Here is a 57,671-nt window from a genome sequence, read left to right on the forward strand (position 1 = left end):
GGCTTTGGTGAGCGAGAAGAGTTTATGGATCCTTCTCTTTTGGGGGAAGGAACGAATTGGCAAAAGGAAATCTTCCGTACTTCTCCAATGCACAACCATCAACTAAGTACCAGCGGTGGCACAGAAAATAATCGCTTTGCTATTACCGGAGGGTACTTCAATCAAGAAGGTATTGCGTTAGGATCAAATTTTACACGCTATTCACTTAGGATGAACTTCGATTCCAAAATAAACAAATGGTTAAGCACCGGCGTGAGTGCCTATACTGCTCGCCTTGAAAATGTAAACACAATTGACAACTGGGGAATTATATCATTAGCTATCAGACAATTACCTGAGGTTCCTTCCAGAAATCCCGACGGAAGTTGGGGTTCGCAACAAGAAAACATGTATGGAACTTATTTTGCTAATCCGGTAGAAGAAGCCCTTACGCGAGAAAACTATACGAAAGGTACACAGACCAATATAAGCGCTTTTGCTGATATTACGCCACTGAAAGATTTAGTTCTTAGAATAGAAGGAAATACCAGCTTCAATTACAATAATGCCTATCAATTTACGCCTTCGTATGACTATGGTACTTTTAAGCAGCAGTCTTCAGGTTCTCGGTCTGCTAGTAACTCGTCTTTTACCAACCTCAAAACCTATTTAACCTACTCGAAAAATTTCAATGACCGGCATAACCTTTCGATCATGGCGGGGCATGAAACACAAGAGAACAGATGGGAGTCGCTATCCGGCAGCCGCGTCAATTACTTTCTAAACTCCGTGCACGAGTTAGACGCAGGAGATGCAAATACAGCTAGAAATAGCAGTTCACGGTCGTCCGGAGCTATTGAATCCTATTTTGGAAGGTTAAACTACGGATTCCATGATCGTTACTTATTAACAGCTACCATCCGTAAAGACGGATCCGATAAATTTGGCCGGAACAACCGATGGGGAACGTTCCCTTCTCTAGCCGCTGCTTGGAAAATAAAAAATGAATCATTTTTAAAGAACATCGATGCGGTTGATAATCTAAAATTAAGGCTCGGTTGGGGCTTAGTAGGAAACCAAGCAGCAAGCGCTTATGCCTATGGTGTAACGATGGCGCCTGCGGCTTCGATATGGGGAACGGGTTTCTATCCCGGAAATTTTGCTAATCCTGATTTAAAATGGGAAAAAACGAACGCTTACAATATAGGTATAGATTTGAATCTGTTCAACAACCGAGTTGAATTCATTGCCGATGGCTATTTGAAGAAGATTGATAACTTACTTATGCAAGCAGTTCTTCCCGATTACATCAGTGGGCTGATTGCTGCCCCTTGGGTGAATGCGGGATCAATGACCAACAAGGGGTTGGAATTTACGTTGAATACCATCAATATCAATAAAAAAGGCTTCTTCTGGAAGTCGGGACTTAACTTCTCACTGAATAGAAACAAGGTAACCGATTTATATACGGAAACCGCGACTATATTGGGAAAAATCGGTGCTGAAACTTTTACCTATACCAAGGTGGGTGGCCCTGTTGGTCAGTTTTATGGCTACAAAGTAATCGGTATGTTTCATGACGAAAGCGATTTTTATAAAAAAGATCAATACAACAATTTTGTGCTAGATGAAAGTGGCAACAGAATACCTATTGCACTCCCTAAAGATAAAAACATCGATGTAAATGGCATTTGGGTAGGCGACTTCATTTTCGAAGACCTGAACGGAGATGGAAAGATTGATGAGCAAGACCGCGATTTTATTGGAAACCCTCAGCCTAAATTTTTATTCGGCATCAATAATTACTTTTCCTATAAAGGATTTGATTTGAATATCTTCATTAACGGTGTATTTGGAAATAAAATATACAATCAACTCCGAAAAGATTTTACCAATCCAATGAACAATTCGGGCATGTTGAAAGAAACAACGGGGATAGCGATCATCGAAAGAATAAATCCGGATGGCTCTGATCAGGATATTTCAAATGTCAGAATCGTAAATCCCGATGCTACTATACAACGCATAACGGTGAGCGATGCTAATGACAACAGCCGTATGAGCGACCGCTTTATTGAGGATGGTTCCTATTTACGAATTAGAAACGTTTCTTTGGGTTATACAATACCCAATAAACTATTATCTAAGTTGCAGGTTGAAAATCTGCGGGTATACATGAATATCCAAAACCTACATACCTTCACTAAATATAAAGGTTATGATCCGGAAATCGGATCCTATAACCAAAGTGTATTACTCAGCGGAATTGATTATGCACGTTACCCCGCTCAAAGAATTTACACATTTGGATTGAACCTCACCTTTTAATGGATAAACTTAAAATCGCCAAATCGAGCTCTAAGTAATAGAATATACTCATTAATGATTATTTACACCGAACTCGTCAGTCATAAAAAATAAAGAGATGAAAAGATTATATATACTTACAACGTTAGTATCAGCGCTGTTTATTGCTGCATGCAGTAAAAGCTTTCTTGATCGGGAGCCGGAAGGTTCTTACGTTGACGCGACCTTTTATACATCGCCCGAGGCCCTCAAAGCTGCAACTGCCCCTTTATATAATCGGGCCTGGTTTGATTATAATAAACGACCTGCTGTTGCTATTGGAAGCCTACGGGCAAATGATGCTTATAATCCCTGGATGAATCCTTCCTATACCTTATTCACTGTAACCTCATTAGATGATGGACTTTCCGACTCATGGAAATCTTTCTATGGAGTTATTACGATGGCCAATGCAACCATTGAAGCCATTAACAATAAGGCCAAGAATGTCACAGATGCGCAAAAAAATCTAGCAATAGCGGAAGCTCGTCTGATGAGAGGCATCTCATATTTCTTCTTACTTCGTACTTGGGGACCTGTAATTCTGATTGAAAGCAACGAGGAAGTGATCAAGAACCCTTTGTTACCTCGCCATCGTGAAGAAGATGTCTTCCAATTTATTATCAATGACCTGTTATATGCTGTGGAGAACCTGCCGTCAACATGGGATAAAGGACGCGCAACCAGCTGGGGAGCTAAAGGAATGTTAGCAAAAGTATACTTAGCCCGTTCCGGTTGGAAAAAAGGCGGAACGCGTGACGAAGCGGATCTGGCAAAAGCACGCGAATATGCAGGAGACGTGTGCATGAATAGTGGTTTAGCTTTATATCCTAAATATGAAGATTTGTTTAAATATAAACACAATAACAATCCGGAATCATTAATTGCCATGCAATGGGTACCTTTAGGAGATTGGGGCGTATGTAACACCCTTTTGGCCGATTTAGCCTTTTCATCAGATGTAACCGGTGGCGTAAATGTTTGGGGAGGTGGTTTAAATGGAACCATTGATATATTGAAATTATACGAGCGCGCTGATTCTTTGCGGAGAAATGCCACCTATTTCACACAGTACGCTCATTATCCATACATAAGTATCGACAAGGGGGGCTACACCTACACGGGAACAGGATCGTCTATTAAGAAAGGAGTTGTGGGCGGTCCTAATGACGATAATGATGGATATGTTCAATCGATGAACTCTCCGCTTAACACGTATATACTGCGCTTAGCAGATGTATACTTAACGTTTGCCGAGGCAAGTCTCGGCAATAATAATAGCCTGGACGGCGGGGAGGGTTTAACATACTTCAACAAAGTACGCGAGCGCGCTAAAATCGGACGAAAGACTGCTATTACATTAGAGGATATCATAGCTGAAAGACGCGTTGAATTTGCGATGGAATATAACAATTGGTACGACATGGTGAGTTGGTATTGTTATAAACCGGAAAAAATGCTGAAATATTTTAACGATCAGCAACGTGGGTGGACTACGGCTTCCATAACAAAAGATGAAGACGGGAACCTTGTTTTTGAAGAACCAACACCCCCTACTGCCCCGGTAGTCGTTACTAAAGATAATATTTTCTTTCCGTACCCGGAGAATGACCTGATACAGAACCCACGGTTAAAAGAGGAACCTCAACCTTACACCTTTAACGAATAAAACGCTAAAACATGAAAACATTCTTTTTTTTCCATCAGCCTATATTGCTATGGATAGCCTTAATAGGAATAGCGACATTTATCGCCTGCAGTAAAAAAGACGACCCAAGTGGATCGCCTGAAATTTATAGCGTAAGGCTTACCGATCCAACAAAAGCTGACAGCACATTCACGGGCGCTTTCCCGGGAAAAATGATCGCCGTTATCGGAAACAACTTGGGAGGTATACAAAAGATATATATTAATGACCAAGAAGTTAGTTTCAATACTAACTATTGTACCGCTACCAGTGCAATCTTTACCATTCCTGGCGATTTAATATTGACAGGCACCAATCCGGAACTTTCCAATGAAATCCGTATCGAAACCAATCGGGGTGTAGCTAAGTATGCGTTTCATATATATTCACCGGCACCCGAAATTCACCGCATAACGTTGAAATATCCGGCAACACCTGGCGAAAATTTAAAAATTTTCGGAGCTAATTTTTATGAAATACAGAAAGTAGTTTTCGAAAGTACAAGGGGAAACAGTGTTGGGGTATTGGATTACACCGTTAGCAACGATTATAATATCATTGATTTGATCATACCGCCAGGGGTGCAGGACGGCCGCTTAGTGGTATATTGCTATACCGACTCGGTGAGTATTCCGTTTTCAACCAATGTTGCTCCCCCGACGATTAAAACATTTAGTAGCGATATGCCCATCATAGGCGATCTCGCTTATATTACAGGGGATTACTTCATTGATGTAACAAGTCTCGATATCAATGGTGAATTTACAATACCGGCATCTGATCTCCTCGTTTCAAATAGTAATGATACACTATATTTCCGATTACCTAAAGCACCTAGCAAAGGAGGTGTCGTTACGATAACAGCTGCTGGAGGAAATTCGAATTCACCCAAAGCATTTTATCCCATTGAAAATGTGGTGCTCAACTGGGACAATATAGGTACGTATAGCTGGGGTGATAATAACGAAGCGGTAGTTGCAGACGGCTCTAAAGCTCCCTATGTTTCCACCGGCACCTGCTACCGTATATTCGGTAAGCCCGGCGCTTGGCAATATTGGTGGGGCAATCTATCCAATGATGGCGTATATCCAACAACCAATATAATACCCGCCAACACACCAATAGCGAATCTTGCCCTTCGTTTTGAATGTTATATGAGTGAATCTTTAGCTCCCGCCTCATTCGAAATCCAATTGAAAGGCAACGGGGATCAGATGGTAGCGGATTACCTACCCAGAGATAAAAATTCAAGCAAAACAGTAACGGGTAAATGGATAACCTGTGATATCGCTTTATCAAAATTCACAGCAGCAACAGACTATGCGGGTTTTGCGGCAATTGCAAATACCGGCCTAGGCATTTTCACCAAAAATAAGTCGGACGATGCCGATGTAAATGTTGATGTGTACTTTGATAATTTTAGAATTGTTGATATCACCAAATAAAAAATTAGTTGATCACCTTAGATAAAACACTTTAGACTTAAGAAGAAATTATGAAACAACCGCTAATAGTCGTATTTATCCTGTGCACTTTATGTGCCTGTAGTGAGAAAGTTCCCTCAAAAATGTCGTTATCCGAAATGGATAACGACAGAAACCACGGAATACGTCTCCGGATAGAAAAAATTATGATTATCGGCTTTTCTCTCTAAAACAGGGATTACCTTCGATGAACTTCCGTTGGTCGGTTTCACCTTTAACATACAGATAAAGATGTTTATATTAAAAGAACGTTTATTTTATACATCCCACTTGCTGCGCCCATTGGGGCAAGGTGCTTGGCTTGTCTATTCCGTTGCAACCCGTGGTCAGATGTCCATCCGTGAATCGGAGCCACCCTCTCGCGCAATGCTAAGCCCTTCGTTCGTCGATTCACTGATTACCGGATGCTTCGCTTAATAATAGAGATGGGCCATCTTTGACTGCCGGTTGCCGCCTCCATAGACTAGGCCATTGACGTCCTTCGGAACGGTTATGCAAGGAACTACCGTGGGCCGGAAAGAACGGCCTCACAGCGTGAGCGTTAAGAAGATTTAGGATAGCCAGGGCAAAAAAATCATGTGAAAAGCGAAGCATAGATTGAAGGGAGGGGCGGCTCCACATGATTTGAGCGACGGACCTAAATCTTTAACGAAGGATGTGCTGCCTTGACTTTTTTGGTTCTCGTATGTTTGAAAAGTATTAAGTTTCTTTGGAGAACCGGCTAAGGAATGGAAGAAATATTTTGGTTCAGGTAGTCTTAATGATATACCGAAAAAAGAAAGATTCTCCATTTCTATGCTTCTCCGAATCTGAACAGTACTTAGGGAACTGATGTATCCCGTATAAATGCGAGAAAAGATTGTAGGAAGCTTGTAACGAACTATTTTTTTCGTATAATGTTCCGTTTACTCACTGATAACTTTCACATCCCATGCATCGAGTGCAATTTCCTTACCGGTTTGATGGCCAGAAAGGAGCTCGCTTCCACCGGGATAAGGATTATTTACCATTTGACTTTTATTGCTGTAATTGAATAGATAATGAATCGTTTTGCCTGATTGATTTTTCCCGGAACGGACAATAATGGGAAAGCGGTAATTATTTGCGACCGTGGTGACGCCTGCATCCTTTGCCGTTTGTAAGACAATTTTTTCCAGCAATTCCTGTGAAGGATAGGTGCCGATATATACCAATTTTCCTTTTCCGTAATTGTTTTCGGTTATAACAGGCCATTTGCCATAGAAAGGATGATCGGCATAGGCCAAGGGTTTTGCCGTTTCGGGTATTAAAAACTCATACCATTCGCTTATCTCCTTTCCACCTAATCCAAAAGCGCTCTTTTTTAGAGGCAAAGCGGGAATATTGGCATATTCCTGATAATAAAAGCCTGCGGCCTTTCGCAATGGTCCCGGAGCAAGTGTTGCGCGAACGGCGGAATGCTCATTGGTGTATCCGCTTTTATAGAGCATAACCACATAGCCGCCATTTTTTACAAATTCATCGATTTGCTCCAATAAACGATCGCTTGCTACATACAATGGAGGAATAACCAGCATGTTGTATTTGCTAAAATCCGTCTGCTCATCACAAGGAACAATATCCGTTTCAATATTCTGATTGTATAATGCACGATGAACGAATCCTGCCGGATAATGGTCCTTATTGGTGTAGGGCATAAAACTCAACGCGTGATAAGAATCATGACTGAACAGAATGGCTACCTTGTTTTCCTTTTTCAGATTGACCAGGTTTTTACCAATATGCTTGAGTTCTTTGGCCGTAGCAGCGAACTCCTTATAAATTCGATTAGGCTGTAGGTCTTGCCCTAATATTCCGCGCCAATAAGTTTCCTGTCCATAATGCAGGGTATGCCAATGCCAATACTCAACCATGTTGGCACCTGAGGCCAGATGGGCAAATACGTTTTGCCTTAGTTGTCCGTCATATGGAGGTTTTTGGTTTTTGGCATCCCATCCCGTAGCCTGTGCATTGGTTTCAGTTATTAGATAATTCCCTTTCGCAACCGTACGCATGTAATCGCCTGAATAGGCAATGAATTGCCCATTTTGCCCATCCTGCACATCATGGTAAACATTGATAGCGGGATATTGCATTTGTCTGAAACTCTCCGGTTGATCTATGTTTTGGAAAGACGGCATAAAACAATGGGTAACAAATTGATCTTTTCTTTTATACTCGTTTACGATATCAACCTGCCAGTTCAGAAACTCCGCAACGCGATACCGATTGTATCGTTCCCATTCGTTTTTATACGACGGGTTGGTCGCCCCATCACGTGGGTAAAATTCGTCCCAGGTATTGATGTTCATTCCCCAATAATTCAGTCCCCATTCCTTGTTCAGCAATTTAAGGTCTCCGTTGAATTTCTTTTTTATATAATCAACAAAACCCTGAAAATACCCGGGGTTGTTAATTCCTCTTGCTTCCACTTCATTGTCTACCTGAAAGCCGATAACAGCTGGATGTTTGGCAAAATGTTCCATCATTTTACGGATCACTCTTTCAGATAATTTGCGATATATGGGATTGGTAATATCCATGTTTTGGCGGATACCGTAATAGGCCTTTCTTCCCCCGGTATGCGCTGCTAACACCTCCGGGTATTTATGGGCCATCCACGCTGGAATGGAATAAGTGGGTGTGCCTAGGATAACTTTGATATCGGCGGCATGCATTTTATTGAGGATGGTATCCATCCAGGCGAATTCAAAAACACCTTCCTGTGGCTCAAACAACGACCAAGTCGACTCACCTACTCGCACGACTGTTAAGTCGGCTTCCTTCATCATGCGTATGTCTTCATCCAAACGGGCAGACGGCATATATTCGTGATAATAAGCGGCACCATAAAGTACATTCTCAAAACGGTATTGAGCTTTTGCCTGAAATATGAGCAGACAAGTCAGTATTGCCGGTAGACCGCATTTGCTGAGATTAAATACTACAGTACGGTAGTTTATTAATTTTTGTTTCATCTGTAAATAATTATTCGTTTGTGTTTTATATTTAAGGTACTCATGAACCGTAAAGCGGTTTTTTTATCCATCGGTCAGATGGAGCTTCCCCATGTTAAAACCCCGAAAAGCTCGCTAACGCACCTGAATGCTAAACCCGTGAATAAATTTACATTTCCCTATGTGATAAAAATGAAATTTTAAACCTGGACGGCTCATAACCGTGTTTATGGAATGGTTAATTTAATCATAAATTGCGAACAAAGGATCATGTAATAACTGATTTTTGATCAATTTCACAGTTTTGAAACACGGTAGTCAAAATAATCAAAATAAGCCTTTGATGAAGTTTTCTGTCCGTTAGCGGACACGTAAAGTCCGATCATAACACCCGTAAAGCCACCTGCCACTTCCGTACTTAAATACCTGGTATCCAAATTTTTTAATTCCACAAACTTACCGGCCTTTGTATTGAAGTAGCTAAAGGTATAATTCAAAGGTTTTCCTACTACTTGAAGACGAACCGTCGGTTCATCGATCAACTCTTCTGCGGCGAGATAGGAAAGCGAGCCAACTACAACGCGAAGCTGTACAGCAAATCTTTTTCCTTTACGTTTAAGCAGAAGATCGTAATGATGCGTATTGTTTTGTATAAGGGTTAAACCGGCCTCCTCTTCTTCTTTGGTGGACACTATTTCCAAACTAGTTTCTGCCGTAAAATCGTGTTCAGTTTGTCGTCGGCCAATAAAACTAACCGACTCCAGCTCATTAAGCTTAAAAGGCGAAGCATTTATCCGTAAAAATCCTTTTCGTTCGGTGAGTGAATAATTTGCTGAAACAGGGTTTCTAAGGTATTGCCATTCGTAGCCTAATTTAGGTTCGTCAAATTCGGTTCGACTTACCGGTTCTTCAAACGGTTGGAGCGGCAAAGTTGGCACTTGCATATCAATATTTATGGTGCCGTTTCCATTAACCTGTGGCCATCCGTTTTTAGGCCAGTCTACCGGAGCAAGAAATGTTTCTCTACCCAATATATGATAATATGAATAAGGTTTAGTAACCCTAAAGCCCAAAAAAACTGCCCACCATGAACTGTCAGCTGCTTGAATAAGATCAGCATGCCCTACTCCTTGTATTTGGTTAGCTTGTCCCAGTCGATTGCTATGCGATAAGATAGGATTTAACGGACAGTTTTCGTAAGGACCAAAAAGATATTTACTACGTCCTATGGTCGCGCTGTGAGCGTACTCCGTACCACCTTCACCAAGCAACAGGTAATAATAACCGTCTTTTTTGTAAACATGGGGTGCCTCGGGAAAACGCCCGCCTGTACCACCCCAAACTAATCGTTCCGGTGAAAGCGCTTTTCCGGTAAGCAGATCGATTTCCGTAATCCGTATTCCCTCATTACCCTGTGTCACAAAGTATGTTTTACCATCATCATCCCAAAAAATATCCGGGTCAATACTTTTTATATCCACCCATATTGGGTCGCTCCAAGGACCGGCGGGATTATCAGCTGTGCAATAAAAATTGCCACCACCTGATACATTGGTGCAGATTACATAAAATTTGCCATTATGGTACCTTAAAGATGGGGCGAAAAGCCCACCGGAAGAAAATGCCTTATGTAATGGAAGCTGGGATTCGCGTGTTAAGCAGTGTCCTATCTGCTGCCAGTTTATTAAATCCTTGCTGTGATAGATCGGTAATCCGGGAAAATATTCGAACGAAGACGTAACCAAATAGAAATCATCATTAACCCTGCAAATGCTAGGATCGGGATTAAAGCCACGTAATATCGGGTTTTTATACCCGAACTGGGCAATAAGGGCTTTGGGCAAAACGAAAAGGAGTGTGCAGACAAAATAGAAACTGAATTTTCGTGTCATAGTGATTTGGTCTATTATTTATGTTGAAAATAAATTACATGTTGCAACGGACGATTTATAAACCAGCGAGTTGACACAAAGCTAGCGGAAAGCCTCGATAAGCAGGGACCGCTTTTGTTAATATTTTGGGCTTGTTTTGTTAACTATTATACATCTATGCGGGAACGGGAGGCTATGGAATAAAAATCTATCATCCGGAAACAAACACCTTGATTGATCCAAACCTGGCGTTCACGACATTTAGTCTTTCTACTACAAAAACAACCGCTATCCTGGAAAACCAGGCCGGCAACCTATGGAAAGGGGGCCTCAGAAAGCTATGTTTTTTACATGAACATAACAGCTAGAAGAGCTCTTTACTCCTTCCAAACCAATACCTCTGCAGGTTTCAATGTTTTCTCACCAACAAAAACGGTAGAAGTTTCGGTAATAGGCATGGTATATTCGGTAGAAGAATAATTTACAGCCAAATAAAAACCATCTCTCCAATAGACATACACACCGGGAGGATAATCTTCCGTAGTCGCTCCTGCCTGCGTATAAATGTTACGCAACAAATCCTTTTCGAGCTTAAAATCGTCCGTAGCTACACCTATGTAAGTAACGGATCCTTTACCAATTTTCTGTTTTACAACAGCCGCCGCTCCCTTATAAAACTGGTTTTCATAGCTTGCAAGCACTTTCGTATTTTGATAAGGCTTTAGCAGATCCGCCCAGTTATTCCAAACATAGTGTGTGGATTCCATTTGAACGTCTCCTTTTCCATAAGCCGAAAGCATGTCTGTTGCCGTAACCTGCGCCCCTATAAGATCAGAAATAGGTGCTGCGAGCTTAGCCTCCCAGAAGTGCCCCATTCGATTTTTAGTTGCTGTACGGCAGGTAATAATCAACTGTCCGCCATTGGTTACATAATTATTCCATTTTTTTACTAAAGCCGAATCCACCATTTCGTAAGCAGGAATAATGACAACCTTATATTTCGACAAATCGCTGGTCTCAGGTATCACATCAACCAGGGCTCCTAAAGACTTGGCCGTCTCCATGAACTTAACCGGATAATTCCATGTTTCCCATTGGGCGGTCTGCTTTTGCCTGTCTATCGTCCAGTAATTTTCGAGGTTCCAGAGAATGGCCGTTGAACGCGCCGCCAATTTTTCCGGCATCTTAATGCCCTGCCTATACTGCTTCCGCAGCTCTTTTATTTCTTTCATGAACTGCGTATAGTCTTCACCTCCGGGTGAAAGTGTTATCCCATCTGTTTGTATAATGCCCGCATGGTATTGTTCTGAGCTATATATAATCTGCCTGAACCGATAAGAACAGGCCAATTTTCCACCCGCAGCAAATGTATGGTACAACCACATGCGCACTGTGCCTGGTAATAGAAGTGGGTTGTAGTTTCCCCAATTTACCGGACCTGGCTGAATTTCCATTACGCCGGATGTCCCTCCCAAATGTTTAAAGTATGCGGACGCAAAAAGGATTACTCTGCTATCGCCTAACCTGAATCCAAGTTCGCCAATATTATCGCTGCCGCCATTAGGATAGGCCGTATAAGCCGCAAAATCGAGTTTTTTGGTTCGCTGCGGATCAGCCCCGGGAGAAACAGCTGTATAATTAGTGGTAATATATTGATCCTTTGAAATATGACTCCGCAAAATACCGGCCTGAAAGTCAAGAAATTCTGCCTGCGTATCCGCACAATAACGTTTAAAATCAAGCAAAGCATGCGGATTATTCCCCCACCAACCTACCAGATTGGTATTATGGATCGTAATCTGGTTGAAATCATTATACCACTGACTCCAAAATGCTGTACCCCAGGCATCATTTAACGCTTCAACCGTTTTGTATTTGTTTTTTAGCCATTGCCTGAAAGCATCTTGAGCGGATGGACTATAATCAGGCTTGGCATCGGGCTCATTATCCAGCTGCCATCCAATCACATTTTTATTTTGCCCATAGCGCCGGGCCATTTCGGTTACAATCTTTTCAACGAACAGCCGATATTTGGAATTAACGATTGAACCGAGCCCCCGTGTTCCGTGTTCGGCACGAATATAATGTCCATCCATTATAAAGGTTTCGGGATAATTTACCCGCATCCAGGCTGGTGTAGTTGCCGAAGGTGTGCACATAAGCACTTTAAGTTTGTGTTTAACACAAAGAGCCACCACCTTGTCAAGCCAGGCAAAATCAAATCTCCCTTCTGCTGGCTCCATCTTAAACCAGGCAAATTCAGCCAGATGAACAAACTCATACCCCATATCAGCAATCTTCTTGATATCTCGTTCCCACTGGCTTTCCTTCCAGTGTTCGGGATAGTAGTATATTCCAGTGGTGATCAAATCCTTTTCAGGAAAAAAACGATTGACTTCTTGCGATTTTACAGTTAATATCGAAACAAGTATTGTTAATATGACTAATGGTATAATCTTCTTTACCATAGTAAGTTTATTTTTTGTCTTGAAATTCTTATTATTAAACCATGCGGCCGCACCATTCAATTTTATAACCCGTGATGGGCAATATTACTGAATTGATTCCCTCTTTTTCTTTTAAAGAATGTCCCCCAAAAGAAGACGCACCATAACTTAGGTTAGATACTTTCATACCTGTTTTGTCGATTTCTCCGTATTTCCATGGTTTATTGAATGGTTTAACCTGTGTGAGAGCAAATGTACTCATTGGATAGTAGGCAATGTGTATTCATTTTCGATAAAAAATAGCACTTTATCGACATTTCCTTAGCAGTTTACTTCAAAAGGAATGACTATCTGAATGGAAGAAGGATTAAATGGAATTTTATTTTACTTAACATGGGTTATGCTGCACAAATATTCCAAAGGCTAGTACGTATATGCAATACCCCAAATATAGATCACAGTTCTATTCGACATTCTTACTATCCTTTTAAACAAATTTACTCGCCCTTTAAATCTCTCTTTGTTAGCTTTGTTAGTATAGAGTCAAGCGCATTAACTGATAAGGCAATAACCAATTATAACTTAGGGCTCAAACCATTTAAGCGGTGAAGCTGGGTGCAGCCGTGATATATTCGTATATACTACTGAAGGGCCATTAAGAAATCACCGGGTGCATCTGATAAGCATCAATTTACGGTAGCGGCTTTCAGAGAAGTGCCAATAAACCAATACGATGATGAAAATCATAAACTTAATTCCACTGATGTGTATGTTAATACTTACTACTTTAAAGGAGGTAAGGGCACAATCAGGTAAATTATTCACAGTTGAATCCGGTTTATCCAGTAGCATGGTAACGGACGTCCACCAATCCCGTAATGGGTTTGTGTGGGTGGCTACGGAGGATGGATTAAATCGTTTCGATGGTGCTAAGAATACCTTGTATCGGTTCGACAAAAATGTGCCCGGTTCTGTGTTAAGTGATATGGTCACGACATTAGGAGCAGACGCAACGGGTGTTATGTATGTGGGATACTTGAATGGACTGCAGTACTATCACGAAGCAAGTGACTCGTTCTTTACTGTACCACTTTGGACCGATAAAGGGGAACTCGCAGAACCTCATGTAACGTCGGTCTTGCAACGGAAAAACGGACAATTACTGGTTGGTACCTCGGGTTACGGAATCTTTGAAATACATCGTAGTGAAAACGGTCAACCTTATGGTCAACGACTGATAAATTTTGAACCCAGCAATTTCATTGTCCGTCTTTTTGAAAACAACCGACAAGAGCTTTGGATTGCAACGGAAAATCGTGGACTATTCAAATTTTCCGATCAAGAAAAACAATGTTATTTCACCAACAAAAAAGGCCAAAAAAATGTAATTATGAGTATTTGTGAGGATAAATATGGTGCACTATTGGTGGGTAAATTAAATGGTGGTCTACACCGCTACAACGCCTCAACGGATACTTTTGATCAGATTCCCTCGCCTGACCTATCAAACTCCACTGTTTTAGATCTTTATGTGGGGGCAGATAATCACATCTATGTAGGAACGGAAGGCTATGGGATGAAAATCTATTATCCGGAAACAAACGCCTTGATTGATCTAAATCCGGCGTTCACGACGTTTAGTCTTTCTACTACAAAAACGACCGCTATTTTGGAAGACCGGGCCGGCAATCTATGGATCGGGGTCTCTCAAAAAGGTGTGTTTTTTTTACATAAACATAAAAACCGATTCAGCTATATAGGAAACCGTTCCGGCAAACAAGATTTCATTGGCGATAATGCGGTTACATCCATGCTCGAGGAACGATCAGGACGATTATTGGTAGGAACCGATCGAGATGGTCTGTATCAATTGGACCGCAATCGTACAAAAAGTACACGGTATAGAGCAATCAGCAAATGCCAACCTCCTTCGTCTATTATGGCAATATTTGAAGACACTGACGGCGACTTATGGTTAGGTGGGAGTAAGGAAGGGCTTATCAATTTAAATCGCCGAACCGGTATTTGCCGAGCGATACCCGGATTGACAGATAAAAATGGTGATCATGTGGAACTGATCCACAGCATTTGTGAGGATAAACAACGTCGATTGTGGATTGGAAGTATGGGAGCAGGATTGTTTTGTCTAGAAAAAAATTCCGGTGCGATAAAGAACTTTTGCTTCGTCAAGTCTAAAATTCCCCATTTAGGGAAAGGGTATCTGCCCAACAATTGGATCAATTGCTTACTTGTTGCGCCATCAGACAAGTTATACATTGGTACGTATGACGGATTGGCCTGCTTAGATCTCAGCAATGAAAGCTTTATTTCCACTTTTGGCACCGACAAGCTCTTTGCCGGTAGTGTCGTATATGCATTGTTGGATGACCAACGTGGTAATTTATGGGTCGGAACGTCAAAGGGTCTAACGCGTTTAGATATGAGAACCGGGAAAACTCAACACTATCAGACTGACCATGGACTTCCCAGCAATACCGTTTATGCGATCGAAATGGATGCACAAAGTAATCTCTGGTTGAGCACAAATCGCGGTTTAGCCAAAATGGACATGCATGATAACCGTTTCATCAGTTTCTATTCAGATGATGGACTGCAAGGCAATGAATTTACAAGAGGAACCTCCTTGCTTTCCGCATCGGGGGAATTATATTTTGGTGGAATAAACGGCATATCGCATTTCAATCCGTTGGAAATTGAGGTGCGCCCAAAATCACTGTCTGTCAATATTGTAGATTTTTACATCCATGACAAAGCCGTAAAAAAAGGGATGAAATCGGGTAGATACCAAATAATTGATACGGTGATTACAAAGGCTGACGTATTTAATTTAGCACATAATGACAATTCTTTCACCGTTGAGTTTTCAACCATGGATTTCAGTCAGTCCGAACGTGTACAATTTGAATATCAAATAAATGATAATGATTGGATCATACTCAGACCCGGTTTGAATCGTGTCACTTTTGACCACTTAGAAACGGGTAAACATCTCTTGCGCTATCGTGCAAAAGTTAATGAAACTTATTCGCCTATACAGCAAGCTCAAATTGTGATAAATTCGGTGTGGTTTCTATCTCTTCCTGCTAAGATACTATACGCATTGTTCACCATTCTTAGTGCCTTGTGGATTTTTAAAACGTTGCAAAATCGGCAACGGTTTAAAAAACAAATGTTGGCCCATCGTCATGCCGAAGAAATCAATGAGGCAAAACTTCAGTTTTTCATCCATATTGCACACGAAATCAGAACTCCTTTAACATTAGTTATAAATCCACTAAAAAAACTCTTAACCCGAACAGAGGTGAGCAATCAGGATGGTCTGTATCGGATTATCGACCATAATATGCAAAGGATGTTGGACCTGGTTAACCAATTAATGGATATTCGAAAAATTGAAAACGGTCAAATGAATTTAAACATTAGCCGTGTGGAAATGGTCGGTTTTGTTAAATCTATCTCGTCCTTATTCAATGAGGAATTTACAATCAAGGGGATAAAATTTCAGATATTCAATCAGTCTAATAAAATATATGCCCAAATTGACACACGCAATTTTGATAAAGTGCTGATTAACCTTCTATCAAATGCGTGTAAATTCACACCAAATGAGGGCAAAATCAGAATGGCTATGACAAAAACAGATAGCGCTGTGCCAAACGCCCCGTCAATGCTCCGCATTGAGATCGCTGATTCAGGGCAGCTATTAAACAATGATGAATTTGAACGTATCTTCAATTGCTTCTATCAAGCAGAAAATTCAAAAACTTATCAGGGTTATAGTACGGGTATCGGATTGTACTTAACACGACAACTGGTGGAAATGCATAAAGGGAGTATCCGTGTAGAAAACGTACCTGATTGGGGTTATGCTTTTGTCGTTGAAATCCCGCTCGACGCGGATCAAGAAAGTACGGACCAGATTAGAGACCATACTTTTGGCAACTACCCACAATCGCTTATGTTAACTTCACCCTTCGGAAAAAGGCGGAAGATAGCTAAAACAACCAAACGGATTCTTGTGGTCGATGACGATACCGATATCCGCGAGTTTTTGAGGCGAGAGCTTTCTCCCGCTTATTTGGTTAATACGTATACGAATGGCGAAGACGCTTATAAAAGTATCCTAAGGGCAATTCCTGATTTGGTAATAAGCGATGTTATGATGCCTATCATGGATGGAATGATGCTTTGCAAAAAAATACGTGAAAGTCCGCTAACGCATCATGTACCTATTGTACTGCTAACGGCGAAAAGTGAAGACGATCACCAATTACAAGGTTTAGGACTTGGTGCAGACCTCTATATCGTTAAACCTTTTAATATGGATGTTCTGGCCGAAAACATCAGGACTTTACTCAGAAACCGCGAAATTGTTCGCATTGATGAAAGGGAAGCATGTTTGCAAGGCACCTATATTTCGAAGGTCAATCTGAAAAGCGCAGATGAAAAATTATTAGAGAAAGTACATCAGTTGATTGAAGAGCACATCGCGAATCCTTCCTTAACGGTAGAAATGATCGCTTCCAAAATAGGTATTAGCCGTGTACATCTGCATCGAAAATTGAAAGAGCTCACACATTTAACAACCAAAGACCTGATAAAAAGCATCCGTCTGAAACAGGCAGCAGGTTTACTAATTTCTAAAAAACTAACCGTATCTGAAGTAGCCTACGCCGTTGGGTATAATGATGTTAATAGTTTCTCGCTTGCTTTTAAGACACTTTATGGTCTGGTACCAAAGGAATTCGTCCTGCAGAAAAATACCTAATATATAATTTATCAGGCCTCGCATAAATGCTGCGAGGCCTGATAAGTAACTGGATTATTCGATATCCCAGAATACACGGGCCGATAAATTATCCCCTCCCATTGCCGTTACCGCCGCTTGATAATTAGTCGGGTTCTCTGACATTTCATCATCCGGATAAGCCATGCGTCTTACAAAACCTCCGTTAAGATTATTATTGTATCGATTAGGTGTCAATGCGGGAAAGCCGCTTCTTCGAAAGTTCGCAAAGGATTCGGTTCCATTTCCAATATTGGAAACCCAATATTGCGTATTGATTAGCTCCAATGCATTGCTTGTGTTGAATACAACTTGGGGATGATTGATATAACTTTCTTTTTCCTGCTCGCTAATCGCGTTACCAGGTGTGTTCGGATAAAGTGACCACTGGTCCATGCTGGCACGTATTCCCTCCTCATAATAGGCTTGGGCCGAACCGCCTATCCAGTTACGATAGGCTGCTTCGGCCATCAACAGTTTTGTTTGCGAATGCGTGATATAAAAAAGAGGCGCGAAGGGGTTTCCGATAATGGCGTAGTTAAGCTGTGAATAATTAAAACCTGTACCTGCCCGACCACGAAAGTTAGGATGCTGAGCCACGTTATTTTGATCATAACCGACAGGAAATCCGAACTGGTTGGCAAGCGTAACGTCGGGCACCGAACTAAGTACAGCATTCGGGTCTGCATACTTGCCGGCAATATACTTAGCGCGGGGATCTTCGGTTGATTTCAATTGATTGACGAAGGGTTCCGCCAAGTAATAATAGTAGGCATTCACAACCGGTCCATCGTTGAGTGTACTGTTATATGCATTGGTGAAAACCATATAGGCATCGTCATCATTTGATTGCATCACACCACCATCTACCGCCTCTTGCACAATTGCACGGGCTTTTTCCGGATCGACTTTCGTATAGCGCATTCCAAGTCGCAACAATAAGGAGTTCCCCAAGCGTTGCCATTTCGCAACTTGTGCTGCAGCTGAACCCGTGGCTCCATAGAAAAAATCTTCGGTAACATAATCAGCTGCTGGGTTCATACTTGCAATAGCAGATTTCAATTCATTATAAAGGTCTTCATAGATCACCCTGTCGTCATCATAAATCGGATAGAAAATAATCTGCTGATAGGCCTTTCCGGCTTCGCTATAGGGCACGTCTCCATAGGTATCCACCAAGGTCATAAATACATAAGCCTTCCATATTCGCATCATGCTCATCAAATTGACCCGCTCTGGCGTCTCTTCCGCCATTTGAATGGCTTCAACTAGCAATTTAACGGCATTCTCATAGCAGCTATTCCACTTTGGGATATTGAAATTGTTATTGTCTTCATTGAAATTGAAACCTGCTGTAGCACCCAGGTTATACGCATTCACAAACTGTTGAACAATGGTTTGCTCACCTTCCCAAGCTCCTACATGCGTTAACCTTTCGGCATTAGAAAACAACAGGGCCGGATCAATATTGGTTACTCCATATTCGTTGGTGTTTACTGTTTCAAAATTCTTATCGCACCCGTTTAACGCGCAACATATCGTTCCTAAAAGCGTTAAATATTTTATCTTTTTCATGATGGTTAGAATATAATGTTTAAGTTGAAAGCATAATTTCGTGTCGTGGGCACGGTTGCTTGCTCATACCCCACTCTATTGTCGCCCGAAGAGGCGAACGCCTCGGGATCGTAGTCTGGTAAGTCCTTATATAAAAGTGCGACATTTCGACAGGAGGCCGTCAAGGTAAGACCTTTGATGAAACCGAATTTATTTTTCACATAGTCACTTAGGTTATAGGTTAGCGCAATGTTTCTGAACTTAATAAAGTCAGATTTGAAAATGAAAGGATCTGCGATCTGTAGGTTGCGATAATCTGTATAAAAGTCTTGCGGGTTAACCGCAGTTGTATTTTTTTCGCCGTTTTGATATACACCATCAAACACAACACCATTTTCACCTTCACGACGACCAATCAGTGATGCCTTGGTGTGCCCTTGTCGCAAGCCGTTCAAGGCGCTTGAGGACAAGACCTTTCCTCCCGCTTTGAAATCAAAGTGCATGGAAAGACTCAGGTTCTTATAGGTAAAGGTATTGGTCCAACCACCAACCCATTTTGGAAGGGCACTTCCAAAATTTACAACCGGTCCCTGAAGCAGACGTCCGTTATCATTTAAAAGTATTTCACCATTTTCGTTTCTTAGATAGGTATTGGCTGACAGCTGATTCAAGGGTAATCCTACCTCATACACCAAGGCTCCGATAAATTCGTTTCCTTCGAAACGCTGAGCTACAAATCGGTCGGTACCGGGAGCGATAGACAGCACCTTCGTGGTATTTAATGAGGCATTGAAGGCGCTTGTCCATCGAAAATTATCCCGTTTCATAGGGATTACTTCCAACATAAACTCCATGCCCCGATTTTGCAGCGAACCGACATTTTGCTGCGTATCAGTATAACCTGAGGCATTCGAAATTTGTACGGGTAATATCTGATCGGTTGTGACTTTTTCATAGGCAGCAATATCAAGGTTTACCCTACTATCAAAAAACCGTAACTCTAAACCAAGCTCGCGTTCTTCTACACTAAAAGGTCTCAGCAAGGCATTTGGAGAACGGGTTCCTAATATCGTACCCAGTGTCCTTCCATGTAACTGATTGGGTAATATATCATAAAAAAGATGGTTGGAAAAGGGAGGGATTCCATTAGCACTACCCACTTGTGCCCAAGATCCTCTTAGCTTACCATAAGAAAGCCACGACTGCTCCTTCATTAGTTCAGAAAAAATGAAACTACCGGATACCGATGGATAAAACTCGCTGTTCGCCTCTGGGTTCAACACGGAAAACCAATCCTGCCGACCTGTCAAATTAACATATAGCATGCCTTTATACCCGAATTCTGCAAATGCGTAGAGCGAATTGGTTTGATCACGAAAGATGGTATAGTTATTAATCGTTTTATTAATACCATTCTGAATAGAATAGAGGTCTCTAACGGTAAAATCCTCTACTTCATCAATAAAAGTTCCGACATCGCGCTTAAAAATATTTCCCCCTATACTTAAATCAACCGAAAAATCGCCAAATTCCTTGCTTGCACCCACGAGGAAGTCCGTATTTATTTCGGTACCTTTTGCCTGTTCTATATGATACATGCCATTAAAACCCGGTCCTTGCCCGTTATTGTTAAACGGTGTCGAAGTCCCTCTTCCGGTAGGCGTATTAAATTCAAGCTTAGAAACAGAATAATCGTAATTATATCTTCCTTGCACGTACAACCAATCCGTCACATCGTATCGCAAGGTTGCCGTTCCTAGGAAACGATCCCGATCGTTTAGGATAAACTCCCTGCCTTTAGCAAAATAGGGATTCAATAACGTACCTTGAAATCCAGACGTCTGTCGCTCGGTTCCATTTTCGGCAACTGCGCTTTCCCGGAAGGCTGCAAGCGGTATGGATGTTGACATCCTGGTAAGAAAGTTGGGTGCTCCCGGCCCCTGAGCACCTACTTGTGGTGGGTTCTCATTATTCTCTTTTGTATAATTCGCATTGAAGGAAAAATGCAGCGTTTTGGTTAAATCCTGATTGAGACCCAAATTGAAGATGCGTTTCGTATACCGATTATCGGGTGCGGGGGTAATGCCTTTTGCGCCTGAATTGGAAAAAGAGGCTCTGAAATTACCTTTATCACTCCCCCCCGATAAAGCAACGGTATTAGTGAACACTGTACCATCCCTGTAGAACTCCTTGATGCGATTTGGGTTTGGAGCGTATGGGCGCATAACCCCATCAAAATTGACAATGGGCTCTCCGTCCATCCTACTCCCCCAGCCTAACATACCTGTTGAAATAGCGCTACCCACATCCGTAGGTCGCTGTCCACCCTGTCCCTGGCCGAATTCCTGTTGAAAATCAGTAAAGTCCAACACACTATTAACTGTGAAATTTGACGTATATTCGATACCTATCCCTTGATCGCGTTGGCCATTTTTCGTGGTAATAATAATTGCACCGTTAGCAGCTCGAGAGCCGTATATCGCTGCGGCCGTAGCACCTTTCAAGACAGTCATACTTTCAATATCGTCCGGGTTAATCTGCTGCATGTTATCGCCGAGATCGTAAGCCGGTTGCCATCCGTTCGAACTACGGGCGCCCTGATCCATCGGTAACCCATTGATCACGATGAGTGGAGAGTTTGCAGCTCCTGCAAATGCTGATTGGCCCCGTAAGCGTATTTTAGTACTGGATCCGGCACCGGCGGCTGGCGGAGATATATCCAATCCAGCAACCTTGCCTTCCAAAGACTCCATTACATTGACTGTTCTGTTCTGTAGCAAATCCTGGCGTTTAACCGTCTCCGCCGAATAACCCAGTTTCTTTGATTCTTTCTTAATGCCAAGTGCCGTAACAACAACCTCCTCCATGCTCCTTGATTCAGAGCTCAGTTGGATGTTAAGTACTGCTTGGTTCTGGAGCGTTAATTCCCGGGATTGATATCCCATCAATGAAAACACCAAAATAGCGCCATTGGGTGCGTTGATACTGAAATTACCATTTGCATTGGTTGCCGTTGCAGTTTGGGTACCCTTAACCTGTACGGTAACTCCTTCCAAGGGTGTATTTTCGGTATCCCTTACTTGACCGCGTACCGATTTTTCCTGTCCGTGCAAAAAGGCAGGAATGATTCCCATCATGCCCACGATGGTGAGCACCTTGAGAAAAACCGACATCCTATCCCCTATAAGAAGTTGGTTTCTTTGTTTAATGTTACCTTTAATCATCATTTTTAATTGGTTTATAAGTCTTAAGTGGTTAGTTTTTAAGGGCAAACGAAAGATGGCGGTGCCCTTGTCTATAATGGATTCAATAGGTTAGTACATTCATTACCTTAGCATATTGTTCTTTTAAGTATCATTTTGACACTTATACTTCAGGAGTCCACGAAATGCTCTCGGTAAAGCAATAAATACGAAGTGATGTTAAGCAGGTGTATTATATGCAACCCTATTCCCTAAGGTGCCAATCGGCTCAATAGTAATGAGAACCTCGTCTTCGGGAAGCAGCGTAAAATCACTTGGGGGCACTAAACAGGTACCTGTCATAAGAAAACTGCCGTCCTTGAATGTAGATTCTCTATAAAGATAGGACACCAGCTCTGTCAAGGGACGTTTTATTCGGCTTATTGCCACTGAATCGCGGAACATCAGTTTTCCTTCCCTTAAAATATCCATCTCGATCAATGTACCAGGGTCTAACGGTGAAGCAGGAATATACAGACAAGGACCTAAAGCAGCACTTTTGTCATAAACTTTTGCCTGTGGCAAGTATAAGGCATTTTCTCCTTCGATGCTACGCGAACTCATGTCATTACCAATGGTGTAACCTTCTATAGTTCCGTGTGAATTAATAAACAAGGTCAGTTCGGGTTCGGGAACGTTCCATACGGAGTCCTTCCTGATCCCCACTATTCCCGTATGTCCAGATACCTTATGCGGTAGCGCCTTGAAAAACAACTCGGGCCGTTCTGCATGATATACCCGATCATACAGGTCGGCCCCTCCGGAATCCTTCGCTTCTTCCATCCGCGCTTCCATACTTCTTAAATAAGTGACACCTGCTGCCCAGACTTCCTGCGAACCTATTGGCGGCAAAATACCGTCCTCCAATAAGCTTTTAGCCTTTCCTTCTACTATTGCAGGTGCGGTGTTTAGCTGTGATTTCAAGTAGCCATAGAGATTCTGTCTATTAATCAACTGATCCCAGTTGCCAGGTATGACATGATAACTATTGTCTACCTTCAATAGGTTTTCTGTTTTCGTTTTATAGAGGTTCATATGTAAATATTTGTTTTTTAAAGTCCATATGGAATATCCACTTTATTTTACCGGTATCGACTAAACTGTGCCATATGGATATTTCATAAGCAATACGTATTATTAACATTAAATATCGTCTTTCGTTAGCTGTCCGTTTACACGGCGCCAAATAGACTCCGGGTTTTTGTTTTGCAACGCTGTCGGCAACAAATGTTGAGGATAATTCTGATAGGAAACGGGCCGTGTAAATCGGTAAATTGCCTGTGTGCCAACCGAAGTACTCCGTCCATCCGTAGTGGCCGGAAATGGCCCTCCGTGTACCATGGCATGACACACTTCCACGCCCGTCGGTGCACCATTGATAATCAGTCGTCCCGCCTTTTGTTCCAACACCTGAAAAAGCCTATTGAAGGTTTTGGTATCCTCCTCCGTGCACCATACGCTAACCGTTAGTTGTCCGCTTAATGAAGCGGCAATTTGTAGAAATTCTTCTTCGTTTGCTGCAATTACCAATATGGATGCCGGGCCAAAGTACTCCTTGCTGAATAAAGCCTGTGAAAGGAAATTGCTACCACTGATTTGGATCGCCGTTGGCACGGGTTGTTCGGTAGCCGTTACTTCCACGTTTCCACCAGCAAGTACAAAAGCCCCTTCTGCAGCTTTCAACTGAGCTACACCTTCACCATAAGCTTGATAAATACCGGCACTCAACATTCGATGTAACGATTGTCCTTGAAGCTGACCAGCATAAGATTCCAAAAATTTCGCTGTATCTTCCGAATCAATCAGTACAAGCAGTCCGGGATTCGTACAAAATTGCCCAGCTCCAAGCAGATTGGACGCCGCCAGCATCGCCGCTGTTTTTTCACCCTGTTCAGCTAATCGACCCGGTAATAGAAACACAGGATTAATACTGCTCATCTCTGCGTAAACGGGTATCGGAGTCGCGCGGCGCGTAGCAGCTTCGTATAAAGCCATACCACCTGTATAAGACCCGGTGAAGCCGACTGCTTTGACTGAAGGATGGCTTACGATCTTTATTCCAATAGCTTGCGTCGCAAGCCATAAAGACGTAAAAATGCCATCAGGCATCCCTGTTTTATGTGCTGCTTTTGCGATGCATGCAGCCGTCAGGTGCGCGGTTTCCGGTTGATTTGGGTGAACTTTATAGAGCACCGGGCAACCGGCAGCCAATGACGAGATCGTGTCGCCGCCTGCTACCGAGAAAGCGAACGGAAAGTTACTTGCTCCATATACGCAAACCGGTCCCAGTGGAACCTGCATCTGTCGGATATCTGGTTTTGCGACAGGTGTCCTATCGGAAATAGCCGTATCGATAATAGCATTGACCCAAGATCCTTCTTTTAACAGATCGGCAAACAGTTGAATCTGGTAAATCGTCCGATCCAATTCCCCATGGAGCCGAGCATCGGGAAGATGAGATTCTCGACGACAGGTTTCTATTAACTTTTCTCGGTTATTGGCAAGCTCTACGGCAATTTGTCGAAGAAAACCCTCTCTAGAACGACTTGGCAAACATCGATAAGCCTCAAACGCAGAAGCCGCTTTCTCAATATCCTGCGCTACCTCCGTCCACTCCTTTGGCCTGTGATGATTAATAGAATCTAATGTATCCATAATACAATCGGTTTTTTAATACTAAGTAAAAAAGGGATAATCGGGCGTGGCATATTTCTTCATCCCTTCCTCGTTGATATCTACGCCAATGCCGGGAACTTCGCGGAGTTTGATAAAGCCATCTTCTACCATCGATCCTTCAAAGGTGACAATATCCTTAAACATTGGGTCGGTATGAAAGTAGCTTTGCCATTCTAATATCATAAAATTCGGTACCGATGCACAAACGTGGCATGAGGCCATCGCTCCCAAGAAAGACGCCACCATATGCGGAGCAAATGGAACGTAATAAAGATTGGCCAAGTTGGCAATTCGTTGGCCTTCTCCAAGCCCTCCTGCTTTTTGAAGGTCCGGCATAATAATATCCGCTGCACCCAGCTCAAGTAGACGCCTAAAGCCATAAGCCAAATAGAGGTTTTCACCTGCACAGATAGGAGTTGATGTACTATCAGCAATAAGTTTATAAGCTTCTGCATTTTCAGCCGGTATAGGCTCTTCCAACCACATGAGATTTAAATGTTCCAAACGTTTCGCTACTTGCTGCCCGGTAACCAAATCGTAACGTCCGTGCATATCACAGCAGATATCAATATCCGGACCAACAGCTTCACGAGCCGCGGTCACTTGATCAACCATGCGCTGCAGCTCTTTAGGACTGGCTGTCCAGTTATATTGATCGTACTTATTAGGATCGTTTCCTTGATCAAGATCAAATTTAATCGCGGTGAAACCCATTTCCTTAGCTTTGGAGGCTGCGTTTGCGAAATCTTGCGGTGTTGGCAAATTTTGCTGGTAAAGCGCCGTATCACAATACACGCGTATTTTATCTCGGAATTTGCCACCAAGCAATTGATATACCGGCACACCGAGCGCCTTTCCGGTAATATCCCAAAGGGCTGTTTCAATGGCAGATAAAACAGCGATGTACATCCCCGCCTGAGCTCCCTGAAAGATACCTGATTTCCGCAGATCCTCAAAAATCCTGTGTACATTAAGTGGGTTTTTCCCAACAAGCCTGCGCTCGAGCAATTTTACGAAATGATAGGTCCCTGGCACCGCATCAACCCCTTCTCCGCAACCATAAATACCTTGATCCGTCTTTATTTTGACAAAAAGCCCGGAGCCATACCTTATAAAGGCGCATGCTACGCCGGTAATTTTAAGGGAGGAGGGTGCCGATTCTCTTGAGGATCGCTCCGCCGATTGCAGGAGTGTACTGCCGAAAGTATCCGACAAAGGGCTTAAGGCAGCGCCCATTACCATGGCTTTTTTAAAAAAAGCTCTTCTTGTTTTATTTGACATCGTTATTTAAATTAAAGTGAATAAGACCCTTACCAGGTGCGTTGTTTGAGTAGTTCATTTATTTGTTCTTTAGGTACGGGGAGTTTATCTGCATTCGCATCAAGCCATCCCCAAAAGTCTTTCTCTATTTCCTCCGACCAGCGCGTATCGATCTCACCGGGGGTATATTTCTGTTCGCGTAAGCGTTGATGACCAAACATGTCACGTAGGCGAACTACTTCAGAAGTACGGACAACTTTCTCAGCCAAGTGCGGTGGAATAAATATGACTCCCCCATCCCTACCAAGCACCACATCTCCCGGCATAACGGTTGCTTTACCAATCCGAGTAGGGGTATTTATTCCCACTAAAGTGGTATTTAACCGGCCCTTTGGATCATTGAGGTGATGAGAAGGATGATATGATCGGTAGAAAGAGGTAAAGGAACCGATCTCTTTTAAACCGCCAATATCACGTAGCGCACCATCGTACACCACGCCATTGCCCGTTTTTGCATAAATGGAATTACCTAGGTTATCTCCTACGGTTGGCCCATCAATATGGGCACCAAATTGATCAACCACATACACATCTCGCTTAATAAGCAGGTCTATTGTCCAGGAGTTTTGCGATTTTATCCGACCATCGCGACTATGTCCACGTTCGTCAATCGCACGGTGGATATCCGGCCGTCCCGGAACAAAAATGGCCGTCACCGCTCTACCAACCAGCACACTATCCGGATTAATACTCAACCAACCGTCCTCATACTGGTAGTTATAGTTTTCATTTCGCAATACAGCCCAAGCTTCTTCCAAGGTAACCGATTTCATGCGATCTAAAAGTTCGTCGGGAACTTTTGGACGTCCGTCCTCGAAACGCTCACCCTGCCATTCAGGTGTTAAAAAAATGAGCTCCTCTTTGCTGATTTGCTGTCCAAAGATGGAATTCCCCTGAAAGATGCTAACACAAACTGTCAGTATTAATATGCTAAAATGTTTCATAAACTCTTCTGTTTATTGGTCTGCTATTATTCATTGTCAATTTCGGTATGTCGATTCTGCAAGGGACGTGAACGCCACCATAGGGCAAGTGACGAACCGGTAATATTCATAATCGGTGAGAATACGGCAGATGCTAAACCGACCGTAGATAACTTGCCCATTGCCAAAGCCAAACTAGACCCTAAACCTGCATTTTGAAGCCCCACTTCAATGGCGATCGTCCGACAGTCCTTTTCTTCCATCCGTAACAAACGCGCAAGCCAATAACCAAGCACATAGCCGCTCGTATTATGTAAAAGCATCGCTAAAACCAAAGCAGGCCCAACAATCAACAAGTCTTTTTGACCCGCGGCAGTTATCACGATGATGATCAAGGCAATACCTGCCATGGATAATACTGGCATTACATCATCTAGCCACTTCGCTTTCCCGTGCAGAAATCGATTAAATAACAATCCTGCCAATACAGGTATGATGACAATTTTGGTAATGTCCCAAGCCATGTCCCAGAAATCAATCGATACATATTGCCCTGCTAACCACTGCATAAATAAGGATGTCATCAGGGGCGCCAGCAGCGTTGAGACCGCGGTAAGCGTCACCGAAAGCGCGAGGTTTGCGCGCGCTAAATAAGTCATTACATTAGAGGCTAATCCATTTGGACAGCTGCCAATCAAGATAATTCCTGCTGCTATTTCTGCCGGAAAATTGAAGATACGGGTAATAGCAAAAGCTACCGGGGGCATTACCATATAATGACATAGTACCCCTACAACTACACCTTTCGGCATTTTAGCGACACCAACGAAATCTTTCACACTCAACCCCGTTCCCATTCCGAACATGATAATTTGCATAAGCGGAACAATAAGTGCTGAAAGACGAAAATCCCCAATGCGGATAAAAAATTGTGGGTAATACATAGATACGCTTACAGCAGCAAATATCATTACAGTAAAGGAATAGCCTTTTAATAAGGAATAATAACGCAATCCAAAAGCTATAGCGAGAAAGAAACCCATCAGCAGCCAACCGCCGAAATTGTGAGCCTCCTTTAAGGTTGCGATAAGAAATGCGAATAGGAAGAGTCCTCCTATAGTAAAAAACACGATGGGTACGCCTTTTTTTGTCATTGAATTTTAATTGGTTGTCATGATACATAACTAGTTAAAAGCACGCGAGCATTATTCGTATCGGTGCACCTTCTTAAATGAAAGCGTTACTTATGGCCCCATAGTACCTCCTTGATTTCGGTTTATAATTTGGGTAAAGAATACCCGCTGCTGTGATTTATGACATTCAGCTATAATTGTTAGGCAATGGTACTTAAGAAAAAAAGAAAAGGTTGAAAATTTATGTTACAAAAAGGTCTTTAAATGTTACATAAAAAGCAAACAACTGTAAATCAAATAATTAAAATGAAATTTTCAATAAATAAAGGAATGACTACGTTGGACTTCCCGTATTTTACCACAAAGAATAACTCTCTTGGGAAAATATTTGTAAGTGACAAAGGCGAGCGCAGTAACTGTCTCATTACGTGAATCGCCGAGCTAAAGCTTATGCATTTATGTGGAATAGAAATGTGCATATCCAATAAAAGCTTGTGAAAAAAGTGACTTTATGTAAATTTGTTTATATTTAAATTGAGTGAAATGCAATCATGTTTAACCGATAACAGTTGTGTTTTCATGTAACAATTGTTCCGATAGAGAAAACACCCATAAATGATAAAACAATGCTTTTTTTTGTGCATACTGCTTTATTGCTTCTTCTTTAATCTGCGCGCGCAAGAAAACACACTTGCGCAATTTTTAGACAAGGCTTACACCGCTCGCTTAAAAGCCGACTACGACACGAATTTGCGACTGCTAAAAGAAGCAGAACAAATTAAAGAGCGTACACAGAACCCGATTCTTCTAGCCAAGCTTCACGTAGAGCTAAGCAAGCAATATCTCGTCAATGCCGGCTATAAAAAAGCCCTGGAGTATGCGAAGAAATGCCTGCAACTTGGTCATCGAACCAAAAATAAAACGGCCGAAGCTTATGGGTACCTAGCGATGGCCACCTATTATAATTACCTTAATATTGGAGACCTTGCGGTAAGCAATGCACAAAAAACCTTAAAGCTCGCAAAAGACCAAGATCATGCGCTGCGATCACGAGCTTATTATATCTTATATGGTGTTTATTCGGGATGGAATGATGTCGCGCTGTGCAAAAAATATGCAAGACTTACCATCATTGCCGCTATAGAAGGGGCCGATAATGAGATGCTTTCCAATGCCTACGCAGGCTATTCCACAGCTATGGAATTTCATTATGGAGAAACTAAGAATCGTCAGTATCTCGATAGCATGAAACACTATCTTCATTTGTCGACAGATGTTTATAAAAAATCTCCTGAAAAGGTAGGTGTTCGCACTTATTCAATTGCCAATATCAACTTGGCCAACTACTTTTTTCTCTATCAACCACTTAATAAGCAAGCCACGCAAGACAGCATTCTCTTTTACGCAAACATCGCCAAAAAATTTACTCGGACTTCCGATAAAAACTATACACTCATGGGTAATGTAAATGGTCTTCTTGCAGAACTGGCTAAGTTACAAGGCAAGGACCAATTAGCGGAAAGCTATTTAATGGATTCTTATATTCATTTAATGGAAGCATCAGCTCCTTCTTATTATACACTTTCCAATGTAGCACAAGGTCTGAGTGATCTTCACAATAAAAGAGGAGATTTCAAAAAGGCATTGTTTTACCAAAAGAAAAAAGAAACATTCAATAATAAAATCTTTGATGAGCGCAAAATGCTTCAAACAAGAAAGCTGGAGGCACAATATGAAAATGATAAGCTTCTAGAAGACATCAAAACGGCTGCTCAAAGAGCAGAGAGCCAAAAGATGCAAAAGTTTTTATTTGCCGGTATTTGTCTTCTTTTATTAATCAGTATTTTTTTATTGATAAGCTCATTCAAAAGTAAAACCAAGTTACAAGAAGAGAAATCCCGCCGCTTACAACAAGAAAAGCAAGATGCCGAACGTAATTCCAAGCTTCAATTGAAAATGCAGGCAGAAGAGCAGGCACGCTTACAGGCCGAACAACAACTTTTGCTGTTACAGAAAGAGCAAATGCAAAAGGAGGCGATGGCCGACGCCTTACAAATTGAACGTAAAAATCGACTCCTCCTCCAAATGAAAGACAAGCTACAGAAACTGGAAACTGAACAAAACAGAGGTTATGTAGAAAAGATAATCAAGGAAGAGATGCGCTTGGAAGAATCTGTTGAGCGATCCGCAAAAGAATTCGAAAGTATCAATCCCACCTTTTTCAGTAAGTTGAAAGAAATGTCTAATGATAAGCTTACTCCGTTAGAGCTTAAACATTGTGCATACCTCCGACTTCAACTGAATACGAAAGAAATAGCTGCTGCATTTTACATTGAACCCAAAAGCGTTCGTGTAAGTAAATACCGTATCAAACAGAAAATAGGGTTAGATAAAGACACTGATTTGGATCGTTTTTTACAGGAATTAAGCTAGAATAAAGTCAACCCCAAAAGCAACAATTAAGCATACTTCATTCATTTACAATAACTTAACAAATAAATTATTTATCTTGTAGTCACTTTGTAGTCGTTATTTCTGTAACATGTAGCTACTTTGCAGCGTTCATCTTCTTTAAAGAATGGGCGTTAAAAGTAATTTTGAAAAACTCCCCTTATCCGACGGTTAAGTGGCAGAAACCAATCGGTTCCTAAAGAAATGCTATATGAGTACACCAACATCAAAATTTCCGTTTTTAGAAGTCATTGAATGGGTAGAGCATGATCCTAATATCATGATGTGGAAAGTTGCGGATGGCGATAAAGAAATAAAAAACGGTGCAAAGCTGATTGTACGCGAAAGCCAATCGGTTTTGTTCTTAAATGAAGGAACTATTGCCGATATCTTTGCATCCGGCACCTATACACTGCACACCCAAAACATCCCCTTGTTGTCACGTCTTAAAGGATGGAAATATGGGTTCGAAAGTCCTTTCAAAGCAGATGTTTATTATTTTTCTGTTAAACAATTTGTAAACTTAAAATGGGGTACGCCGGCCCCCATTATATTAAGGGATACACAATTTGGACAGGTTCGTGTCCGTGCATTTGGCACTTACAATGTGCGCATAACCGATCTAGGTAAATTCTTTAAAGAATACGCCGGAACCTATCACCAACTCACAATCCATGAATTCGAACAGCAATTACGTGATTTCATTGCGCCTCAATTCGGTGAGGCCTTAGCAGGTTCCCGGATTTCGGTATTGGACATTGCCGGTAATATTTCCATACTCAATAAAAAAATAACACCACTTATTCAACCCTATTTCAACGAGTTTGGAATTGAAATTACGCAGTTTACTGTCACTTCCGCAACGCTACCTGACGAGGTAACACAATATTACGACAAGATCACCGGCATGAATATGGTTGGTAGCGACTCCGATAAATTCCAAAAATTCAATACAGCCATTGCAATAAGTCAGGAAGGTAATCCAATACAACAAGGGACACAACAAGGAGTAGCCCTTGGTGTATTAATGGGACAAGCAAATTCAGGTATTACCAACGACGCGAAAGATGAGTCTGCCATCAAGCTTCAAAAAATAAAAAGCCTTTTTGAAAATGGCTTAATAGATGAAAGTGAGTATAAAGCAAAAAAAGCAGAAATACTGTCGAAGTTGTAAACAACAATTTTATATGGAAAAACCATTATCAATTGTCGAACGCATGGAACAATTGGCCCTTCAGCAGAAGCGCGAGAAATTCACCGAAAAACAGGCTGGTATAACAACAGTCACTTGCCCAAATTGTGGGAGCGGACGGGCTAAAGACGATGGTCTTACCCGATGCGCCTATTGTGGTTTCGAGTTCATAAAGCAAACATTAAGCAATGGAGTCCATATAAAGGACCGCGATAATTCAAAATAAACAGCTTATTCATTAAAATAACTTGCAACAATGAATTACATCCTTGTTTTTAAATGCGACAGTTCATGCAGGTTTAATCTGAAAAAACACCGTGATGAATTTTTTCAATCTTTATAAGAAGATAAAAAGCAGTGCCACTGACTCAAACACGACAAATACGACCAGTAGTGCGAACACTCCTTTGGTTCAAAGGCTGGAAACTTTTTTGGATAAACTACACAAAAGAGCAGAAGAAATGCATGCGGAAATACAAGTATCCGGACAGCGGATAGCCGATGCCGATAGAGATCCTTTTAAAAGGAGCTTTTTGCAATTTAAAGCGGGTATGATCGCACAATTCACCGCCATCATACAGAAAGGATCTAACACCTATCAAGAGGAGGTTATACCTAAAGCATCAACTATGGAATTGGTCAAAATCTCCCAGATTTTTAACGACTGGCACGTTGGTGTTCTGAACATGATGACTTCTGCCTTTGACCAGATAAGCGAACGTGACCTGGAAAAAGAGTATGCTGATATCATGAAAACATATACGCATTATAAGGATCACTTTCATTGCATACAATGTGGAGGTAAATTGGAAATTTCAACATTCTATTTTACAGCAACCTATATTGCTTGCCCCTATTGCCGAACACAAAACACCTTTGATCCGGGCACCCAAGTTCGCTTGGTGGAACATTTAGCACGCCCGTTAGCTGAGTTGCGCTGCAACGAGCTCTACGAGCGTTATCAAGAGCATCGTCGTGCATTTGGCAGGGATAGTGCCAAAGAAAAGTATCAATTATATCTTCAAGCGCTTATCGATGAAATGAATCGTATACTACCTGGCTTAACGGCTCAACATCAGAATTTTTATGATCGTTTGTTAAGCGATTATGAACGCTTCGAGCCATTTAGTTAAGAGGAGACAAAATCAAACAATTTTTCACAATCAAATTTTAATCATCATGTTTAAGAAGTTTTTAAAGGGGCTCACTGATAACCTAGAGGACATAGCAAAAAATGCAGCAACGACACAACAAAAGGCTGATAACAGTACGAATAAAGAATTGTTCGATGCCTATCTTCAAGGTGACTATCAGAAAGCCTTTGATACCGGTGCAGCTTCTGCTGGTTATTCAACCATGAATACTGCAACAGAAGATCCCAATGACCCGCAATTACAACCTGTACATGGAATTACGATATTCGACTATGCCGCAGGGGCCGCCAAAATTGGAGAAGGTTGTTCGGAAGAGCAGATTTGTCTGGCCTTAGGCGTGGAAAGACCTATGTGGGACGAGGCACAGGTTACCTGGAACAACCGGATGCGCGATGATAAATCTTTTAACGTTGTCAGCGTCTATTCCAAATATTTTGGAATGATAAAAGAGCACGAAAAACTGGGCGGGTTACAACCCGAAAAAGCACCTGTTACGCAGGTAGAATCAGAAGCTGCAAAAGCCACCCTTCATCGTTTGGAAACCGACAAATACTACTTTTTTGAAATTCAAGGTGCTATGCAAGCTGCCTATGATAATGGAATAGACGGTGCACAATGGCTCATCGATGAACTTGGTTTGACGGTATCACAAGTAAACAGCGCGGGCACGAAATGGATGGGTGATTTTAATATCATGGCGCAAATGATAGATTATCAGGATCAAAAGAAGAAAGAATACAGTGAACGATTCTCCAGCGAGTCCGGAACGGGCGGTATTGCAGATGACATTAAGTTTTAAATGATGTAATTGACATCAAGAAGGCATTTATGGTACTAAGTATCCAAAAATGCCTTTTTACCTTTCCTATCATTCATACAGGCTTCAACCGATAAACCTTACTTTCTTATTTCATCCTTTTTTACGATAACGTTATCGTAAAAAAATAGGCAGTTTCCTCCTTCCTTCCAAACATATTCGGCGTATTTTGCCGTTGATTATCATAAATAGCGCTAGTCAGCCTGAACGGCAATGGCTTGAAGCAGAAAACTAACTATTACCGATTTTTCGATGTAAACTTAAAGAGATCATTATGAGCCCTAAAATCACTGAGTCTATAAGCACCCCCGAATTCCGTTTCAAACTACACGTGCGTAAATTCAAAGAACCCCTTTAACAGCTGGTAGTAAACCAAAGAGAGACTTTCGAAGTAAAGCCTAGATTTCCGTTGATATCTTCCTTTCGTAAAGGATAAGTCGATATTCCGGAGTCGCCATAGGTTACTTGTATTGTATTGTATTGTCTTGCAGAAATGAAAGCAAAGCCAAGTGCTGTAGACAAAAAACGCCTCAATCTGCCATTCAGCGAGCAAAACAAGCCTTTAAAGTCTCTAAACAAACATCAATGAATAATGCATTAAAAAACAACGTATGTCAATGAAAAAAAATTTAGCTAAAACACAGCTGAAGCGAGGCGTATTACTCTTGTCCTTGCTTTATTCACCTGGGTTATTGTCAACTGCAGTGGCAGTGGTCAATAACCCGGGAATGCCAAGCCTTTTGAAAGAATTTCAGGAACGAGAAATCAAAGGGCGCGTAGTAGATGAAAACAAGCAACCTCTCCCCGGCGCCACTGTTGCCATCAAAGGAACCACCAAAAAAGTTTCTACGAATGAAAATGGTGCGTTTGTGATTCAATCCAGTGCAGCATCTGATGTGCTAGTCGTTTCTTTTATCGGTTATGAGCCTGCCGAACAAATGCTTCGTTCCGGACAGACAGAACAAATTATAATTACCCTAAAACCAGATGACGATACTGCATTGGACGAAGTTGTGGTCGTTGGGTATGGTAGTCAGCGTAAGCAAGATGTAACCGGGGCGGTTTCCTCTGTCAGTGCACAATCTATTGCCGAAGTACCTGTAGCACAAGCATCACAGGCTTTGCAAGGGCGCGCCGCGGGGGTCTTAGTAACGAACACAAGTAATAAACCGGGAGGTGCTGCTACCGTCCGTATTCGTGGAAACCGATCTTTTTCAGCTGGAAATGATCCACTCTATGTCATTGATGGAATCCCGATTACCGGCGGACTGGAAGATTTTCCTCCACAGGATATCGCTTCCATGGAGGTATTAAAAGATGCCTCTGCTACTGCAATTTATGGTTCACGAGGAGCAAACGGTGTCATCATTGTAACCACAAAAAGAGGCACACCCAATAAAACGAATGTAACGTACGATAACTGGTTCGGTTTCTCCAATGTCTATAAGGAAATCGAAATGATGAATGGTCAACAGTTTGCGGAATTTAAACGTGAATCACGGAGAGCAACGGGAAATTACGATGATAGTGACCCAAACGCTGATCAAAATACACCTGGCTTATTCGATGCCGTTGAGCTTGCTTCCATTGCCCAAGGTCGAAGTACAAATTACCAAGATCTCATGTTGCAAACCGGACATAGCATGAATCACTCCTTGAGTGTGCTGGGCGGATCCGATAAAACACGTTTCAATGTAAGTTTTAATTACATGAAAGATAAAGGCATTATCCCTATACAGGATTTCAATCGCTATGCCATGCGTATAAATGTGGATCATAATATCAGTGATCGGATTCGCATCGGAGCTTCTATGTTAGGTAACTATAGTATTACCAACGGTAAAGATCTAAATCCCTACGATGATACCCTATTAGAAAACCCTTTAGGTGTCCCTTACGATGAACAAGGGAATCTTATTTTTCTTCCAACAACCGATGGTTTACGAAGCAACCCTTTAAGTGAACTAGTAAAAGGAGCCCTCCTCAATAAAAATAAACGTATGCGTTTGTTTAGCAGCATCTACGGGGAAGCCACCTTGGCCGAAGGGTTGACTTATCGCCTCAATTTTGGCCCCGATTTAATCCAGAATCGAATCGGTAACTTTCAAGGTAAATATACAAATGCTCGCTTAGGGGGTACTGCTGCTGCACAAGGAGAGGAGGATTTTGTATTCAATTATACCTTGGAAAACATTTTAAAATACAACAAAACATTTGCAGAAAAGCATGCATTGGAAGTCACTGGATTATTTGGTTTGCAGCAACGGCAACAAGAGGCTAGCAATATTAGCGTAAGAGGTATTCCTGTTGAAGAAATGCAGTATTTTAATTTTGGTGCTGCAGAAGAAATTCTAGGTACAGGAAGTGATTTTCAACGATGGAATATCATCTCGTACATGGGACGTGTCAATTACGTTTTTGATGACCGATTTCTTGCTACTGTAACCGCTCGGATTGACGGTTCTTCGCGTTTTGGAAGAAACCATCGCTATGGATTCTTCCCTTCTATGGCGCTCGGCTGGAATATCAATAATGAATCTTTTATGGAAGGCAATAAGATCTTTGATTTATTAAAATTAAGGGCTTCCTATGGTGAAACGGGTAATACCGGAATTGACCCTTACGGTACACAGGGGCTCTTGCAACGTACCACCTACGCCTTTGATGAAGCGGCCGGCTTCGGGTTCAGACCGAATCAACTACGAAATGATAACTTAAAATGGGAAACAACTCGCCAGTTTAATATCGGTTTAGATTACGCCATCTTAGGTGGTCGATTATCTGGAGCGGCTGAATTCTATACGCAGCAAACACGTGATTTATTAATGGAACGACAGCTTCCTTTCACTTCGGGTTATGGATCTATTATGGAAAATGTGGGTTCGACAAAGAATGTTGGTTTTGAGTTTAGCTTATCCTCTGTCAATATCAAACCAAAAGACGAAAACGGTTTTAGTTGGAATACTGATCTTAATCTTGCCACCAACAAAGAGAGCATCACAGAATTATACGGTGGAAAACAAGATGATGTGGGAAATCGTTGGTTTATTGGCCATCCGATACAGGTATATTATGACTTCGAAAAAATTGGCATTTGGCAAAGCAACGAAGTGGATGAGGCAGCCAGCTATGGTCGTGTACCCGGTGAAATAAAAGTGAAGGATCAAAATGGAGATGGCGTAATTAATGATTCCGATCGCGTCATTTTAGGGAACAACAGACCTACGCTTACCGGTGGCTTAACCAATCGTTTTGCGTATCATGGATTTGACTTATCCGTTTTCCTTTATTTCAATTTTGGCAACATGATTTACAGTACGTTTCATGAAGTACACAACACCTTGTTTGGTCGGTATAATAACTTAAATGTTGATTATTGGACACCCAATAACCCAACGAATGCGTATCCAAGGCCCAACCAAAATCAGGAACGCCCTGTTTACAATACAAGTATGGCTTACTTTAGTGGTTCTTTTCTCAAAATTAGAAATATTAATTTAGGTTATAACTTCCCAAAAAAATGGGCGTCTAAAATCGGTGCCGAATCATTACGGTTTTATGTAAGCGCACAACAGCCGCTTATCATTTCTTCTTATGTAAACAAACACCAAGGTGTTGACCCGGAGGGAATAGACTTTAACGCAGATGCGGAAAATCTGCCTGTTAATACACCTCCAACTCGTACTTGGTTATTTGGTTTAAACGTTAAATTTTAATAACAATGAGAACAATATTGATATTATCTATCCTTACGTTTGCTTTTTTTAGTTCTTGCAAGCGTTTACTAGATGAAGAAATTCACTCGCAGGTAAATGATGAGTACATGTCTACACCGGAAGGTTTTGAAGACGGTGTCAAAGCTGCTTATTCTACGCTTCGAACTTTTCATGCCAATGAACTGGGTATGACAATGACCGTTTTCGGGACAGATACCTATACCATGGGCTCGGACGGATCGTATAAATTTGTTAATGAATACACATCCCAATTTGATCCCAGAACAGCTTATGTGCGTGATTTATGGAACAGTCTATATGTTGGAATTAATACCTGTAACGCGGTTATTGATCGTGCAGATGGTATCACCGATATGGTAGAAGAGCAGCGCAACATTCGTAAAAGTGAGGCTCAGTTCTTAAGAGCCTATTATTATTTCACCCTGGTACAGCAATACGGCTCGGTTCATCTTACAACAAGTGAAACCAAAGAAGCCACCAGCACTGCTTCCCGTGCACCCATTACGGATATTTATCAGTTAATTGAAGATGATTTAAGGACGGCTATACAACACCTGCCAGCTGAACAATCAGATTATGGCCGAGCTACCAAACCTGCTGCTGAACATCTATTGGCACGGGTGTTATTGACAAGAGCGACTTCAGAAGCTGCAAAGGGCAGCGATTACCAAGACGCTGCAACACTGGCCGAACAAGTAATCACCGGTTATAACTTCCGCTTGTTGGATGACTTCGCTTCGGTTTTTGAGCAAGGTGCGGGTGAACGCAATGATGAAGTGATATGGGCTGTTCAATATACCAAAAATGCCATCACCAACGGAGCCGATGCCGATGCTGACGGAACAGGGAATTCAGCACATCGGTACTTCTTAATGGAATATGATGTGTTACCTGGAATGAACAGAAATATACAGGACGGGCAACCTTGGAAGCGCTTTATGCCTACTAATTATACGCTCGATGTCTTATTTGCGGATCGCGAAAATGACACGCGCTATAAAAAAAGTTTCAAAGATGTATTTTATTGCAGTAAACCGGGAACGTATAACGTGAATGGAAAGGAAGTAACCTATGCCTTAGGTGACACAGCTATTTGGTTGCCTGGTTATCAATTAGATCCCGCAGTAAAGGCCGCTAAGAATTTTATGGTCATCGAGCCGCAGTCTTATACCAAAAAGCTGTACCCAACCTTGATTAAATTTTTAGACCCTGAACGTCCCGATATCAATTATGAGTTTGGGTCACGCGATTTTCTGGCATTTCGTCTTGCCGAAACATGCCTGATTGCTGCAGAAGCGTTTATGTACAGTGGGGATATGGATAAGGCGGTCACGTATATGAATATGGTAAGAGCAAGGGCTGCTTATACGGGTATCGACGAAACCCAAGATGCTACCCACCGTCAAGCCATGTTAATTACAGCGGCCGATATGAACATCGATTTCATACTAGAAGAACGTGGTAGAGAATTGCTCGGGGAGCAACTTCGCTGGTATGATTTAGTAAGAACGCATCAATTGGTGACACGCGTACAGGCCTACAATCCGGATGGTGGAAAAAATATAAAAGATTATCATGTTCTACGTCCTATCCCTCAGGATCAGATCGATAGAACGGATGGAGGAGCGTCAAGTTTCCCACAAAACCCAGGCTACAACTAATAGATTAATCAAGACGGCGCATGTTGGTCCTCACCATATGCGCCGTCTTTTTAATTTTTCCTTACACGCCCTCCTATTACGACCTCAAAACTTCGACTAGTAAAAAATGAAATAAATTTATAAGTAAATGAATATTCATTTATATTTATGGCCCTTATGTGCTTCATACGAGAGGACTTTGCCTAACGAGTAGTGCGCTTTACTCTTTTCGCCAAGGAGATCATGGAATTGGTACATAGATGCGATTTTGAATACAAAATATTAAGCTGAAGCCAATGCAACCCCAAAAAAAAGCACTTTTTACACCTTACGAGCAATTAGTAATTTTAATACTGGCATTTACCCAATTCACAGTCATACTCGACTTCATGGTTATGTCGCCCTTAGGCGATATATTAATCAAAGCGATGGATATTCGTGCAAATTCTTTTGCATTGGCTGTATCTGCCTATGCCTTTAGTGCCGGTGCATCAGGGTTGCTAACGGCAGGCTTTGCAGACAGGTATGATCGCAAAAAATTATTGCTGTTTTTCTATGTAGGTTTCATCATCGGAACACTCCTCTGTGGTCTGGCGAATACACTTTTCACCCTGGTGGCTGCACGTATTATAACGGGCCTTTTTGGTGGTGTCATTGGGGCTATTTCGATGGCTATTATTACCGATCTTTTTACCTTGGAAAAACGTGGTCGTGTCATGGGTGTCGTGCAAATGGGTTTTGGTGCCAGTCAAGTATTAGGTATTCCGATAGGCTTGTTCATCGCGAATAAATGGGGTTGGGAGATGCCCTTCTTTATGATCGCGATATTGGCCGTACTGATTCTGATTGCGATTGCTTGCTGGCTGCGCCCGGTTACGGAGCATTTAGCTTTACAAAGCAAGGAAAACTCATTCGTACATCTTTATCGCACCATTGCCAATGGCGATTATCGCATCGGAATGTCGACCACTGCACTGTTATCAGTGGGAGGTTTCATGCTAATGCCTTATGCTACCGTATTTGCCGTAAACAACCTTGGTGTATCACATGAACAACTTCCTGTTCTATTTATGGTTTCCGGCTGCTTTTCATTGGTAATGATGCCCTCTCTAGGAAAATTGAGTGATAAAATCGACAAATATAAGTTGTTTGCCATAGCGAGTATAGGGCTCATGTGCATGAGTATCTTTTATACCCAACTTGGTCCAACTCCATTTTGGGCAGTACTCATTTTCAATGTACTGATCACCAGCACGGTAATAGGTCGTATGGTACCATCTACGGCGCTTATTAGTGCTGTACCCGAACAAAAGGACCGTGGTGCCTTTATGAGTATAAACGCGTCACTCCAACAAATAGCTGGTGGTATTGGCGCCACCATAGCAGGCATGTTAGTGAGTCAGATGGACAAAGATAGCGTACTGGAAGGTTACAATTATGTGGGCCTTGTAGTCGCCGCCGTTAGCTGCGTATCTCTTTTACTGCTTTACTTTGTTAAACGTATGGTAATGCGTAAAAACCGATGATAAGGTTACCTGTCTTCTAACCAGTGCAGAAAGTTCGTCGTTTTTTCCTTCCCGATCAGTAATTTATCCGGCGTTGCAACGAGTAGCCGTACAAATAATTTTCGCGCAAAATAATGCTCTACTTCTTTTATCGCACTGAAGTTTATCAGATACTGCCGATTCAGTCGATAGAACTGACGGGGTGATAATTGTTGTTGAACCTGATCCAGCGACTGGTTGATTACATACGCTTCTTCTTTAAAAGTGACGATGGAAGCCATATTATAACTTATATAGATAAAAGCAATTTGATCCGTCTGTACAGTCTGATATTTATTGTTCTTAAAAACCAGGAAACTACTTTTCCATTCCGTAAGTCCGATTCTTTTTAACAGCTGATCTACATCACTGCTTGCATGCTGCTGAAAGAAATTTTTCAAGCTCATAACCTTCTCAAACGCCATTTCAAGATCTGCTTCGGCAAAAGGTTTTAACAGATAATCAATGCCATTCGCTTTAATAGCTTCCATGGCATATTCGCCATAGGCCGTACAAAAAATAACCGGACAGCTAATTTTCACTTGACCGAATATTTCGAAACAGATACCGTCAGATAATTGGACATCCATGAAAAGTAGATCTGGCATACCATGATTAGAAAGATAGTTAACCGCACGTTCAACACTTTGCAACTGGCTTATTATCTTAGCTTCCGGTTTCAATTTATTTATTAAAGTAGCAAGCGATTTGGCTGCTTTCAGCTCGTCTTCAACGATAATTATGTTCATAAATAATAGGTAATTTTACGGTAAATAGACCACCTTCTATGGTAATAATGATTTCCTTACCCGCTAAATGGATGTAGCGTTGATTAATATTCTCTAAACCGAGCCCTGTTGAGGACTCCGACACAGCTTTCTTCTGTAAATTGTTGGTAAGCACAATATAATTCTCCTCCGAGTACAAGGCGAGGGTCAAAGGCTTTTCCAGGGAAATGATGTTATGCTTGATGCAATTCTCTACCAATAACTGTAAGGTAAATGGGGGCACAAAAGACGTTTTATGCTTTGCCGCTATCCGATTTGTAAAACGAATTCCCTCCTCAAATCGTGCCTTCTGTAAATACAGGTAAGCATGGAGAATCTCCAGCTCATCGGCTAAACTTATTAAATCCGATTTCCTGCTTTCCAAGGTAAACCGATAAAAGTCAGCTAACTTCAAAATAAAGGGTACCGCATGGGTGTCACCACTTTCCACCATATATTTCAATGTATTTAAGCTATTAAAAAGAAAATGGGGATTAACTTGCTGCTTGAGAAGCTCGTACTGTGCAGCGAGATTATGTGCTTGTGTTCGTTCCAATTCCATACTAACTTGTTGATTTAAAAAGCTCTGGTACATTAGATGAATAAACATATAAAATGCAACGCTGATTAAAACACCCCGTACCTCAAACATCAACATGACTGGACCAAAAGGCAAATGCGACAACAAATATTGTTGTATACAGGCAAGCAAAAACATTAACACCAAGCCGAATAACAGACCTTTAAATAATCGCCAAGTAGAAAAGCCGGACGCGTTACTTTTAGTGGTATAGGCCGGTAAGGTATAAATATTATAATACCAGATAATCAACGCAAACAATGCTGTCACAGACGAATCGACCAGTGCTTCATAAAAGTGAAAATGATGTTCAGCCATCTTCGGAATGGCAGTCAACAACCCTAAAAAAAGAGAACTTAACCAAATAATCTTGGTTGGGATGCGAAAAGTATTCGTTTTTTCCATGCGACAAAAACCTCAATTGGTCACCTTATTTTTCGGAGCGATGTAAATGTATTTAATATTTGTCAGTATACACGCCGCTTTTTTCTCCAATCAGGCGACTTAGGCCGTGAATTAGGCTATCTACTTTATCAAATAGTCTATGCGACATGTGGTGGTTTCCTTCGCTAACCTATTCAAATTGCCGTCTTCACGATCAAATTTGCCTAACTCGACATCTTCATATGCTGTATCCTAGGTTGAAGCCTTCATCTTTGGACAGTTAATACATAGCAAAATGAAAACAATACACGCTTTTATCGTGCTTTTCACCTTATTGATTTCCGCAGAGGCACAATCGTTACCTTCTAAAATGAAATTTCGGTGGGACTATACTGCTGACCGAGGTAATAGCACTTTTCAGTCTAGTTCATTAAAGAACTGGATTCCATTCCCAACAGCAACAAACCTATGGGCGAGCGATAAAGATTTTGTCTATTTCCCCTCGCTAAAGGACTCAACAAACGAACGGTACAGTCAGCGCATATCGATGAGCAATCCTTACCAAATTCAAGCGCGAACCAACCACCTAACGGAGAAACCCAATCTTTATCAGCAACAGCTCACCTTACCGGGTAAGTTCATTTTACGCGGCGCGGTCGAATTAATCCCTTGTAACGATTTAGGCTATTTTCTTCCAGAACCAATTGCACGTAACTATGAATAGAAATAATATGATGATCAAACTAAAAAAACCGGCCCTTAAGAAAATGATGTTATTGAGCGTATGCGGTGCTTTTGTATATTTCACCGGAGTGATCATGTCTCCACAGCAGCCGATCGGACCCGTCGCTATAACCGAAACGACTGACGGACAAGCAGCGTTAACCAAAATTTTCAAACGCGCTTGCTTTGACTGTCATTCCAATGAAACCAAATTTCAATGGTACGATCGCCTTCCTATCTTATCGTGGAAGATTAAAAAAGACGTTCAGCGGGCACGTGAGGTTATGAATTTTTCGGATTGGGAGCATCTTTCAACTGCCGAGAAAGAGGGAAAACTGTGGGCTATTCTCAATATGATGAAGGCAAGAAAAATGCCGTTGAAACCTTATGCCCTCACCCACCCCAATGCTCGTATTACGGCTGCTGATATTACTACTGTAGAACGCTATGTACGTAGTTTAGCAGACCATCAAATCGTTTCTGATACGATGCGGCAGCAAGCAGCAAATGCAGCCTTCGACACCTGGAAAAAGAAACAGCTATCCCTACAAAATCTTCCCATTTCGCCCAATGGTATCCCTTATTCAGATGCCTTCAAAAATTGGAAAGTCATTATCTGAGTACACTCTTCGATCATTCCATGCGCATTATTTACGGAAATGACATTGCCGTCAAAGCAATCCAAGAAGAAAATTTCCACCCTTGGCCAGATGGTGCCACGGTCGTTAAAGCCGTTTGGGAACAAGTAGAGAATGAATATGGTGAATTACGTCCCGGAAAGTTCCAAAATGTACAATTTATGGTAAAAGATACTAAAAAATTTAAGGATACAGAAGGTTGGGGTTTTGCTAAATTCTCTACGGAAACACGCATACCCACGGGTAAAACGGCATCCTTTGCCAAAGAATCGTGCATTAGTTGCCACCGTCAATTAGCAGAAAAAACCGGCTATTTATTTAATGTTCCACTAAAAACAAATCCGCTACCCCTTAATCATTGGAATATGAAACCAGTAAACATGTATATCTTAACATCATTGTTCCTTTTTCAAATAAGCTGCATACCTGAAAAAACCAGCGAGCAATTTAGTCGAATCGTTTTTGACCCTGCGGGACTGAAAGTTATTACTTCATCGGTTAACAGACAACTCGGAACCATGTCAATTTTATATGGTAATTCGCAATCTTATCAACAGGCTTTAACAGAAAGCACCGGGCATACAGCGGGGGAAGAATACAGTTTCGTAACCTGGAAATACGAAGGTAATCCATTGTATGATGGCAGTGATATCAATGGGGAATTACTGTGTGTCGAACATATTACAACCCAACGATCACAGGCGGGCAAGGTAACGATAACTTATGAGCTTAAACAAGGAAAACCCATGCCCGTAAAAGGGAAGTCTCTTAACAAGCTTGAACGCATACACTATATTATTGAACACCGCCCAGCCATACTGCCCTAAACATCTACTTCTTCGGTATCTTTTTTTGATTGTGCACGTTTTCTTTTGGCCAGTATATATTCCCTGTGCTGTTTGCCCCAAATAGCCAGGGAAGCGATAACCTCTTTCAATGAATCGCTATGAGATGTAAGTTCATAGTGAATCTGAACAGGAACGGTATTCAACACTTTTCTTTCTATAAATTCATTCAATTCCAGCTCTCTCAGTTCCTTTGAAAGCACCTTGGGTGTAATCTCACCAATCGATTTTTCAATTTCTGTAAAGCGTGTAGCACCTTCCGATAAGGCAATAATCACCAACAATTTCCATTTTCCATTCAGCACATATAAAGCATCTCGGACGGCCTGAATGTTTTCCGTGCAGGTCTCCTTGGTACAAGTTATTTTCATCATAAAGCAAAGGTAACACTTGCTACTATACAAAAGGATAGCACTATCCTTTTGTATAGTCATATCTTTTTGAAAGTAGGAGTTCCTACTTTTGAAAAAAAAATCAAAAAAATGAATATACTACATATCATATCCAGCCCACGAGGTAAGGACTCATTCAGCATCAAGCTTGGTAATGAAATTGTGGCCAGACTGCTGGTTAAGTATCCCGGAAGTGCAGTGAAGGTGCATAACTTAACAGAAACGAACTTCCCGCATTTAGAAGAGGCTCATCTCCATGCTTTTATGACTGAAGCTTCAAAACGAACAGAAGCGCAAGCGACTGCAATCAAACATTCAGATGAGGCTATCGCCGAGTTGCAAGACGCAGATATCATCATTATAGGAGCCCCTATGTACAATTTCGGAATACACTCCACGCTAAAAGCCTGGTTAGACCATGTGATGCGTGCAGGTGTTACCTTCAAATATGGCGCGGAGGGGCCGGAAGGATTACTAAAAAACAAGAAAGTTTATTTAGCCATTTCTTCTGGAGGTATATATGCTGAAGGGCCCATGCAGTCTTTTGATTTTACAGAACCTTATCTTACTAAAGTACTCAGTTTTATTGGTATGAATGACATCTCCACCTATCGTGTCGAGGGTGTTGCTATTCCGGGAATACAAGAAAATGCTTTTGAAAAGGCCGTAGATACATTGGCAATCTAAGTTGAGTTTATTTTTAGAGAGATTCAAAAACAAGGAGACCGTTTTTTTAAAGAAACGGTCTGCCTTGTTTTTTACTTTTTTTAAGGGTTAACCCTTTTTCATTTCGCATCGAAGTCAAAACGTGCTGCTTGCGAGATATGGCCATTTTGGAGGTTTTGCACAAACCCAATCAGCTCCCATCCTTGTTGATTGAAATCATCGGGAAGATAAAGTATCACTTCCTTTTTCCCACTCAAGCTTTTACGTGTTAGTTTTCTTACCACTTGTACATGGGACAGGTTTCTACCGGCATTTTCTCCCGCTTTTACCTTACTTGCCGTTGATTCTTGGACAAGGGCCAATACCAATTCTGCATTTTGCTGGTCAGCTACCCCTTCATAATGCACAACTGCTTTATCATCTTCAATGGCGCAATTCAAATGAAGGGATGACGACCTTTCTTCCGCTAGTTGTTGGTTGATTGCTTTTAATACTGAACCAGTTTCTGAACCGATCATTTGAACTGATCCATTTACAATTACCTGTGGAGTGTAAACTGTTTGAAGATTCATCCAATCCGCATATTGTCTTTGCCTAAGTGAAAAATCATGATCGCTAAATCGATCTTTCCATCCTTGATGGTCCCAATAATCTACATGAAAAGCCAGCATGTACAATTCTTTGTTCTTGTTTTCAGCCTGTATCCTTCCCATCAATTCGTCAGCCGGTGGACAACTTGAACAACCTTCAGAAGTAAACAACTCAACGACAGCAAGACCTTCACTTGTAGGTGATTGTATTTTTTTGATTTCCGTGTCGTACCCGAAATCGATAAAGGCAGCAGTTGTTACCAGCAGAACAGCCAGACTCGCTGCGGAAGCAATTATCTTGAATGTATTCATAACCCATATTTTTGATATAGATCAAAAGTAGGCAATGCCAATACCGACGCGAAGAATGAATGGGGTGAACCGGACAAAGCGAATCACGAACTAGACAGAATACGCACTCATAAGTCGCTGCCAACCACGATAAGCCTCCGCAACTTTGCTTACCTGCGCTGTTTTTGCAACAAGATATCGATCATAGAGCGATTGAATATGGCTTATATCAGTAAATATACCCGACTTAAACCCAGCCAGGAAACCAGCGCCAAAAGCCGATACATTTTTGTTCTCGTTCCTCATGACCTTAGCATGCAGTAAATCGCTCAAGAATTGCGTAACAAAGGCATTGCCACTGGCACCTCCGTTCACCATTAACTCTTGAATATGAATACCGGTGTCGCTGTTCATGGCCAACAAAACATCTTGAATCTGGTAGGCAATGGACTCTAAAGCTGCGCGCACAATATGATTTTTGTTGCTCGCAAACGTGAGCCCCTCGAGGGAAGCTTTTCTGTTCATATCCCAATAAGGCGCACCTAAACCACTAAAAGCCGGTATTAAATAAACACCGTTGTTATCACTTACAGCTGTTGCCATAGCCTCTGCCTCCGCAAAATCGGAGAGCAAACCAAGTTCTGTTTTTAACCAAGCTAATGGTGAAGCACAAGATACGATAATACCTTCCAATGCATAATCAATCCGATCTTCAGTACTCCAACAAATAGTCGAGACCATACCGGATTTCGAGTTTTTACGTTGGGCTCCTACATTAAATAAAATGGAACACCCCGTACCCAACGTGGCCTTTGCCGTGCCGGGATAGATACAAGCCTCCCCAAAGGCGGCGGCGTGCGAATCACCGATGAGCGCATTGATAGGCAATGCCTGCCTAAGCAATCCTTCAAAATGACTTGCGCCAAAGGCATAGGACGAAGGTTTTACTTCCGGTAATCGAATGCCCGTCAAATCAAAAAGAGCGATCAACTCGGTGTCCCAGCTTAAAGTATCCAAGTTAAATAAAAGTGTACGCGAGGCATTGGTATAATCGGTCAAATAAGATTCACCTTGTGTCAAACGATAAAGCAGCCATGTGTCCACGGTTCCAAAATAGGCTTGTCCTGTCTTGATCGCCTGACGAATTTCAGGATTATTTTGATATAACCAAACCAATTTCGTACCTGAAAAATAGGGATCGATAAACAAACCTGTTTTATCGTGTACAACTTCTGCCAAGCCACGACTTTCCATATCAACACAGACATTGGTGGATCGTTTACATTGCCATACGATGGCATTGCACAAAGGCGAACCCGCTTCATCCCATAGCAGAAAAGTTTCACGCTGATTGGAAATACCACAGGAAACAAGATCGGATAATGACGCGCCGGTTGCTTGATACTGTTTCAAACAGGTTTGAACGGATTGCAAAACATTCTGATAAATATCTTCAGGATCCTGCTCCACAAATCCGTCACCAAAATAACGGGTTTTTAACGAAATTGTTGCTTCTGCACAGATCGTTCCCTCACTATCAAATATAAGCGACTTGGTACCGCTGGTACCCTGATCAATCGCTAAAATGTAAGCATTTGCCATCGTATTACTCTTCTTTATGATTTGCCTTGTCAATCATAACAGCTAAAAGGATGACTCCGCCTTTTACCACCTGCTGCCAAAAGGGTGAAACATCCATTAACACTAAACCATTATTTAATACACCAATAATCATCGCACCTAAAACGGTCCCACCGATCGTTCCCCTCCCTCCGGAGAGTGAAGTGCCACCAATGACAACGGCTGCAATGGAATCGAGTTCATAACTTAAACCTGCGTTCGGCTGCGCAGAATTAAGGCGTGAAGTCACCATAATACCTCCGATCGCAGCTAAAATTCCAGCCAACGTATAAACCCAAATCTTTACGCGATCAATGTTGATACCCGACAATTTCGCCGCACTTTCGTTACCGCCAATGGCATAAATATATTTTCCAAAGGCTGTTCGATTCGTCAGGATGATAGCGGCTATCACAATCAAGGCGGCAATCCAAACAAGTACCGGCATACCCAAAAACCATCCCGTACCAATGTAGGCGAATTCCTTACCCAAAGAAGAAATCGGATATCCCTTTGTCCAAAGCATGGTAAAGCCTCTCGCAATGGTCAACATCGCCAAGGTTGCTACAAAGGGAGGCACTTTGAATTTCGTAATGACCAGACCATTAAAGGCTCCTAAAGCTGCTCCCACCAATAAACCTGCCAGTAAACCACCTAAAAGGGTAAATCCTATATATAAATCATACGTGGGTATTGCGATTCCAAACTTCAGTAAACCGGCAACAATTGCACCGCTGAACGCTAAAACCGAACCCACGGAGAGGTCGATACCAGCCGTTAAAATGATCAAAGTCATTCCTACAGAAATACAAATATTAACCGAAATCTGCCGTAGCACATTCCATCCATTGGCAGAAGTAAGGAATTTATCAGAAAGGAAAGACAGTATCACACACATTAAGATTAGTGCAATAAGCGATTGAAATTTGGCGATTTTGAAACGCTGTTGAATCATTTTTCTCTTATTTATTATATAGTTTTCGGAATAGCCGCCTTCAATACCTTATCCTCATTAGCTTCTTCGGCCTGAAAAGTAGCCGTTAAGCGCCCTTCGCTCATCACCATTACACGATCTGATAAGCTCAGAATTTCCGGCAGCTCGGAGGAAACAACCACAATGGCCATTCCCTGTTCTGCTAAACTTAGAATTAGTTTATATATTTCGTTTTTTGCATGCGGATCAATACCCCTTGTCGGCTCATCCAATAACAGCACTCGCGGTTTGGTGACAAGACACCGGGCCAGCACTACTTTTTGTTGATTTCCACCACTGAGATTTTTTGTTTGCTGGGTAAGTGAAGCACATTTGATTTTTAAAGAATCAACATAATGCTGTGCTAAGTTTATATTTTTCTTCTTATTGATAAACCCAAATTCACTTACCTCCCCCAGTCGACTAAGGCTGACATTCGTTTTAATATCGAGGCCTAAAACCAATCCATTTTTCTTTCGATCTTCGGGTACTAAAACAATTCCTGCCTCAATAGCTTGTTGAGGAGATTTTAAACGAAGCAACTTCCCTTCCAGTTCGATATCTCCACTTTTACGCGTATCATGCATCCCTACAATGGTCTCCAACAATTCGGTCCTGCCGGCCCCCATCAAACCAAAAAGCCCTAGAATTTCTCCTCGACGAACCTGAAAAGAAACATTATCGACAACAAAACGCTGTTTTGCATGAACATCACGCAGCTGTAATTTATCAACCCTTAATAACACCTCCTCTGCAACGACCCTAGTCCCTACATTCAGTAATTGAATTTCCCTGCCAACCATTTTATTAATGAGTACATCCTGATTTACATCGCGTAATTCACCACTTTCAATCACACAGCCATCCCGTAATACAACATAAGCATCCGCTATTTTGAACAATTCGTCTAGTTTATGCGATATATATACGATGGTTTTACCTTCACTTCGGAGTCTTTCGATAATGTCGAAAAGTACTTCCACTTCCTGTTCACTTATCGCTGAAGTTGGTTCATCCATAATTAGCACATCGGCATCTGTCAGTAACGCTTTAGCGATCTCTACCACCTGTTGTTGCCCGACCTTTAAATTACGTACAAGACAGTCTACCTTAAGATCAAGCTTCAATCGTTCCAGTAAAAGTTGCACTTGTTTACGCATTGCTTTCCTATCCACAAACCCCCAGGTATCTATCAGCTCCCGACCTAAGTAGATGTTTTCGAAAATCGAAAGATCAGGAATTAAATTAAGCTCTTGGTGAATGATGGCAATACCACTATTTTGTGCGTCCTTCGGATTTGCAAAATGCATCTCACGTCCCTTATATACAACCTGCCCTTCATAGGTCGTGTAAACACCGGAGAGTATCTTCATAAGTGTTGATTTTCCTGCACCGTTTTCACCAATGAGTGCTGTTACTTTTCCCGGCATCAATTTCAAATTGACCTTGTTGAGCGCTGTTACACCAGCAAATTTCTTTGTGATATTAATCGTCTCTAACATACACTACTCTTTTTTGTGTTGAAGTCGCTCCAAATGTAAAGGAATGATGGTCGCTTCGCTCAGCTTCGGGGCCTTCATACTTAAACCGAGCGCTCCTGTAAATTGGACGCTATCACCTGTGGCCAACTTCGCTGAGGCAGGTACTACTTCTTTCCGAATCAGCTCATTGATCTTTTCAGAAAGCTCATTAAACACCATCGTATTGTCAAAAGAATCCACGACGATCAAACCCGCAGCATCTCTTGCTGCGGTTCCGTATATATAGTTTGTTGCTAATTTATAGCGCTGTTGTTGGGAATCTTGGCTCCAAACATAATCCGAATCCTTTTGCGTAATCAATCCAGTACCTCTTACCATGAAATAACGGAAATCCCCATCGCTTGCAGCATGAGCATAGTTTGCAAAAGCTTTTGAAGCATTTTCGTCGATGGCTGTACGCAAGAAGTTGATATCAATAAAATCAGCTTCATACTGAGGGATCAATTTAAATAGGTAATTCTTTGCATAACTGTCCATATCAAGACCTTCTGAACTTGCTTTAACAGCTCGAAGGCTTTTGAAGTATATCGAATGATAGATTAATAGGGCACCCATGAGTACTATGAAAACATATTTAAGACCGCGCTTCATCATTACTTAGTTTTTCTTGCCATAAGCAATATATTGATCGATATTTTTTTGAGTTACCACGTCTACCGCTATGGGTAACTTTTTCCGAAACGTACGTTCTCCTTTAAAATAGGCATCTGCAAGCTGCGCCGCCTTCTCCGCAATTAATTTAGGAAATTGCATGGCTGTAGCTTGTATTTGTCCTTCTTTAACGGCATTTACTGCATCTTCTGCACCATCAAAACCATAAATTTTTATCTGATCTTGCTTCCCGGCGGCAACCGTTGCCTGATAAGCACCCATTGCCATTGCATCATTTCCACAAAAAACACCTTTAATATCCGGATGTCCTTGTAAAATCGATTCCATCACTTCCATTGCTTTATTTCGATCAAAATCGGCGCTCTGCCGGGCTACCATTTTCAAATCAGGAAAATTATCCACCACGCTGTGAAAACCCTTGGAGCGATTCCAGGTATTATTGTCCGAAACAATTCCCAATATTTCCGCATAATCTCCGTGCCTTTCCAAATCGTTGGCAAATAACTCCCCTAGCTGTACACAAGCAGCATAGGAATCCGATAAAATCTGTGAGGTTGCTGCAGTCCGCGAGTTGATCTCACGATCCATGCAGAAAACCGGGATATTGGCGTCCGTTGCTTTCGTTGCATTAACAACAGAGCCATCTGCGTCGGTTGGATTAAATAAAATAGCATCAAAACCTGCTGCTATCGCATTTTCAAAATGGTCCGTCTCTAAAGCAGTATTATTTTGTGAATCAAAAATTTTGGCCGTATAGCCCAACGCTTGGGCCTTTTCCGCGGCCGATTCCGCCAGAAAGACAAACCATGGGTTGTTGAGCGTAGAAACTACAATGGCAACTTGTTTGCCCTCGTTCTCTTTATTTCTGTTACTGCAGCCCAAACAGAGCAGCAATAGCATGGCCCATACATTTAGGTAGTTCATAAAATGGTTTGTTGTTTTGAATAAAATGGATGTATAAGATGCTTCTTATATCATCTTGCCCAGTATTGTTAAAGCTGTATTGGTCAAACCAGCTTCAGAAATACCATAATGATTAAAAATTTCAACCTGCGAACCGGTAACCGTATATTCGTCCGGTATCCCAACGATCTTAAAAGGTTTACGATAGTGATGTTGCAGAAGAAAAGATGCACAAGCCTCTCCCAGTCCGCCGTTTACACTGTGTTCTTCCACCGTCACCATTGCGCCGGCATGTGTCGCAAAGTACTGCAATATCTCCGTATCTAATGGCTTGATCGTATGCATACTCACCACGGCAATATCTAGTCCCTGCTCCTTTTTCAACCTCTGGGCGGCCGCTAAAGCAGGATAGACGGTCTCTCCGGTAGCAATAAAAACCAGATCTTGCCCCTTTTTAATAATCCGCGCTTTCCCCAAGTTAAATCTATTGGAAGATTCATTGGTCAGCAAGGGCATCGGTTTCTTCCCGAAGCGCAAATAAATCGGCTGATCAAGCCTATAGGCTTGCAAAATTGCCTGCTCAGTTTCATAATTATCTGCCGGTGCCAGAATCATCAAATTATTAATAGCTCGTAACGCGGCAAAATCATGTAAGCTGTGATGCGTTGAACCCAGTGCTCCATAGCTTACCCCCGCACTGATACCAATAAGCCTTACCGGATTATCAGAATAGGCCACATCATTCTTTATTTGCTCCAAAGCACGCGCAGTAAGAAAACAGGCCGGAGAAACAGCGAAAGCTTTTTTACCGGTAGAAGCCAAACCAGCTGCTATTCCAACCAAGTTCTGTTCTGCGATACCGACCTCCACCATTTGAGCCGGGTATTTTTTACCAAAGGGTACTAACTTACCCGACCCTCTGGAATCACTGGTTACAACCACTACATCGTGGTCTTGAGCTGCCAGGTTCTGTAAGGTAGCAGAAAACACCTCTAGATTCGGTTTGGTAGCCTGCAATTCGTCTGTTAATACATTTCCCATATCTTTATGCATTTAGTTCGGCTATCGCTTGCGCATATTGTTCCGCATTTGGTACACCGTGATGCCAACTAATATTGTGTTCCATAAAACTTACACCTTTACCTTTTATCGTGTGGGCAATAAGCAGACTTGGCTTCCCTTCTTCAAAAGGTACGCTTTCGAGCGCCTCCTTTACTGCCTGCAAATCATGCCCATCTACTTGTTTGACAGCCCAGCCAAAACTCTCGAATTTGAGGTCTACCGGATCGGTATTACAGACCTCTGCTGTTGGGCCCGTAATTTGTAAACTATTCTTATCAACAATAGCACACAGATTATCAAGCTTATAATGTGCCGCGGTCAGAGCCGCTTCCCAGTTAGATCCTTCGGGTAATTCGCCATCTCCCAATAAAGTAAATACCCGATATTTTTTTTTATCCATCTTTGCAGCTAGCGCCGTGCCAACACTGATCGGCAAACCATGCCCCAAGGCACCCGTATTTTGCTCCACACCGTTTACCTTTCGAGTAGGATGCCCGATATAGTGCGACTGATAATGGCAGAGTGTATTCAACTCTTCTTCCGGAAAAAAACCCTTGTCGGCCAATACGACGAATAAGGCTTCTACACAATGCCCTTTACTTTGAATATAGCGATCCCGATCAGGCGAGCTTATATTATCGGGACTAACATTTAGCACCACATTATAAAGCACATTTAAAATATCAATACAGGAGAGGCTCCCCCCCGTATGCCCGGCCTTTGCACCGATAATGTATTTTAAAATCTTTTGTCGATATTCTTTTGACTTCGCTATTAATTCACTTGCTACCATAATCGTTATGATTTAATTTCGGGACAATGCTGATAAATTTCCCATCCCATGTAATTACCTAAAGCTTCTTTTAGGATACTGGCGGTGTTCGAGGCATTCATGACTACATGATGTTCAAAACCGTTGCGACACACATACTGCATAAGCCCCTGCAAATCCGGTATTTGTGCTACCGCACGATTTCCAAAAGTATTCAGGGGATCGTCCGTTAACAAGCCTTCGCCGATATAAGCTTTAATAATTCCCTTCGGATCGTCCGTGCTAATGCGCCCATATGTTAAAGGTGAGGCAGGCGTACGACCATCAAGTGCCCCATACGTATTTTCTACACCAACAGAAGTTCCCAAAATCGGTGCATTACTGATTTCCATTGCCGGCAAGAATGACTTTGCCCAGTTACCGCAATGAAAAAGTACGCACTTATCGGCGTCATCGGCATAGTTATTATTCCAGTCAACCAATGCACTTGGTGAAGCCGAGGCCAACTGCATGGCATACATACTTAATGTGCCCGTCACATCTACCTCACAGGCGCTGGGTAGCATATTTTCGCTCATCATACTCATACTGGTGCATACATTGCAACCATAATTTGTTTGGAGCGATGTCCAACACTGGATAGCGGTAGCATCCAAATCATGCTCTTCCATAAATTGATGAAGAACTACATCAAGTTTGGCAATTTGTATCATTGCCTCATCCGGTGTCTTGCCACGAGAAGCATAAGCGTTAACCTTATCCAAATGTGCCTTCACCAAGGTATCTTCTTTGTTTAGTCGATTTGCCCTACCGAGGATTTCTGATAAATCAACGGTAACGACTGAAATACCATGCCGTTGTAAAAGCTTCTCGCTATATCGAACCGTATTGAAGCCCCCTGGTCGGGCACCTACCGCACCGATCCGTAAACGCTTCAGCCCTTGCACTACACGACAGACAGCCAAGAAATCAAGAAGTTCTCGAGCAAAAACGGGATCTTTGGGATGTAAAACATGTTGATCGGTAAGGGTATATTTAATACCATACTGATAAAGGTTATTACATACTGAAATCTTGCCGCACCATGAATCCCGTCTTCTTGCAAGATCCAGTTTATGCAACTCATCCGGATAAGCCTGTACCAGAACAGGAACATCAAGTCCAGCCAATTTCAAGGTTTCTGCTACACCCCGTTCATCGCCAAAGTTGGGTAATACAACCAGCACACCGACAATCTCTTCGGCATGCTTTCTAAATAGCTCAGCACATCGTTGTGCATCTTTAAAGGTTTCCACCCCGCCTAATTTTGTTTGAAGTTCATCCAGTATTACATACTTAATACCTAATTTTTGGAATTGCTCAATAAGCTCGAGACGCGCTTCTGAAACCAGTTTATCCGGAAAAAAATCACGATTTCCAATGATCACTCCCAAGGTTCCCTTATTATTCATATTTTAATGTTATAGTTTAGTTAGTCTTTATGTAATGCATTAGGCAAGTAGAATTTCGATGTCATTTTCTTCAAAGAGCTTCTTATCGCGCTCGTGGATATCGGAATCTGTAATAACGTAATCCACTAAGGATAAGGCCCCAAGACTTGCAAAAGAGCTTTTCCCGATTTTGGTGGAATCCGCCACTAAATACGTTGTTTCCGCAGCATCGATCATTGCTTTTTTTACCACAATATCGCTGATGCTCGGGTAGGTTAAACCAGCCTTTAGTGATAGCCCGGCAGTAGCCAGAAAGAGCTTCTGCACATAAATACCCTGAAAGAAATCAGCCGCCTTTTGCCCCGTAAGCGACAAAGTAGGTGGTTTAAACTCCCCTCCCGTGACAATTAAATCAATACCCGGTTCCGTCCCCAACATCATCGCTATGTTTAAAGCATTCGTAATGACAGTCAGGTTTTTAAAACCTTTTAACTTTTTTGCAATCTCCGTGGTCGTAGAACCGGAGTCAAGAATAATACTGTCTCCGCTTTCGATATATTCAACACATTTACTGGCAATCTTTTCCTTTTTATCCAGATTATCTTGATTACTCAATGATAAAGTCCTCACCTTATCCTCAATGTTCTTCAAATAAGCGCCTCCGTGCTCACGAATAAGTGCTCCCTCCTTTTCAAGCTTCTCCAAGTCCTGTCTAATCGTAACTTCCGTTACCTTGAAGATTTTTGCCAGATTGATCACTTTGGCAAAACCATCTTCTTTAAGTAACTCGATTATCTTTTCCCGCCGTTGATGAGGCAGTATCGTTTCCGACATATTTTATCTTCGTTTATTTTTGTTTATTTACGAAATCAAAAGTAAACAAAGATTATAACAAAAACAAAAGACCTATCATTTTCGTAACCGAAAGACAGCAAGCGATAAGCCGCCATAGATTGGTATAGGCGCTATCGTTACAACAGGGCGGCTATTCCCCTATATTGGAATCGATTGCGTAGTTTTTTACCGATTAATTAGCTAATTAATTAGGCCCATTTTTCTATCTTGCTTGAGCACATATTCTCAATTGGATTGAAATTGCACTACATATAAACCAGAAAATAAACCAGTTATGTCAAGCAAGTCATTAGAGAAACCTAGCCTCAACTACGTATACACTTCATTACTTAAGTGTTTTGAAATATGCAGGTGTGTATTAAGCGAAGCCCATCCAATAGAGGGTCCTCCTCGATAAAAGAATCACCATTTATCATTTAACATAAATACGCCCTATCCATGAAACGTAAAATAGCCATGACGCTGTTTGGGATTTGCTATGTCTTAACTTTACAGGCACAAACCCAATTAACAGACACCGTTGCCGGTTTTCCGGTAAATTATGATGAAGCCCGGGTGGGCCGATACGTACTTCCCGACCCATTGACTTTTAATGCAGGTGGTATCGTAGAAAACAAAGAAACATGGCAACATAAGCGCCGACAGGAGCTATGGAAGCTCTTCGAATGCGAGCAATTTGGTAAAGTTCCCGAAGAAGCCATCAAACAAGCAAGCTGGCAGTTGATCGAAGAAGATCGGAATGCAAAGTCCGGTCGTGCTATCCGAAAGCAACTAGTCGTTTATTTAACAGCGGATAGACAACAGTGTGTCAAGGTTCTTTATTATCTCCCCAAACAGGTAAAAGGAAAAGTTCCCATGCTTGTACACATCGCCTTCCAAGCGAACAACCAAGCTGTGTCCGACACCATGATCGCACCTTCTTTTGTGTACAATAAAATGGGTGAGCGGCTTCCGGCGCGAGCACAGAAACCACAAGTCCCACTCGACAGCCTTTTAGCCGCCGGTATCGGCTTTGCGACTTTCTATTATGGTGATATTGAACCCGATT

Annotated in this window: 41 protein-coding genes (2 of these 41 running past the window's edge); 17 read left to right on the plus strand and 24 right to left on the minus strand. The window is 41.9% G+C overall.

Features of this window, described 5'->3' with window-relative positions; translation table 11 throughout:
- From RYH73_RS18655 to RYH73_RS18665, 3 genes are all read left to right on the plus strand, one after another.
- On the plus strand, positions 1-2,307 hold the 3' portion of the coding sequence (locus RYH73_RS18655) for a SusC/RagA family TonB-linked outer membrane protein (RefSeq protein WP_335314984.1). Its footprint begins 882 nt before the window's first position; the window shows 2,307 of its 3,189 coding nt (coding positions 883-3,189); its start codon lies beyond the left edge, outside the window; the stop codon is at positions 2,305-2,307.
- A gap of 97 nt (positions 2,308-2,404) precedes the next feature.
- Positions 2,405-3,994, plus strand: a complete 1,590-nt coding sequence (locus tag RYH73_RS18660) for a RagB/SusD family nutrient uptake outer membrane protein (protein WP_335314985.1) — start codon at positions 2,405-2,407, stop codon at positions 3,992-3,994.
- 11 nt (positions 3,995-4,005) lie between these two features.
- Complete coding sequence (locus RYH73_RS18665; protein ID WP_335314986.1) at positions 4,006-5,457, plus strand: glycan-binding surface protein; 1,452 nt, start codon at positions 4,006-4,008, stop codon at positions 5,455-5,457.
- Between the two features lie 944 nt (positions 5,458-6,401).
- Here the strand turns inward: RYH73_RS18665 and RYH73_RS18670 are convergent.
- The 4 genes from RYH73_RS18670 to RYH73_RS18685 form a co-directional block, all read right to left on the minus strand.
- On the minus strand, positions 6,402-8,492 hold the full coding sequence (locus tag RYH73_RS18670; protein ID WP_335314987.1) for a beta-galactosidase: 2,091 nt from the start codon (positions 8,490-8,492) through the stop codon (positions 6,402-6,404).
- A gap of 275 nt (positions 8,493-8,767) precedes the next feature.
- On the minus strand, positions 8,768-10,363 hold the full coding sequence (locus RYH73_RS18675) for a glycoside hydrolase family 43 protein (RefSeq protein ID WP_335314988.1): 1,596 nt from the start codon (positions 10,361-10,363) through the stop codon (positions 8,768-8,770).
- Positions 10,364-10,719: 356 nt separating this feature from the next.
- Complete coding sequence (locus tag RYH73_RS18680) at positions 10,720-12,810, minus strand: beta-galactosidase (protein ID WP_335314989.1); 2,091 nt, start codon at positions 12,808-12,810, stop codon at positions 10,720-10,722.
- A 34-nt stretch (positions 12,811-12,844) separates the two neighbouring features.
- Positions 12,845-13,051 (minus strand): hypothetical protein, encoded by a 207-nt coding sequence (locus RYH73_RS18685; protein ID WP_335314990.1) that lies wholly within the window; start codon positions 13,049-13,051, stop codon positions 12,845-12,847.
- A gap of 471 nt (positions 13,052-13,522) precedes the next feature.
- On the opposite strand from RYH73_RS18685, the gene RYH73_RS18690 reads away from it, so the two are divergent.
- Positions 13,523-17,578, plus strand: a complete 4,056-nt coding sequence (locus RYH73_RS18690) for a hybrid sensor histidine kinase/response regulator transcription factor (RefSeq protein ID WP_335314991.1) — start codon at positions 13,523-13,525, stop codon at positions 17,576-17,578.
- A gap of 54 nt (positions 17,579-17,632) precedes the next feature.
- Here the strand turns inward: RYH73_RS18690 and RYH73_RS18695 are convergent, their stop codons facing one another.
- The 7 genes from RYH73_RS18695 to RYH73_RS18725 form a co-directional block, all read right to left on the minus strand.
- Positions 17,633-19,171 (minus strand): SusD/RagB family nutrient-binding outer membrane lipoprotein, encoded by a 1,539-nt coding sequence (locus RYH73_RS18695; RefSeq protein ID WP_335314992.1) that lies wholly within the window; start codon positions 19,169-19,171, stop codon positions 17,633-17,635.
- A 5-nt stretch (positions 19,172-19,176) separates the two neighbouring features.
- On the minus strand, positions 19,177-22,377 hold the full coding sequence (locus tag RYH73_RS18700) for a SusC/RagA family TonB-linked outer membrane protein (RefSeq protein WP_335314993.1): 3,201 nt from the start codon (positions 22,375-22,377) through the stop codon (positions 19,177-19,179).
- Between the two features lie 195 nt (positions 22,378-22,572).
- Positions 22,573-23,427: a fumarylacetoacetate hydrolase family protein gene (locus RYH73_RS18705; protein ID WP_335314994.1), complete on the minus strand. Its 855-nt coding sequence runs from the start codon at positions 23,425-23,427 to the stop codon at positions 22,573-22,575.
- A 108-nt stretch (positions 23,428-23,535) separates the two neighbouring features.
- On the minus strand, positions 23,536-25,047 hold the full coding sequence (locus RYH73_RS18710) for an aldehyde dehydrogenase (NADP(+)) (protein WP_335314995.1): 1,512 nt from the start codon (positions 25,045-25,047) through the stop codon (positions 23,536-23,538).
- A 21-nt stretch (positions 25,048-25,068) separates the two neighbouring features.
- Complete coding sequence (locus tag RYH73_RS18715; RefSeq protein ID WP_335314996.1) at positions 25,069-26,349, minus strand: mandelate racemase/muconate lactonizing enzyme family protein; 1,281 nt, start codon at positions 26,347-26,349, stop codon at positions 25,069-25,071.
- A 29-nt stretch (positions 26,350-26,378) separates the two neighbouring features.
- The gene (locus tag RYH73_RS18720; RefSeq protein ID WP_335314997.1) at positions 26,379-27,332 is read right to left on the minus strand and encodes an RraA family protein; all 954 of its coding nucleotides are present in this window, start codon (positions 27,330-27,332) and stop codon (positions 26,379-26,381) included.
- 26 nt (positions 27,333-27,358) lie between these two features.
- Positions 27,359-28,465 carry a bile acid:sodium symporter family protein gene (locus tag RYH73_RS18725; protein WP_335314998.1) on the minus strand — a complete coding sequence of 369 codons (1,107 nt, stop codon included), beginning with the start codon at positions 28,463-28,465 and terminating at the stop codon, positions 27,359-27,361.
- Positions 28,466-29,059: 594 nt separating this feature from the next.
- Between RYH73_RS18725 and RYH73_RS18730 the strand changes: the two genes are divergently transcribed.
- The 8 genes from RYH73_RS18730 to RYH73_RS18765 all read left to right on the plus strand — a co-directional run bounded on the left by RYH73_RS18730 (position 29,060) and on the right by RYH73_RS18765 (position 40,961).
- Complete coding sequence (locus RYH73_RS18730; RefSeq protein ID WP_335314999.1) at positions 29,060-30,877, plus strand: helix-turn-helix transcriptional regulator; 1,818 nt, start codon at positions 29,060-29,062, stop codon at positions 30,875-30,877.
- A gap of 229 nt (positions 30,878-31,106) precedes the next feature.
- Positions 31,107-32,069: an SPFH domain-containing protein gene (locus tag RYH73_RS18735; RefSeq protein WP_335315000.1), complete on the plus strand. Its 963-nt coding sequence runs from the start codon at positions 31,107-31,109 to the stop codon at positions 32,067-32,069.
- Between the two features lie 13 nt (positions 32,070-32,082).
- Positions 32,083-32,313: a hypothetical protein gene (locus RYH73_RS18740; protein WP_335315001.1), complete on the plus strand. Its 231-nt coding sequence runs from the start codon at positions 32,083-32,085 to the stop codon at positions 32,311-32,313.
- A gap of 94 nt (positions 32,314-32,407) precedes the next feature.
- Complete coding sequence (locus RYH73_RS18745; RefSeq protein ID WP_335315002.1) at positions 32,408-33,220, plus strand: hypothetical protein; 813 nt, start codon at positions 32,408-32,410, stop codon at positions 33,218-33,220.
- Positions 33,221-33,266: 46 nt separating this feature from the next.
- Positions 33,267-34,040: a DUF6620 family protein gene (locus tag RYH73_RS18750; RefSeq protein ID WP_335315003.1), complete on the plus strand. Its 774-nt coding sequence runs from the start codon at positions 33,267-33,269 to the stop codon at positions 34,038-34,040.
- A gap of 635 nt (positions 34,041-34,675) precedes the next feature.
- Complete coding sequence (locus tag RYH73_RS18755) at positions 34,676-37,774, plus strand: SusC/RagA family TonB-linked outer membrane protein (protein ID WP_335315004.1); 3,099 nt, start codon at positions 34,676-34,678, stop codon at positions 37,772-37,774.
- 5 nt (positions 37,775-37,779) lie between these two features.
- Positions 37,780-39,456, plus strand: coding sequence for a RagB/SusD family nutrient uptake outer membrane protein (locus RYH73_RS18760; RefSeq protein ID WP_335315005.1), 1,677 nt, complete (start codon positions 37,780-37,782; stop codon positions 39,454-39,456).
- Between the two features lie 275 nt (positions 39,457-39,731).
- Positions 39,732-40,961, plus strand: coding sequence for an MFS transporter (locus RYH73_RS18765; protein ID WP_335315006.1), 1,230 nt, complete (start codon positions 39,732-39,734; stop codon positions 40,959-40,961).
- Positions 40,962-40,966: 5 nt separating this feature from the next.
- On the opposite strand, the gene RYH73_RS18770 is transcribed toward RYH73_RS18765, so the two are convergent.
- The gene (locus RYH73_RS18770; protein WP_335315007.1) at positions 40,967-41,728 is read right to left on the minus strand and encodes a LytR/AlgR family response regulator transcription factor; all 762 of its coding nucleotides are present in this window, start codon (positions 41,726-41,728) and stop codon (positions 40,967-40,969) included.
- The gene (locus tag RYH73_RS18775; protein WP_335315008.1) at positions 41,709-42,731 is read right to left on the minus strand and encodes a sensor histidine kinase; all 1,023 of its coding nucleotides are present in this window, start codon (positions 42,729-42,731) and stop codon (positions 41,709-41,711) included. The genes RYH73_RS18770 and RYH73_RS18775 overlap by 20 nt, the downstream gene beginning before the upstream one ends.
- A gap of 274 nt (positions 42,732-43,005) precedes the next feature.
- Here RYH73_RS18775 and RYH73_RS18780 point away from each other — a divergent pair, with 274 nt between their 5' ends.
- From RYH73_RS18780 to RYH73_RS18790, 3 genes are read left to right on the plus strand one after another with little or no spacing between them, the layout of a single operon-like run.
- Positions 43,006-43,434 (plus strand): hypothetical protein, encoded by a 429-nt coding sequence (locus RYH73_RS18780; protein WP_335315009.1) that lies wholly within the window; start codon positions 43,006-43,008, stop codon positions 43,432-43,434.
- A complete protein-coding gene (locus tag RYH73_RS18785; RefSeq protein WP_335315010.1) occupies positions 43,427-44,053 on the plus strand; it encodes a heme-binding domain-containing protein in 627 nt (208 codons plus the stop codon). The genes RYH73_RS18780 and RYH73_RS18785 overlap by 8 nt, the downstream gene beginning before the upstream one ends.
- The gene (locus RYH73_RS18790) at positions 44,035-44,898 is read left to right on the plus strand and encodes a cytochrome P460 family protein (RefSeq protein ID WP_335315011.1); all 864 of its coding nucleotides are present in this window, start codon (positions 44,035-44,037) and stop codon (positions 44,896-44,898) included. The genes RYH73_RS18785 and RYH73_RS18790 overlap by 19 nt, the downstream gene beginning before the upstream one ends.
- On the opposite strand, the gene RYH73_RS18795 is transcribed toward RYH73_RS18790, so the two are convergent.
- The gene (locus tag RYH73_RS18795; RefSeq protein ID WP_335315012.1) at positions 44,895-45,290 is read right to left on the minus strand and encodes a winged helix-turn-helix transcriptional regulator; all 396 of its coding nucleotides are present in this window, start codon (positions 45,288-45,290) and stop codon (positions 44,895-44,897) included. The genes RYH73_RS18790 and RYH73_RS18795 overlap by 4 nt on opposite strands.
- Before the next feature lie 108 nt (positions 45,291-45,398).
- Here RYH73_RS18795 and RYH73_RS18800 point away from each other — a divergent pair, with 108 nt between their 5' ends.
- A complete protein-coding gene (locus RYH73_RS18800; protein WP_335315013.1) occupies positions 45,399-45,995 on the plus strand; it encodes an FMN-dependent NADH-azoreductase in 597 nt (198 codons plus the stop codon).
- A 98-nt stretch (positions 45,996-46,093) separates the two neighbouring features.
- On the opposite strand, the gene RYH73_RS18805 is transcribed toward RYH73_RS18800, so the two are convergent.
- The 10 genes from RYH73_RS18805 to RYH73_RS18850 all read right to left on the minus strand — a co-directional run bounded on the left by RYH73_RS18805 (position 46,094) and on the right by RYH73_RS18850 (position 56,602).
- Entirely contained in the window at positions 46,094-46,876 is a 783-nt protein-coding gene (locus RYH73_RS18805) for a DUF1223 domain-containing protein (protein WP_335315014.1), read from the minus strand.
- 90 nt (positions 46,877-46,966) lie between these two features.
- Complete coding sequence (locus RYH73_RS18810; RefSeq protein ID WP_335315015.1) at positions 46,967-48,457, minus strand: FGGY family carbohydrate kinase; 1,491 nt, start codon at positions 48,455-48,457, stop codon at positions 46,967-46,969.
- A gap of 4 nt (positions 48,458-48,461) precedes the next feature.
- The gene (locus RYH73_RS18815) at positions 48,462-49,430 is read right to left on the minus strand and encodes an ABC transporter permease (protein ID WP_335315016.1); all 969 of its coding nucleotides are present in this window, start codon (positions 49,428-49,430) and stop codon (positions 48,462-48,464) included.
- Positions 49,431-49,444: 14 nt separating this feature from the next.
- Positions 49,445-50,950 carry a sugar ABC transporter ATP-binding protein gene (locus RYH73_RS18820; protein WP_335315017.1) on the minus strand — a complete coding sequence of 502 codons (1,506 nt, stop codon included), beginning with the start codon at positions 50,948-50,950 and terminating at the stop codon, positions 49,445-49,447.
- A 3-nt stretch (positions 50,951-50,953) separates the two neighbouring features.
- Positions 50,954-51,583 (minus strand): DUF2291 family protein, encoded by a 630-nt coding sequence (locus RYH73_RS18825; protein WP_335315018.1) that lies wholly within the window; start codon positions 51,581-51,583, stop codon positions 50,954-50,956.
- A 3-nt stretch (positions 51,584-51,586) separates the two neighbouring features.
- Positions 51,587-52,525: a D-ribose ABC transporter substrate-binding protein gene (locus RYH73_RS18830; RefSeq protein ID WP_335315019.1), complete on the minus strand. Its 939-nt coding sequence runs from the start codon at positions 52,523-52,525 to the stop codon at positions 51,587-51,589.
- A 45-nt stretch (positions 52,526-52,570) separates the two neighbouring features.
- The gene (locus tag RYH73_RS18835; protein WP_335315020.1) at positions 52,571-53,545 is read right to left on the minus strand and encodes a transketolase family protein; all 975 of its coding nucleotides are present in this window, start codon (positions 53,543-53,545) and stop codon (positions 52,571-52,573) included.
- Positions 53,546-53,549: 4 nt separating this feature from the next.
- Positions 53,550-54,359 (minus strand): transketolase, encoded by an 810-nt coding sequence (locus RYH73_RS18840; RefSeq protein WP_335315021.1) that lies wholly within the window; start codon positions 54,357-54,359, stop codon positions 53,550-53,552.
- A gap of 5 nt (positions 54,360-54,364) precedes the next feature.
- The gene (locus tag RYH73_RS18845) at positions 54,365-55,789 is read right to left on the minus strand and encodes an L-fucose/L-arabinose isomerase family protein (RefSeq protein ID WP_335315022.1); all 1,425 of its coding nucleotides are present in this window, start codon (positions 55,787-55,789) and stop codon (positions 54,365-54,367) included.
- Between the two features lie 39 nt (positions 55,790-55,828).
- On the minus strand, positions 55,829-56,602 hold the full coding sequence (locus tag RYH73_RS18850; RefSeq protein ID WP_335315023.1) for a DeoR/GlpR family DNA-binding transcription regulator: 774 nt from the start codon (positions 56,600-56,602) through the stop codon (positions 55,829-55,831).
- Between the two features lie 459 nt (positions 56,603-57,061).
- On the opposite strand from RYH73_RS18850, the gene RYH73_RS18855 reads away from it, so the two are divergent.
- Positions 57,062-57,671: the 5' portion of a glucuronyl esterase domain-containing protein gene (locus tag RYH73_RS18855; protein ID WP_335315025.1), read on the plus strand. The gene runs 668 nt beyond the window's last position; the window shows 610 of its 1,278 coding nt (coding positions 1-610); the start codon lies at positions 57,062-57,064; its stop codon lies beyond the right edge, outside the window.

This window comes from Olivibacter sp. CPCC 100613, from assembly GCF_036959255.1.
Taxonomy (GTDB): Bacteria; Bacteroidota; Bacteroidia; order Sphingobacteriales; family Sphingobacteriaceae; genus Olivibacter.

Bases quoted from the DNA above. Each gene is read 5' to 3' on its own strand.
- RYH73_RS18660 (WP_335314985.1), top strand. From the start codon at position 2,405: ATGAAAAGATTATATATACTTACAACGTTAGTATCAGCGCTGTTTATT.
- RYH73_RS18665 (WP_335314986.1), top strand. From the start codon at position 4,006: ATGAAAACATTCTTTTTTTTCCATCAGCCTATATTGCTATGGATAGCC.
- RYH73_RS18670 (WP_335314987.1), bottom strand. From the start codon at position 8,492: ATGAAACAAAAATTAATAAACTACCGTACTGTAGTATTTAATCTCAGC.
- RYH73_RS18675 (WP_335314988.1), bottom strand. From the start codon at position 10,363: ATGACACGAAAATTCAGTTTCTATTTTGTCTGCACACTCCTTTTCGTT.
- RYH73_RS18680 (WP_335314989.1), bottom strand. From the start codon at position 12,810: ATGGTAAAGAAGATTATACCATTAGTCATATTAACAATACTTGTTTCG.
- RYH73_RS18685 (WP_335314990.1), bottom strand. From the start codon at position 13,051: ATGAGTACATTTGCTCTCACACAGGTTAAACCATTCAATAAACCATGG.
- RYH73_RS18690 (WP_335314991.1), top strand. From the start codon at position 13,523: ATGATGAAAATCATAAACTTAATTCCACTGATGTGTATGTTAATACTT.
- RYH73_RS18695 (WP_335314992.1), bottom strand. From the start codon at position 19,171: ATGAAAAAGATAAAATATTTAACGCTTTTAGGAACGATATGTTGCGCG.
- RYH73_RS18700 (WP_335314993.1), bottom strand. From the start codon at position 22,377: ATGATGATTAAAGGTAACATTAAACAAAGAAACCAACTTCTTATAGGG.
- RYH73_RS18705 (WP_335314994.1), bottom strand. From the start codon at position 23,427: ATGAACCTCTATAAAACGAAAACAGAAAACCTATTGAAGGTAGACAAT.
- RYH73_RS18710 (WP_335314995.1), bottom strand. From the start codon at position 25,047: ATGGATACATTAGATTCTATTAATCATCACAGGCCAAAGGAGTGGACG.
- RYH73_RS18715 (WP_335314996.1), bottom strand. From the start codon at position 26,349: ATGTCAAATAAAACAAGAAGAGCTTTTTTTAAAAAAGCCATGGTAATG.
- RYH73_RS18720 (WP_335314997.1), bottom strand. From the start codon at position 27,332: ATGAAACATTTTAGCATATTAATACTGACAGTTTGTGTTAGCATCTTT.
- RYH73_RS18725 (WP_335314998.1), bottom strand. From the start codon at position 28,465: ATGACAAAAAAAGGCGTACCCATCGTGTTTTTTACTATAGGAGGACTC.
- RYH73_RS18730 (WP_335314999.1), top strand. From the start codon at position 29,060: ATGATAAAACAATGCTTTTTTTTGTGCATACTGCTTTATTGCTTCTTC.
- RYH73_RS18735 (WP_335315000.1), top strand. From the start codon at position 31,107: ATGAGTACACCAACATCAAAATTTCCGTTTTTAGAAGTCATTGAATGG.
- RYH73_RS18740 (WP_335315001.1), top strand. From the start codon at position 32,083: ATGGAAAAACCATTATCAATTGTCGAACGCATGGAACAATTGGCCCTT.
- RYH73_RS18745 (WP_335315002.1), top strand. From the start codon at position 32,408: ATGAATTTTTTCAATCTTTATAAGAAGATAAAAAGCAGTGCCACTGAC.
- RYH73_RS18750 (WP_335315003.1), top strand. From the start codon at position 33,267: ATGTTTAAGAAGTTTTTAAAGGGGCTCACTGATAACCTAGAGGACATA.
- RYH73_RS18755 (WP_335315004.1), top strand. From the start codon at position 34,676: ATGAAAAAAAATTTAGCTAAAACACAGCTGAAGCGAGGCGTATTACTC.
- RYH73_RS18760 (WP_335315005.1), top strand. From the start codon at position 37,780: ATGAGAACAATATTGATATTATCTATCCTTACGTTTGCTTTTTTTAGT.
- RYH73_RS18765 (WP_335315006.1), top strand. From the start codon at position 39,732: ATGCAACCCCAAAAAAAAGCACTTTTTACACCTTACGAGCAATTAGTA.
- RYH73_RS18770 (WP_335315007.1), bottom strand. From the start codon at position 41,728: ATGAACATAATTATCGTTGAAGACGAGCTGAAAGCAGCCAAATCGCTT.
- RYH73_RS18775 (WP_335315008.1), bottom strand. From the start codon at position 42,731: ATGGAAAAAACGAATACTTTTCGCATCCCAACCAAGATTATTTGGTTA.
- RYH73_RS18780 (WP_335315009.1), top strand. From the start codon at position 43,006: ATGAAAACAATACACGCTTTTATCGTGCTTTTCACCTTATTGATTTCC.
- RYH73_RS18785 (WP_335315010.1), top strand. From the start codon at position 43,427: ATGAATAGAAATAATATGATGATCAAACTAAAAAAACCGGCCCTTAAG.
- RYH73_RS18795 (WP_335315012.1), bottom strand. From the start codon at position 45,290: ATGATGAAAATAACTTGTACCAAGGAGACCTGCACGGAAAACATTCAG.
- RYH73_RS18800 (WP_335315013.1), top strand. From the start codon at position 45,399: ATGAATATACTACATATCATATCCAGCCCACGAGGTAAGGACTCATTC.
- RYH73_RS18805 (WP_335315014.1), bottom strand. From the start codon at position 46,876: ATGAATACATTCAAGATAATTGCTTCCGCAGCGAGTCTGGCTGTTCTG.
- RYH73_RS18810 (WP_335315015.1), bottom strand. From the start codon at position 48,457: ATGGCAAATGCTTACATTTTAGCGATTGATCAGGGTACCAGCGGTACC.
- RYH73_RS18815 (WP_335315016.1), bottom strand. From the start codon at position 49,430: ATGATTCAACAGCGTTTCAAAATCGCCAAATTTCAATCGCTTATTGCA.
- RYH73_RS18820 (WP_335315017.1), bottom strand. From the start codon at position 50,950: ATGTTAGAGACGATTAATATCACAAAGAAATTTGCTGGTGTAACAGCG.
- RYH73_RS18825 (WP_335315018.1), bottom strand. From the start codon at position 51,583: ATGATGAAGCGCGGTCTTAAATATGTTTTCATAGTACTCATGGGTGCC.
- RYH73_RS18830 (WP_335315019.1), bottom strand. From the start codon at position 52,525: ATGAACTACCTAAATGTATGGGCCATGCTATTGCTGCTCTGTTTGGGC.
- RYH73_RS18835 (WP_335315020.1), bottom strand. From the start codon at position 53,545: ATGGGAAATGTATTAACAGACGAATTGCAGGCTACCAAACCGAATCTA.
- RYH73_RS18840 (WP_335315021.1), bottom strand. From the start codon at position 54,359: ATGGTAGCAAGTGAATTAATAGCGAAGTCAAAAGAATATCGACAAAAG.
- RYH73_RS18845 (WP_335315022.1), bottom strand. From the start codon at position 55,789: ATGAATAATAAGGGAACCTTGGGAGTGATCATTGGAAATCGTGATTTT.
- RYH73_RS18850 (WP_335315023.1), bottom strand. From the start codon at position 56,602: ATGTCGGAAACGATACTGCCTCATCAACGGCGGGAAAAGATAATCGAG.